The 57671-nt window shown below is 38.0% G+C and carries 44 protein-coding genes (2 of these 44 running past the window's edge); 15 read left to right on the top strand and 29 right to left on the bottom strand.

The window, feature by feature from the left end; genetic code table 11:
- From KDJ85_RS09345 to KDJ85_RS09330, 4 genes are all read right to left on the bottom strand, one after another.
- Positions 1-1361, bottom strand: the 5' portion of a protein-coding gene (locus KDJ85_RS09345) for a type II and III secretion system protein (RefSeq protein WP_225819421.1). 112 nt of this gene lie to the left of the window's left edge; only the first 1361 of its 1473 coding nucleotides appear in the window; the start codon lies at positions 1359-1361; its stop codon lies beyond the left edge, outside the window.
- Positions 1362-1376: 15 nt separating this feature from the next.
- Positions 1377-1826 carry a TcpQ domain-containing protein gene (locus KDJ85_RS09340; RefSeq protein ID WP_225819420.1) on the bottom strand — a complete coding sequence of 150 codons (450 nt, stop codon included), beginning with the start codon at positions 1824-1826 and terminating at the stop codon, positions 1377-1379.
- Positions 1827-1840: 14 nt separating this feature from the next.
- Positions 1841-3466, bottom strand: coding sequence for a type II secretion system protein (locus KDJ85_RS09335; protein ID WP_225819419.1), 1626 nt, complete (start codon positions 3464-3466; stop codon positions 1841-1843).
- A gap of 63 nt (positions 3467-3529) precedes the next feature.
- The gene (locus KDJ85_RS09330; RefSeq protein WP_225819418.1) at positions 3530-4252 is read right to left on the bottom strand and encodes a type IV pilus major pilin; all 723 of its coding nucleotides are present in this window, start codon (positions 4250-4252) and stop codon (positions 3530-3532) included.
- Positions 4253-4828: 576 nt separating this feature from the next.
- Between KDJ85_RS09330 and KDJ85_RS09325 the strand changes: the two genes are divergently transcribed.
- Positions 4829-5080: a molecular chaperone gene (locus KDJ85_RS09325; RefSeq protein ID WP_225819417.1), complete on the top strand. Its 252-nt coding sequence runs from the start codon at positions 4829-4831 to the stop codon at positions 5078-5080.
- Between the two features lie 118 nt (positions 5081-5198).
- Here KDJ85_RS09325 and KDJ85_RS09320 read toward each other — a convergent pair whose 3' ends face one another.
- Positions 5199-5462 (bottom strand): YjbD family protein, encoded by a 264-nt coding sequence (locus KDJ85_RS09320; RefSeq protein WP_206086030.1) that lies wholly within the window; start codon positions 5460-5462, stop codon positions 5199-5201.
- A 186-nt stretch (positions 5463-5648) separates the two neighbouring features.
- Between KDJ85_RS09320 and mnmH the strand changes: the two genes are divergently transcribed.
- Positions 5649-6734, top strand: a complete 1086-nt coding sequence (gene mnmH, locus KDJ85_RS09315; RefSeq protein WP_225819506.1) for a tRNA 2-selenouridine(34) synthase MnmH — start codon at positions 5649-5651, stop codon at positions 6732-6734.
- 70 nt (positions 6735-6804) lie between these two features.
- On the opposite strand, the gene aceE is transcribed toward mnmH, so the two are convergent.
- Complete coding sequence (aceE, locus tag KDJ85_RS09310; protein WP_225819416.1) at positions 6805-9480, bottom strand: pyruvate dehydrogenase (acetyl-transferring), homodimeric type; 2676 nt, start codon at positions 9478-9480, stop codon at positions 6805-6807.
- A 196-nt stretch (positions 9481-9676) separates the two neighbouring features.
- Here aceE and KDJ85_RS09305 point away from each other — a divergent pair, with 196 nt between their 5' ends.
- The gene (locus KDJ85_RS09305) at positions 9677-10114 is read left to right on the top strand and encodes a MarR family winged helix-turn-helix transcriptional regulator (RefSeq protein WP_225819415.1); all 438 of its coding nucleotides are present in this window, start codon (positions 9677-9679) and stop codon (positions 10112-10114) included.
- 38 nt (positions 10115-10152) lie between these two features.
- Here the strand turns inward: KDJ85_RS09305 and KDJ85_RS09300 are convergent, their stop codons facing one another.
- From KDJ85_RS09300 to KDJ85_RS09280, 5 genes are all read right to left on the bottom strand, one after another.
- Positions 10153-11196, bottom strand: a complete 1044-nt coding sequence (locus KDJ85_RS09300) for a transketolase-like TK C-terminal-containing protein (RefSeq protein ID WP_225819414.1) — start codon at positions 11194-11196, stop codon at positions 10153-10155.
- 78 nt (positions 11197-11274) lie between these two features.
- Entirely contained in the window at positions 11275-11919 is a 645-nt protein-coding gene (locus KDJ85_RS09295; RefSeq protein WP_225819413.1) for a LysE family transporter, read from the bottom strand.
- Positions 11920-12036: 117 nt separating this feature from the next.
- A complete protein-coding gene (locus KDJ85_RS09290) occupies positions 12037-12495 on the bottom strand; it encodes a YaiI/YqxD family protein (protein WP_225819412.1) in 459 nt (152 codons plus the stop codon).
- A gap of 169 nt (positions 12496-12664) precedes the next feature.
- On the bottom strand, positions 12665-13156 hold the full coding sequence (locus KDJ85_RS09285) for a GNAT family N-acetyltransferase (protein WP_225819411.1): 492 nt from the start codon (positions 13154-13156) through the stop codon (positions 12665-12667).
- 46 nt (positions 13157-13202) lie between these two features.
- Entirely contained in the window at positions 13203-14423 is a 1221-nt protein-coding gene (locus KDJ85_RS09280; protein WP_225819410.1) for an MFS transporter, read from the bottom strand.
- Positions 14424-14532: 109 nt separating this feature from the next.
- Here KDJ85_RS09280 and KDJ85_RS09275 point away from each other — a divergent pair, with 109 nt between their 5' ends.
- A complete protein-coding gene (locus KDJ85_RS09275) occupies positions 14533-15114 on the top strand; it encodes a TetR/AcrR family transcriptional regulator (RefSeq protein ID WP_225819409.1) in 582 nt (193 codons plus the stop codon).
- Here KDJ85_RS09275 and KDJ85_RS09270 read toward each other — a convergent pair.
- From KDJ85_RS09270 to KDJ85_RS09255, 4 genes are all read right to left on the bottom strand, one after another.
- The gene (locus KDJ85_RS09270; protein ID WP_225819408.1) at positions 15111-15872 is read right to left on the bottom strand and encodes a DUF4184 family protein; all 762 of its coding nucleotides are present in this window, start codon (positions 15870-15872) and stop codon (positions 15111-15113) included. The two genes, KDJ85_RS09275 and KDJ85_RS09270, sit on opposite strands and share 4 nt — an antisense overlap.
- Before the next feature lie 120 nt (positions 15873-15992).
- Positions 15993-17018 carry a threonine aldolase family protein gene (locus tag KDJ85_RS09265; RefSeq protein ID WP_225819407.1) on the bottom strand — a complete coding sequence of 342 codons (1026 nt, stop codon included), beginning with the start codon at positions 17016-17018 and terminating at the stop codon, positions 15993-15995.
- A 166-nt stretch (positions 17019-17184) separates the two neighbouring features.
- Entirely contained in the window at positions 17185-17820 is a 636-nt protein-coding gene (alkB, locus tag KDJ85_RS09260) for a DNA oxidative demethylase AlkB (RefSeq protein WP_225819406.1), read from the bottom strand.
- A 60-nt stretch (positions 17821-17880) separates the two neighbouring features.
- Entirely contained in the window at positions 17881-18738 is an 858-nt protein-coding gene (locus KDJ85_RS09255; RefSeq protein WP_225819405.1) for an EamA family transporter, read from the bottom strand.
- 84 nt (positions 18739-18822) lie between these two features.
- Between KDJ85_RS09255 and KDJ85_RS09250 the strand changes: the two genes are divergently transcribed.
- Positions 18823-19308 carry a MarR family winged helix-turn-helix transcriptional regulator gene (locus KDJ85_RS09250; RefSeq protein WP_225819404.1) on the top strand — a complete coding sequence of 162 codons (486 nt, stop codon included), beginning with the start codon at positions 18823-18825 and terminating at the stop codon, positions 19306-19308.
- Here the strand turns inward: KDJ85_RS09250 and KDJ85_RS09245 are convergent.
- From KDJ85_RS09245 to KDJ85_RS09225, 5 genes are all read right to left on the bottom strand, one after another.
- Complete coding sequence (locus KDJ85_RS09245; RefSeq protein WP_225819403.1) at positions 19305-21359, bottom strand: SWIM zinc finger family protein; 2055 nt, start codon at positions 21357-21359, stop codon at positions 19305-19307. The genes KDJ85_RS09250 and KDJ85_RS09245 overlap by 4 nt on opposite strands.
- Positions 21356-22510, bottom strand: a complete 1155-nt coding sequence (locus KDJ85_RS09240) for a VWA domain-containing protein (protein ID WP_225819402.1) — start codon at positions 22508-22510, stop codon at positions 21356-21358. Before KDJ85_RS09240 ends, KDJ85_RS09245 begins: the two co-directional genes overlap by 4 nt.
- A gap of 2 nt (positions 22511-22512) precedes the next feature.
- Entirely contained in the window at positions 22513-25059 is a 2547-nt protein-coding gene (locus KDJ85_RS09235) for a DUF5682 family protein (protein ID WP_225819505.1), read from the bottom strand.
- Positions 25060-25128: 69 nt separating this feature from the next.
- Positions 25129-26238, bottom strand: coding sequence for an ATP-binding protein (locus KDJ85_RS09230; protein ID WP_225819401.1), 1110 nt, complete (start codon positions 26236-26238; stop codon positions 25129-25131).
- Positions 26239-26261: 23 nt separating this feature from the next.
- The gene (locus KDJ85_RS09225) at positions 26262-29996 is read right to left on the bottom strand and encodes a DUF4132 domain-containing protein (protein ID WP_225819400.1); all 3735 of its coding nucleotides are present in this window, start codon (positions 29994-29996) and stop codon (positions 26262-26264) included.
- Between the two features lie 390 nt (positions 29997-30386).
- Here KDJ85_RS09225 and KDJ85_RS09220 point away from each other — a divergent pair, with 390 nt between their 5' ends.
- The 3 genes from KDJ85_RS09220 to KDJ85_RS09210 all read left to right on the top strand — a co-directional run bounded on the left by KDJ85_RS09220 (position 30387) and on the right by KDJ85_RS09210 (position 32472).
- Positions 30387-30776, top strand: coding sequence for a RidA family protein (locus tag KDJ85_RS09220; protein ID WP_225819399.1), 390 nt, complete (start codon positions 30387-30389; stop codon positions 30774-30776).
- A 25-nt stretch (positions 30777-30801) separates the two neighbouring features.
- Positions 30802-31770 (top strand): threo-3-hydroxy-L-aspartate ammonia-lyase, encoded by a 969-nt coding sequence (locus KDJ85_RS09215; protein ID WP_225819398.1) that lies wholly within the window; start codon positions 30802-30804, stop codon positions 31768-31770.
- 78 nt (positions 31771-31848) lie between these two features.
- A complete protein-coding gene (locus tag KDJ85_RS09210) occupies positions 31849-32472 on the top strand; it encodes a helix-turn-helix transcriptional regulator (RefSeq protein ID WP_225819397.1) in 624 nt (207 codons plus the stop codon).
- A gap of 20 nt (positions 32473-32492) precedes the next feature.
- On the opposite strand, the gene KDJ85_RS09205 is transcribed toward KDJ85_RS09210, so the two are convergent.
- On the bottom strand, positions 32493-33029 hold the full coding sequence (locus tag KDJ85_RS09205) for a metallophosphoesterase family protein (protein WP_225819396.1): 537 nt from the start codon (positions 33027-33029) through the stop codon (positions 32493-32495).
- Positions 33030-33716: 687 nt separating this feature from the next.
- Between KDJ85_RS09205 and KDJ85_RS09200 the strand changes: the two genes are divergently transcribed.
- Complete coding sequence (locus tag KDJ85_RS09200) at positions 33717-34604, top strand: alpha/beta fold hydrolase (RefSeq protein ID WP_225819395.1); 888 nt, start codon at positions 33717-33719, stop codon at positions 34602-34604.
- A 30-nt stretch (positions 34605-34634) separates the two neighbouring features.
- Here the strand turns inward: KDJ85_RS09200 and KDJ85_RS09195 are convergent, their stop codons facing one another.
- Together KDJ85_RS09195 and KDJ85_RS09190 are read right to left on the bottom strand one after the other, a co-directional pair.
- Entirely contained in the window at positions 34635-35507 is an 873-nt protein-coding gene (locus KDJ85_RS09195; RefSeq protein ID WP_377210613.1) for an ATP-binding protein, read from the bottom strand.
- A gap of 191 nt (positions 35508-35698) precedes the next feature.
- Positions 35699-42955 (bottom strand): C80 family cysteine peptidase, encoded by a 7257-nt coding sequence (locus tag KDJ85_RS09190; RefSeq protein WP_225819394.1) that lies wholly within the window; start codon positions 42953-42955, stop codon positions 35699-35701.
- Positions 42956-43201: 246 nt separating this feature from the next.
- Between KDJ85_RS09190 and KDJ85_RS09185 the strand changes: the two genes are divergently transcribed.
- Positions 43202-44359 (top strand): iron-containing alcohol dehydrogenase, encoded by a 1158-nt coding sequence (locus KDJ85_RS09185; RefSeq protein ID WP_225819393.1) that lies wholly within the window; start codon positions 43202-43204, stop codon positions 44357-44359.
- Between the two features lie 311 nt (positions 44360-44670).
- Positions 44671-45861: an efflux MFS transporter YdeE gene (gene ydeE, locus KDJ85_RS09180; protein WP_225819392.1), complete on the top strand. Its 1191-nt coding sequence runs from the start codon at positions 44671-44673 to the stop codon at positions 45859-45861.
- A gap of 39 nt (positions 45862-45900) precedes the next feature.
- Here the strand turns inward: ydeE and KDJ85_RS09175 are convergent, their stop codons facing one another.
- Positions 45901-47046 (bottom strand): MFS transporter, encoded by a 1146-nt coding sequence (locus KDJ85_RS09175; protein ID WP_225819391.1) that lies wholly within the window; start codon positions 47044-47046, stop codon positions 45901-45903.
- 533 nt (positions 47047-47579) lie between these two features.
- Here KDJ85_RS09175 and KDJ85_RS09170 point away from each other — a divergent pair.
- Complete coding sequence (locus tag KDJ85_RS09170; RefSeq protein ID WP_225819390.1) at positions 47580-48821, top strand: MFS transporter; 1242 nt, start codon at positions 47580-47582, stop codon at positions 48819-48821.
- A 59-nt stretch (positions 48822-48880) separates the two neighbouring features.
- Here KDJ85_RS09170 and KDJ85_RS09165 read toward each other — a convergent pair whose 3' ends face one another.
- The 4 genes from KDJ85_RS09165 to KDJ85_RS09150 form a co-directional block, all read right to left on the bottom strand.
- Positions 48881-50287, bottom strand: a complete 1407-nt coding sequence (locus tag KDJ85_RS09165; RefSeq protein WP_225819389.1) for an aminotransferase-like domain-containing protein — start codon at positions 50285-50287, stop codon at positions 48881-48883.
- A gap of 535 nt (positions 50288-50822) precedes the next feature.
- Positions 50823-51905, bottom strand: a complete 1083-nt coding sequence (gene ada / locus KDJ85_RS09160; protein WP_225819388.1) for a bifunctional DNA-binding transcriptional regulator/O6-methylguanine-DNA methyltransferase Ada — start codon at positions 51903-51905, stop codon at positions 50823-50825.
- Between the two features lie 86 nt (positions 51906-51991).
- Positions 51992-53206, bottom strand: a complete 1215-nt coding sequence (locus tag KDJ85_RS09155; protein ID WP_225819387.1) for an MFS transporter — start codon at positions 53204-53206, stop codon at positions 51992-51994.
- An 84-nt stretch (positions 53207-53290) separates the two neighbouring features.
- Positions 53291-54469: an MFS transporter gene (locus KDJ85_RS09150; RefSeq protein ID WP_225819386.1), complete on the bottom strand. Its 1179-nt coding sequence runs from the start codon at positions 54467-54469 to the stop codon at positions 53291-53293.
- 116 nt (positions 54470-54585) lie between these two features.
- Between KDJ85_RS09150 and KDJ85_RS09145 the strand changes: the two genes are divergently transcribed.
- Complete coding sequence (locus KDJ85_RS09145; RefSeq protein ID WP_225819385.1) at positions 54586-55485, top strand: LysR substrate-binding domain-containing protein; 900 nt, start codon at positions 54586-54588, stop codon at positions 55483-55485.
- Here the strand turns inward: KDJ85_RS09145 and KDJ85_RS09140 are convergent.
- Positions 55482-56333, bottom strand: a complete 852-nt coding sequence (locus KDJ85_RS09140; protein ID WP_225819384.1) for a helix-turn-helix domain-containing protein — start codon at positions 56331-56333, stop codon at positions 55482-55484. The two genes, KDJ85_RS09145 and KDJ85_RS09140, sit on opposite strands and share 4 nt — an antisense overlap.
- 143 nt (positions 56334-56476) lie before the next feature.
- Here KDJ85_RS09140 and KDJ85_RS09135 point away from each other — a divergent pair, with 143 nt between their 5' ends.
- Both KDJ85_RS09135 and KDJ85_RS09130 read left to right on the top strand, forming a co-directional pair.
- Entirely contained in the window at positions 56477-57019 is a 543-nt protein-coding gene (locus tag KDJ85_RS09135) for a GNAT family N-acetyltransferase (protein WP_225819383.1), read from the top strand.
- Between the two features lie 168 nt (positions 57020-57187).
- On the top strand, positions 57188-57671 hold the 5' end (the start) of the coding sequence (locus tag KDJ85_RS09130) for a Na+/H+ antiporter NhaC family protein (RefSeq protein ID WP_225819382.1). It continues 944 nt past the right edge of the window; 484 of the gene's 1428 nt are visible here — the first part of the coding sequence; it begins with the start codon at positions 57188-57190; its stop codon lies off the right edge, out of view.

Below are 57671 nucleotides of genomic sequence, written 5' to 3'. Positions count from 1 at the left end.
TCACTATCTTCATCATATTTGCCAACAATCAGTAAATCACCAGGTTTAATCGTTGAAGTATTAAACATTTCTGTTGTTGTAAAATTCGGTAATTGAACGCCATCAAATTTATCAATACTGATTAAATTCTTACGCGTAAAGCCACTAGCCACTTCGATTTTTCCATCAGATAGTGCTCTAGGCGTAATGATAAAACTACTCCCCGTTACGATCTGGTCCGTTGTTAATTGGCTTTCTGTGATATCCATACTGGCATTTTTGGTACTGGTTACACCTGAAACATAATGATGTGTTTTTGTTAGATTCAATGGTATTGGCATATTATTACGAGTAATAAAAGAGCCACTTTGTAATATTTTACTTCCCGTTAACTTATATACAGCATCTAATTGACTAGCCAACCGGAATTTTGCATCTTCTCCACCATGGAAATTAGAATTTGCATTTAATTTCCCAGTAAGCTTTGTCAACAAATGCTGATTGAAGCCAATTTGAGTTCCTCCACTATTATAAGAAAAGCCTAATTCAGCTTCGAGATTTTTTGATTTCCCTTTATCAATAATATAAATTTTATAGCTCACAACAAACTGACGGTTATTTGCTTGTTTGTATTGCTCTAGCACTTTACTTACGTGCTCATATTCCGACTGGCGGCCAACAAACGTCAATATTGAAGAATCTTGGAATATATTATAAACACCTGATGAAATGTATTTATCCATCATATCTTTTACATCGTCCCAAAAAGAGGATTTAAACGATGTTGTCGATTTACCTTTTAATCCACTAGAAGAAGCGGCCTCATTATTTGAGATATCTAAACTAGCCTCGTAATTATTATCTTTACCATAGTAATCAAGGCTAATAGCATAATTTGTATACAAATTAACTTCGAGTAAATTATTTTTCTTTAGCTGTATATTTACATCATATAAATTAGACAGGTAACTAATAAACTCTTTTAAATCACCATTAAAGTTAATCGTATAAACCGTACTCTTAAGTATTTCCTCGCCAGGTACTTGATTTTCAGTTTCACCAGGCGTGTTTGCATCAATTTTATACGTAATTTTCATTTGCTCGCCAAGCATTTCCATTACCGTATAGATATTAACTGGCGAATAAGAAGTTAATGAAACTTCCTTGTCCAAGACTTTTTTTTGTTGGCGATCGTAATCAACCTCTTTTCCCAAATAAGGTGAATCTAATGACATAAATGCACTTTGCTTACTATCATTGATATCTTGCAATCCTGTCACACGGTCGAGCAACTCTTTTTCATCATATTTTTCTTCAAAAAAGCTGTTACATCCTTGAATAAAAAAAGGAATTAGTAAAAAAATTATTTTATTTAGTTTCATTGCTGTTTCTACTTATTAGTTATCTATAACAAGAACATTATTTTTTTCATAAAATTTAAGGTGAAACCCTGCTTTTTGGTAAGATAATTGCTTACCCAGTTTTTCCATAACTTCAATTTTGTTCTTACCATCAATTTTTATTTCATTAAAAACCACAATATCTTTTGGGCTATTCCATATAAAATCAATTCCATTAAACCGAGCCCAGTCTTCAACACTTTGGCTGAGAAGTTCATTCTTTTTCAATACTAACTCACTAAGAGCATCAACTTTATTTTCTGCACCTACTAAAATTTCTTCACTGTTTATTTCTTTATTATGCTGATCGTTAATTTGGGGCTCATTCACTATTGCTTTTATTTCTTTCATCGGTTTTAAATTAATCCACTCTTGCACTTCTATATCTGTATTTGCAAAACTGCTTAACGTAAAACCACATAACATAATCAAATAATTATATTTCATCTTACTTGTACCTTTTAATCATATGCCGTCCCGTAATCCCCTTTAATTGAACTACACCATTCAACGGCCATAATGGATAACGATTTTGGATTAATATATGTTTTTGATTCTGCCAGTGCAGGATTATTGACCCCTAGAGAAGCAGTAATCATCCACACACTTTTACCATTGTGAACACTATTTTTGGGTTGTAAAACAACACCTGCCGCTAACCCCACATTCGTGATTTTATTTTTTCGCGTGTTATATTCCTTACTAAGATCGATATCTAATTTTTTATCCTTTTCGTATACGACGGGCATCATCGATGAAACAGCAACAGTGAGCCGCGGCCATAGCCTAACATTTTGTACTACTGGACATAATTTTTGTGGAATAATAATTTTACCCTCTTCATTTTCAACACTTCCTGTATAATTCTCATCCACGATCATCTTTTCATCATTCCCCGTAAAGTTGTGATAACTCACCTCTGGTACAGTACGATATTCCTTTATTAATTTATTACCGTCATAATGGCTATCTTCAATGATGATATTGGCAACCAATGTGCCCGTAACTTCATTTCCCTTATTATCTGTATCCGTTAGCATAAAATTACTTTCAGGAAGATATTGTGCATTCGTAATTGGAAATTTAGGATCTTGTATTTTTAACGCTAAACATGTCGCTTTTGTTTTATTTTCCCTGTCCCAGCAAAGCGTCGGTGATTTTTCTTCGTTATCTGTTTTACCACTCGTCAATACTAAAGTGTTTTCATCTTTAGCTTTTAAACATGGACCATATTGATTGGTTTTGGTGTTCCAACATAGTTTGTCGGCATTCACCGAGCCGTCAGATCTTAAAAACTTTCCAGCCTTAATATTGAAACTAAATCTTAAGCCATAATCAAAATTTTGATTATTGACTAGCTCAGCATGAGATGCCAAATTACCAAACTGAAGGTTCTCGTTATCTACCTTAATGAGCTCCCAACCAGTGTTAGCCATAGAACGATTTTTTTTAACAAAACTTGCCTGTGTTAAATATAAAAATTTATTTTTAAATGCCTCACTAAAATTGCCATAGAAGGACTCAATATATAAACCCTGCTTATCCTCAATTGGGTGGTATAAAACGATAAAATCTACGCGTTCAATTGTTTTTTTTACTTCATCGCCAACGAGGTCAACTCTTTCAATAGAGAAATCAGGATTTTCAACAAGTAATGCATCTATTGTGCATTTTAAAAATTCTTTTTTTAATGAAATATCTAACAAACTTCCTTTACATGTTTTATCAATAAACAAATCTCTATCACTGTCCTTCCCTGGGCCCCAATTAAAATGTTTACCATCCTTCGTGATTGCATCTTCAATTTTATAATTACCCGTTCGTTTGCTGTAATTTACATTTTTTTGATTGCTTTGAAATAAAGGATTACGAATGAAATTATTATCTTCTTTTTCTAATTCGTCGTTATTAATAAAATCGATAAATCGATAAACCTCATCAGCGACAGCATCTGAAATATGTTGCCTATGGTTATCTTCAATTCTATTAATAATAAATCTTGTCAATGGGATCATTATTACGCCAATTATTCCAAGAACGACTATAACTTCAAGTAATGAATAACCAGCTATTCTATTATTTCTCATGTTTATTCTCTTGAACCTCCCTAATTACAGGGAGGTTCTTTAGCAAGTTATTACTGCTTATTATTAACGGCTACCTAAAATAACCGAGTTTTCAGGGCTGTCGGTACATACACCAGCAACTACGTCTGGCGTAATATTTTTATTTCCATCTGCATTTAATGTACGTAAAATATTCGCAGTAGGAACAACTGACATATCTACAGCTGTAGTAACGCTGTATGTACCCGCTGCGGCTGAATCTATAGCAACATAATCCCACTGATTACCCACTTGGGAAATAATATTACGACATTGATCTTGATTTAAGCCATTAAGCTCAATTACAAAACCTTTAAGGCCTGTTTCAGATTGTGCTGCAGCTGTTTTTGCACCACCAATATTTAGGAAGTCATTTGAAATACTATTACGTGCTTCATCAATAGATAACTTACCTAATTGAACAAGCCGTGCAATTGACTCTTTAGACGTTGCTGTTTCTTTAATATTATCGACATTATAACCACTCGCCGCACCTGTTGAAGGAGGATAGCCCGTAGAGCGTTGGTATGCGTCCTTCATCGCAACTCTGACGGTATTGGTATTACTTACAACATCAGAGACAGCACGGCTATCAAATGCACGCTGTGCTAATACCACAACACCCGCTGCAATTGTCCCAATAATACCTAATACAATGATAATTTCTAATAGCGTCATCCCTCTTTGTTTTTTAGCTTCGTGATGTTTACGTATTTTTTTTAGTAGTTCCATTTTTAAGCTCTGTGTCTGCTGATAGACTTTAAACATAGGTATTCCTCAAGAATTTAATCCAATTTAATTTGATAATTTATAAAATTATATTACAGGCAAAAACTATATTAATTAAACCAATAACTCTTCTTACTAATTAAGTTCCTTCTAACTTCCCTTCATTACAATAATTATTAGTTTAAATTATTTATCAGTCAATAAAGTTTTACTCAAAGAAATATTTAGGTGGTAAACAGACTGTGAAAAATATTAACTTAATCTTAATATTACATATACTGACTATATTGCTATCATATATTTTAAATAATAGGGGGATATGCATATAAATCAATATTAGGATTATTCCTAATGTTATTTAAGCAAAAAGAAACATTCTCTTACATTATTTATTTAAATACAATCACTATAAATATATACAAATAAGTAATATTAATATATTTTACTCTATATTCGGTTAAATACACTTATTTTAAGTAATTGAGATATTGCAATTACACTACATTAGTTTAATACAATGACATGTATTTTAGCCGAACTACTACTTTTACTAGATAATATTGCTATAGCCTCAATAAGCTGTGTGGCAGATAGCATTGATATGAGATTAATAATATGGCATATTCTAAATTAGTTTTTTCAGGTACATCCTTTACTTCTAATCATGAATCCACGCTGAATCAGAAAACAGAAAAACCGATGAAACCTGACTTAAAAAAAGCAAAGTTAATACAAGTTCCAATGATATATATAGATGCTTTTGAAAGCATAAAAAATGAAGGTTATACCTCGCTATCCTTCTCCTCTTATCTTATTGAAGCATTAAAAGAGAAAATTATTTGCGATGTTTCAAGGCTTGATTCATAACCTATATTAGTATTTAGTATATGATAAAAGAATCGCGCACTTCATATTTAATGAAATACGCGATTCTTTTATTACCTTTTATACTAACAATTAAAAAAATATTATTTATTCATTTAATTTAGCGGTAACCCCGTCGATGATTACTTGAAGACCAACTGTATGTTGTATCGCTTGGAACTAGTTTATCTTTTTTCTGTTGTGCTCGAATTTTTCTAGTTTCTTTATCAACTTCTTTAGAAATTTCCGCAATAATTTCTTTTTTGACTTTCGTTTGCTCAGAGTTGGTTAATTCACGCTCTAATTTCTTACGTTCTTGTGCAAGTCGTGTTCGCACTCGGTTTTTTTGTGTTTCTGTCATTTCCTGGATAGTTAACATTTTCATCATACAACCCCTTACTCATGTTCAAATTCCGACTTACAATATAACACTATTCGTAAAACCATAATATGAAAAACGACAATCATTATGCCTTAATAGGCCTTTTTTGATTCAGCGGTAGCTGTAAAAATACGGAATTAAGCGTATAGTACTGAGCATTGCTACTTGGATAAGCGTATTTTTACTATCATGGAATTAATCCCTTCACTACAAAATATTCGCCAGATACTTGTTTCTGATACCCCCATTATTGACGTCCGCGCTCCCATTGAGTTTCAACAAGGTGCAATGCCCGCGGCGATAAATCTTCCACTAATGAATGATGAAGAACGAGCTGCTGTTGGTACTTGCTACAAACAGTACGGGTCACATAAAGCGGTTGAGCTTGGTCATCAATTAGTGAGTGGTGAAACCAAAGCCAACCGTATCACCGCATGGAAAACGGCTTGCCAACAATATCCAAGTGGTTTTATTTGTTGTGCTCGCGGTGGTATGCGTTCACATATTGTACAGGCATGGCTTAAAGAAAATGGCATAGACTACCCTCTAATTAATGGCGGTTATAAAAAGCTTCGTCAAACAACTATTGATGCCATTAATGAGTTGTCCCTACGTCCGACTATTTTAATCGGTGGATGCACAGGAAATGGTAAAACAACTCTGGTTCATAACCAACCTGATGGGATTGATTTAGAAGGTATTGCCCATCACCGCGGCTCGTCTTTCGGTCGCACTTTACAAGCACAATTTTCCCAAGCCACCTTCGAAAATTATCTTGCTGTCGAGCAACTAAAAAAAGCGAGCAACCACACTCGCTGGGTGCTTGAAGATGAAGGCAGAGCGATTGGTGCAAATAGCCTTCCCGTTACATTACGAAAACAAATGGAAAAAGCATCTATCGCAGTTATTGATGACCCTTTTGAATTACGCCTTGAACGGCTCAAGCATGAATATTTTGACCGAATGACGCACGACTTTATTGAGGAATATGGTGAAGAGACGGGATGGCAATATTACAGTGAATATCTACACCACGGTTTGTTTGCTATTCGTAAACGGTTAGGCTCCCAACGAGCCGCTGAACTCACTCACTTATTGGATATAGCCCTAAAGCATCAGCAAACTACTGGCGAAACACAGTCACATTTTTCTTGGCTTTGCCCATTATTGCATGAGTATTATGATCCAATGTATCGTTACCAATTAAGCCAAAAACAGGCACGAATTGTTTTTCAAGGCACTTACCATGAGGTTGAGAAGTGGCTTAATCAATAAGCTTTTATTTCCTGAAAATAGCAACAACGGGGATGATGCCCCGCTGCGCTATTTACCTTCATTTATAAAGCTATTTTATCGAATCAGGTGCCGGTTTATCTACATTTATCTCATAAAGTTGTAGCGCCCGATTAACTTCTGAACGGGAAATCGTGCCTTCATCCGCTAATAATTTCAATGCAGCCACCACAATAAAATGACGGTTGACCTCGAAAAATTCGCGTAGTGCCTCACGCGTATCTGAGCGCCCAAAACCATCTGTACCTAATGAAATAAATTTTCTGTCTGATACATACGGTTTAATTTGGTCACCCACGATCTTCATATAGTCTGTCGCAACCACCAATGGCCCTTTATATGGCTCAATCATCTGTTGAACATACGGTTTTTTAGGCTCATCTTCAGGGTGCAACATATTCCAACGCTCTACCTTCATCGCCTCGCGTCTTAACTCATTTAAGCTGGTTGCACTCCAAATGTCGCAATTCACCCCAAAGTCATTCGATAAAAGCTCAGCCGCTGCAAGGGTTTCTCGCATAATAGCGCCACTTGACATTAACTGAACCCGTGGTGAACTTTCAGGTGCATTATCATAAGATTGAAATAAATAAGCACCTTTTAGAATGCCATCTTCTACCCCTTCTGGCATGGCGGGTTGCGGATAACCCTCATTAAGTAGTGTGATGTAATAGTAAATATCTTCTTGATCAACGAACATTCGTTGCATACCATTTTGGATAATCACTGCTAATTCATAGGCATACGCTGGGTCATAAGAAACGCAACTTGGGATCACGGAAGATAAAACATGGCTGTGACCATCATCGTGCTGTAAACCTTCGCCCATTAAGGTTGTGCGCCCAGAGGTCGCTCCAAGTAAAAAACCTTTGGTACGCGCATCTGCCGCCGCCCAAGCTAGGTCACCCACACGTTGTAAACCAAACATGGAATAAAAAATATAGAAAGGGATGGTTGGCACATCATGGTTACTGTATGCCGTTCCAGCGGCTATCCATGTAGAAATCGCCCCAGATTCGTTGATCCCTTCTTGCAGAATTTGCCCGTCTTTTGCCTCTTTATAGTAACTTAATTGACCTGCATCTTGTGGGGTATAAAGTTGCCCTAAGTAAGAGTGAATACCAATTTGACGGAATAACCCTTCCATCCCAAAAGTTCTCGATTCATCAGGGACAATTGGAACTACAAGTTTGCCAACTTCGGCATCTTTGAGTAACACATTCAAAATATTTACGAATGCCATTGTGGTGGACATATTACGTTCCCCACTGCCTTTGAATAAATTAGCAAAACTGGCTAATGGCGGAATAACAACGGGGCTTGTTTGGCCAAAACGTGCTGGAATATAGCCCCCCAATACTTGGCGCGTACTCTTAATATAGAGCGCTTCTGGGCTATCAACTTCAGGTTTAAGATACGGGATTTCCTCTAATTGCTCGTCTGGCACAGGCAAATTGAGTTTGTCACGGAAGGCTCTAACTGCGTCTTGGCTCATCTTTTTCAATTGGTGATTGATATTTTGCCCTTCACCCGCTTCGCCCATCCCAAAACCTTTTACTGTCTTGGCTAAAATGACAGATGGCTTACCTTTGGTATTTACGGCTTGATGATAAGCGGCGTAGACTTTTTCAGGGTCGTGCCCCCCACGGTGTAAATTCCAAATGTCATCGTCACTCATATCCGCAACAAGTGCGAGCAATTCTGGATATTTGCCAAAGAAATGTTCCCGCACATAAGCACCACTTTGTGATTTGAATGTTTGGTAATCACCATCAACGCACTCCATCATTCGTTGCATTAATAAGCCCGTAGTGTCTTTTTCCAGTAGTTTGTCCCAAGCGCTTCCCCAAATAACCTTAATGACATTCCAACCAGCCGCTTTAAATACCGACTCAAGCTCTTGAATAATTTTACTATTACCACGCACTGGGCCATCGAGTCTTTGTAGATTACAGTTCACGACAAACACTAAATTATCCAGTTTTTCTCGTCCACCTAGTGATATCGCCGCTAAGGATTCTGGCTGATCCATCTCCCCATCCCCAAGGAAAGCCCAAACTTTACGGCCTTGGTGAGGTTTAAGGTTACGATATTCAAGGTAACGCATATAACGCGCTTGATATGCAGCGGTTAGTGGCCCAAGCCCCATCGATACCGTCGGATACTGCCAAAAGTCAGGCATTAAACGCGGGTGAGGATAAGACGATAAACCACGGCGTACTGATTCACGACGAAAATTATCGAGCTGTTCTTCGTCAATTCTTCCTTCTAAATAGGCGCGGCCATAAATTCCTGGTGCAGAGTGTCCTTGGATATACACCATATCCCCAGCGAAATCATTCGTTCTACCTCTAAAAAAGTGAGTAAAACCAATATCGTATAACACTGCTGCTGATTGGTAGGTTGCAATATGCCCTCCCACATTAGAGTGTTTCCCCGCGCGGAGCACCATCGCCATCGCATTCCAACGAATATACGCGTTTAACCGCCCTTCAGTTGCTAAATTACCTGGGTATTCAGGTTGGTTATGGACGGAAATACTATTGATATATGGTGTGGTCACAATGCTCTGAAAATCACCGTATTTTCGTTGATCTGCTTGTGCCATTTTATTAAGCAAGAAGTGTGCGCGCTCACGGCCATCAGCTTCAGTAACGCCTTCATAGGACTCAAGCCATTCCGCGGTTTCCTGAGGATCAACATCTTTTTCTATTGTTGTGTGGTTCATACTTTCTCCCAAATCTACTTTCCCATCAGGGCAGGTTTACGTCTCAAACTGGAATACTGACCTTTTAATTGCAATTGCTATAGTTGCGATCACTATCATAACCTACGGTATAGTTGCATATGCAATATTAGTAAAAAAGACTTTATCCTTTTATAATTGCAATTGCAACTAACTCCCTTTAATGAAAAAAGGCCATATGAAAACTCAACAAGCGGATTTGTGGTTTTCCTTTGTCCGCGCACATCGGATCATCATCAGAAAAATTGAAGCTAAACTTTCCGAAGCAAAATTACCTATTTATGCGTGGTATGATGTTCTATGGGGCTTGGAAAGTGGTGAAAATGGAACACGTCGAATGCATGAATTGGCAGATGTCGTGGTGATTGAACGTTATAATCTAACGCGTTTAATTGACCGTTTAGAAAAGGAAGCGCTCGTCATTCGCTCTCGTTCAGATGATGACAGAAGAGCATCTTTTGCCACAATTACGGAAAAAGGCAAACAGCTTCGCAAACAGATGTGGGAGATCTACCGAGAAGTGGTTAAAACACATTTTCTCAATCAATTTAGCGAAGCTGAAATCAACGATTTTGCCAATGCCCTTGATAAGGCAGCCTTGAGCGCAAAAGATTAACGCAAACATCGCGGTATAATTCACGATACCGCGATAGTCTAATAGGTTAGCTTTTCAATCGCTTCTTCATACATGGCGACAGAGATCTGATTTGCCTCATAAAGTTGTTTCAATGCACACAACACAATCCAATTTACTGATGGATAAATAATGCCATTTTTATCGATAGAGTCAGAGCCCAGCGCCATAAATCCTCGTGGTATAAATGGTTTTATCTGCTTAGCGATATGGTGTGAGTAATCCGTTACAGCAATGACGGGTACTTTGGCATTACCTAGACAGCGGTTAAGGTGAGAAGAAGCAAACTGCTGTTTCGCATCAAACGCCAACCGAGTATAACTTGGGCAACTCCACACAGCAGACTCAATGCCCCATTGTGTTTTCAATAATTGAGCTGCCAGTTTAACTCTTTCGAGTGATTTACCCGCACCGCACAATTGAATATCAATTTTTGGCACACTGCGTGATAACGGGTACATACCTTTAAATGCAGCTATTGCTTCGTCTTCAGATAAAGGTTCGGTTGTTTGATGCACACTGTGTAATGCCATATACACCAATAACTTATTACCATTTAAGTACAGCTGTGTTAACGCTTGCTGGGCAATCGCTGCAGCTTCTTGTGCATTCGCAATATCATAAGCTAGCCAATTTTCCATCGAGGCCAATTTCAATGGAAACCACGGATAAACGCCTTTGGGTAAATAACTTTCACCTGTATCGATGCAGTTGAGAAAAATCCCTTTATGGTTTGTTTCTGTCTCAAGTGCACTTAACTGCTCAATTAAGGGAGTATTCACAAAATAAAACAGGGGCTTTTCATAGGTTTCTTGGCTATTAAACCAAATTGGCCATGCCGTTTCTTGCTGCCCCGTAACGCTGTTTTGGTTAATAACCCAAATAGCAGCGTTCTTATGTTTAGTATCGCCGATATGTTTAATCGCTTTATGGAGCAAACTTGCTGGAGAACTTGGTAGATTAGCGTAATCAGTAGCTACCTGATTAATATGTTGTAAACATAAACTCGCTGCTGCTTGAGTTTGTGCCGTTGCCATAGGCATTTTCATTGATTGGATAAGCATTAGTACTTCGCCTTATTTAATTGCATTTACAATGATTGTAATTGCAACAATAAGACGAAGTCAAATGAAGCCCACCGCCTACTTTTTAATGATTATTTCTGTAACACCTTGATAGATAAGTCTTGTTGCCAATGTACCTAAAATCAACCCGACCACTTTCCCAACCACTTTATGAATACGGGAATAGCGCCGTCTAACCGATGAAAGAGAAAATGTTTGGCAGAGAATAATCCGCCATATCAATGAAGCCAACACAATCCCCAACCAGATCACCAGCTTTGTCCATAGCGGCGTTGAGGGGGAAATAGTGGTTGAGAAAATACTCATGAAGAACAATACAGTTTGCGGGTTCGAAAGATCCGAAATTAAGCCACGGCGAAAATATACACCTTTAGGGAAGTATTCAGTCGTATTCTCAGTGGATAAAGTTAGTTGGGTTTTATTTTTAAAAACGCTAATCGCGTAATACAGTAAATATAACCCGCCAAGTATTTTAATTAACGAAAACAAAACACCAAATTCAGACATTAAGGTCACAAGCCCAAATAATCCTAACCCTGAATAGATGGCATTGCCTAAAACGACGCCATAACCGCAAGTCAGCCCTGCTTTTTTTCCTGAGCTAAGCGTAGTTTGAACAACAATAAATAAATTGGCACCAGGATTAAAAAACGTCAGTATAAATAAAAATAGAGTGATAATAATGCTATGTAACGGATCCATAATTTTGTCTTCGAAAATTTAGGGTTTTCTATTATAGACACGAAATTATTATCAACTCTATTTTAAAATACAGATTTACTGCGCAAAATCAGGGTATTTAGTCGATATCAAATATGATTAGCTTAACGATTTTTTTCGTTGCAATAGCCATTTATCTAATTCATTTGCAAACTGTTGGCGATCCCGTTGATTTAAGCTTGCAGGGCCTCCTGTTTGTACACCACTTGCCCGCATCGTATCCATAAAATCACGAATATTCAGACGTTCGCGAATAGTCGCATCGCTGTAACGCTCGCCGCGAGGGTTCAATGCAGAAGCCCCCTTTTCCATCACTTCGGCAGCAAGGGGAATATCTGCAGTAATCACTAAATCCCCTTTTTGGGCGCGGTGAACGATTTCATTATCTGCGACATCAAAGCCCGCAGGAACCTGTAAGGTTTTTAAAAAACGAGATGGCGGAACTGACAAGCGTTGGTTGGCAACAAATGTAATTTGCACATTTTCTCTGTCAGCTGCGCGATATAAAACTTCTTTGATAACCTTAGGACACGCATCCGCATCAACCCATATTTCCATTATATTATCCAAAACTTAGCGGTATGTTATGGATATATCATAACACGATAACGGCAAGAAAAAGCACTGAAGTGATTTTGGTAGGGTTTAATTTAAAGTTATATCAACCAAGCTTATCACGGATAATATTAACAATTAATCTGAAATAAACTTGGTTCTCATTTGATAGCTAAAGCACCATGACCATTTCATGCCATGTCATTCCACCGTGATCTGACTCAGAAGGTTTGACATATTGGTAGCCAAAATGTTTGTACAGATCCACATGACGTTCTTTGCACATTAGATGAATAGTTTCTTTGTTATTTTTTCGCATTAATGCAATAAATTCGGTCATCAACATGGATGAATAACCCTTTCCTTGATGGTTTGGGTGAACCACAACAGACATAATGACCACATTCGGAGCCTGTGCATCATGACCGATAAGCTCTTTAAATTCTTCATCGGACATCACCACATCCCACGCACATCCAGCATTTATGAAGCCAACGATTTCACCAGCCACTTCCATGCATAAAAAACCTTGAGGATACTGTGCTATACGTGTTGCGATTTTTTCTTTTGTCGCTGCCTCATCGCCTTCATACGATTCAATTTCAATCGCGAAGCACGTATCGATATCATCAAGTGTTGCTTGCCTAAATATTGGCTTGTGCATTTTATAACCTCTTATTGTTTAAACTTATTTTATTAAAATTTTAGTACTATAGGCACTCGGTTTCACACGTTTTCGTCATTTTTTGTCGCACATTGAGTTGGACGTAACTTAATGCGGTGGACAACACGACCAAAGTGCCCCCAACAATTGCCACGAGAAACCCTGCGTTCAGCCCATAAGTATCAACCATTTTCCCCGTCATCATGGCACCAATAGCCACACCAATGTTTAGCCCAGCGAGTAACCAAGTCATCCCTTCTGTTAACCGATTTAGTGGAACGATATTTTCCACCAATGACATCGCAATAATCATTGTTGGTGCAAAGAATAAACCTGAAATAAACACCACAATTGCAAGGGAATAAACGCCGCTCACCCACCACATCGGTACAATAGATAAGAATGTCATTAACCCGCTAATAACCAGTAAACGCGGTAACGATATTTTCAGATTGAGCGCCCCGAAAACAAGCCCCATTGCACAAGAACCAATGGCATAAGCTGACAAGACTACGCTTGCCGCCGCAGGTTGTTGTTGTAACTGCGCGAGTGTGACACTTAAGATGTCCACTGACCCAACAATGATCCCTAATGCAATCATTAATGCGATCAGCAGTTGTAAGCTTATCATCGACAAAATCGGCTTTTGCTTCGGTGATAAGGTTTCATGTACGACAACATTGGGTTCCGTACTACGTTGTTGTACTAGGAGTATCACACCCAACAACAATAAAACAGCGGCAACCAATAAGCCCGCTTGTGGAAACAAAACAACCGTCAATCCCACAGACAGTGGAGGCCCTGCAATAAATGTCGCATCATCAAAAACAGTTTCAAGGGAATAAGCCGTTTGTAAAATGGGCTGACCTTTATACAATGCCGTCCACCGTGCCCTAATCATGGCAGACATGCTGGGCATGGCACCTGCTAAAAATGCACCAATAAATAACCCAGCATCGGGCAATGCAAACCACGTTGTTGCGACGAGCAACAAAACCCCAGATAAACTAATAAGCGTGACCACGGGTAACACGCGATACTGCCCTAATTTATCAACTAATCGGGAAATTTGTGGTGATAATAATGCGTAAGTAAGTACAAACGTTGCCGATATTAACCCTGCTAAAGTATAGCTATCCCTTAATTGTGCCAGCATAGTGATAATCCCGATGCCCATCATCGGTAACGCTAGACGAGCCAGTAACCCTGCAACAACAAAGCGTTGGCTTCCTTCAGCGTGAAAGAGTTCTTGATAGCGACTTAGCATGTAAGCTCCATGTGATAAATTCATTATACATACAACGAGTATGTATAATGATGATATAATCATACACAGTGTATGTAAATAACTATATTCAGTGTTTGTAAGAGGTTTTATGGCAAGAAGAACTCAAGCTCAAATGGAAGAGACCCGCGAGATTTTATTAACCACGGCACGGGAACATTTTAGCCGTTTGGGGTTTGCTGCAACTTCCATGGATGAAATTGCGGCAAGCGTTGATTTAACGCGAGGTGCCCTTTATCATCATTTTGGCGATAAAAAAGGCTTATTTACAGCTGTTGTCGAACAAATTGATAACCAAATGAATGGCCGATTACAAAAAATTTCTGCCAATTCCACTGACCTTTGGAATAACTTCCGCCTACGCTGTCATGCCTATTTAGAAATGGCGTTAGAACCTGACTATCAACAGATTATCTTACGAGATGCCAAATCCGTTGTTGCTGAAGACCTTGCAAAATCAAACCTTAAATGTACTGAGCAAGTCGATCTCTTGTTACAAGAATTAATGAGCAAGCAAATTATTAGCAATGTTAATACTCGTGCCCTAGCCTTTTTAATCAATGGTGGACTTGCCGAATCGGCTTATTGGATTTCTCAAGCCAATAGCCAAGAACGCTTACAACAAAGCATTCATTCGATTGATAAAATTATTGATGGGTTACGAAAAAACTAATCGCTATCCACCCTATTTTGTTGATATAGGACATTGAGCCTAAATGCGAAGATCAATACGATGATCAAAAATACAGGAACCGTTAGCGTTAACTCTAAATAAACAAACCGATTGAAACTAAAGCCATTTGCCTTTGGCGTTAACCAATAGGCCAAAGGTAGCGTCAATATGCATGCAAGGCCACCAAGCACGATTAATCGCTTTAACTTTTTATTGTTTTCGATTTTAATTTCATGGGGCTGCGTACGATGAAATTGAAAGTATTGATAACACAGGTAGGCTAAACCGCCCACCGAGCCAATGTGCTGTAATAATTTATAAAAAGCAATTTCTTGGCTATCAGACATCGTAAATAATTTCATTTGCAAAAATGAGATTTCCCGGACAAATGCCCCAGATTCATGCGTAAAACTGTCCCAAACAATATGAGTTAATGCCCCGATATACAAGGAAATAACAACAATTAACCCTTGTCGAACAGATGGTGCATTTATAGTGTGAATAATAAAAGGGCTTATTCTATTCAGTACTGGTGCCATTTTTTGCGTTAGCCAATAAACTAATATACATAGCGGTAACCCAGTATAAAACCAGCCAATAGAGTCATGTGCCACTGATGCAGCGTGGTACCACGTCAACGAATAGAATAAATCTGGGCTCAAGCTACCTAAAATAAGTGCGGGCAGACTTAACCAGCGAAAATATTTGGCCTGTTTAATGGGAAAAACCACCGCAGGATGGGAAAACGTCCAAGGCATACTTGCGACCGGATCAATTAAATAGATATCAGGATAGTGCCGTTTTAATTGTGAAAACGATATGCGAGAAATCGGAAAGATTTGCCCACAAATTCATGCGGGCAATATATCTAAGGAAAATTAGATTAATGAATTAAAAGTTTGTTTTAGCTTTTCAATATCTTGTGACGTTGTTGACCAAGAGGTACAAAAACGTAAGCACGTTGTATCTGCTGTTGGTTCACAAACTTTACTGACCACATAATGACTCAATACCTTGTCACTCAGTGAATTAGGTAAAATCACAAAGACTTGGTTTGATTCCACTGGCGCTAAAAAGTCGAATCCTTTTTCTGTAAAGAAATCGGCAAGCTGGTTTGCTGTATCATTAATGTGTCGGCCTAACTGAAAATAAAGATCATCATTAAATAATGCTTCAAACTGCGCGGCTAATAACCAGCCTTTGGCTTGCAACCCACCTTTTTGCTTAATGCTATAACGAAAATCAGATTTTATTGCTGGGTTTAAAAGCACTAATATTTCCCCAGTTAGTGCGCCAATTTTTGTTCCACCAATATAGAAAACATCCGTTAGTTGTGCGATATCTTCAATGGTTAAGTCACTCACGGTGGACATCAAACCAGATGCTAACCGTGCGCCATCCATAAATAGCAATAAACCGTGGGCGTCACAGATTTCACGCAAAGCAACCAATTCGGCTTTGCGATACACCGTGCCGATTTCAGTAGAGTTACTGATGTAAACTAATTTAGGTTGAACCGAATGTTCATCTGGGTGCTCGGCCAGTACCTTTTGAATATGAGCAGGCGTAAGCTTACCCGAAGCAGACTCTACCGTAATGACTTTATGCCCTGACGCTTCAATCGCCCCTGTTTCGTGAACATCAATATGGCCACCAACAACGGAAATAACGGCTTGATGTGGACGTAAAATATGAGAAATCGTCGTTAAATTGGTGATCGTTCCACCATTAAAAAAATGGATATCTGCATTCGGCTGGCCAATACGTTGTTTTATTTGATCTGCCACTTTCTTACATAGACCATCTGTACCATAACCTGTAAAACGTTTCCCTGCTAAATCATTCAATGCTTTCATCACTTCGGGATGTGCAATTTCATTATAATCATTTGTAAAGCTGTACATTAATTCACCTAAGCCATTTCTATTATGTAATAATTAGCCAATAGTTATAAAGATAACTATTTTATTATTCAATGATATTTTTTATAACGCCCTAATATGTTTTAATCATTATTCCAAACTGACGGTCACCAGCAAGGGCTGCAAAAGCCCCTACATGATTAACCCATTATTTTTGTGAGCGACGAAATGTCAGATTAAAGCGGTACGGCCCCAACAATGGGTGTTCACCCGCTTTGATGGTTCGAACACCATGGTAATTTAAACGCGACTTTCCCCCCCAAACCAACACATCACCGTGTTCCAATGCTAGGGTTATTTTAGGCGCTTCACGTGTGGCTCCGCCAAAATCAAATACGCAGGGCAACCCTAATGAAAACGAAACAATCGGCTGTGAAAAATCCGCTTCGTCTTTATCTTGATGAAGCGACATTTTAGCCCCAACTGCATAACGGTTAATCAAGCATGCATCGGGTTCAAACCCCAGAAAACCCGCTCTTTCTGCTGCGTCTTGTGCTAATTGGCGAAAGATCCCAGGCATCGGCTGCCAAGGCTTGTTAGTGACAGGGTCACTTTTAGTATAGCGATACCCTGTTTTATCAGTCACCCAACCCCACTCACCACAGTTGCTCATCGCGACTGACATGCGATACCCACCAGGGGTTTCCATATTTCTTAATGGGGATAGCGAAAAAATATTATTTAATGATTGTAATAACACCTTACTGTTCCCCAGTAAGAAACCTTTTAGCAAGAAGGCATCAGGGGCTATCTCAATCGTGTTTTCGTCATCAGAAAATAACATAAGCGCTTATCTCATTAATTTAACTAAGGTAATTTGCATAATACGCAATTAAATACCACTTCACCGTACTTTACGTGCTTCGGCACGCTGGCTCACCCAAACACTCACTAAGATCACTATCATGCCAATAAATTGTAAAGTACTCAGCTGCTGATTTAGGTAAAACCACCCTAAGACCACAGCACTAACAGGGCTAAGGAAACCTAAAGATGCGACTGAACTCGGCCCTAATAACGCCAATCCGCGGAACCATAATGCGTATGTTAACGCCCCACCAATTAAGGTTAAATAGCTAAGACCGACAATGTTCACAGATGTTAATGCAGGTAATGCAGGTTCAAAAATCAAGGCAAAAGGTAATAAAATTAAGCCACCTGCGGTTAATTGCCACGACGTAAAGGTTAATGCGCTAACGGGAGGTTGCCAAAGGCGGCTCAACACTGTACCCGCAGCCATTGAAAATGCCCCTGCCAACCCAGCCATCACTCCTACCCAATCTAGGGCAGCCGTTGGTGTTAATAGCAAAATCGCCACACCAACAATTCCGCTGAGTGAGGCAATGACAGAAACACTTGATAAACGGTTACTCAATAACCAGCGACTTAAAAATAGCACAATTAACGGCTGCACAGCGCCAACAGTTGCGGCAACCCCACCTGGCAGACGATAAGCCGCAATAAATAATAACCACCAAAACAGTGAGAAATTCAACGCCCCTAGAATGGCGACGCGCAACCACCAAATCCCTGATGGCAACTGGCGCAAAAAGAGTATCAGTAATAATCCTGCGGGTAATGCACGCAAAACAGCCAACGTTAACGGCAAGCCCGAAGGTAGCATTTCAGTTGTAACGAGATAAGTGCTTCCCCACACAATGGGGGCTAACGCTGTGAAACATAAAACAACATAGCGATTCATAGTTTGACTCTCAATATTTATCTTGAGGTCAAGATAGTTTTTATTTACCTTGACGTCAAGATAAATAACGCCCATTATTTACTTATGGATAGAATCGATAAAATCACTGAACAATGGGAACGTGAGCGCCCAGATCTCGACATTAGCCCAATGGGGTTAATTGGTCGGTTAGGCAATATTGCCTATCATCTCACCCGTGAAATGGAAAAAGTCTTCGCTGGATTTGGCCTTAATCGGTCAAGTTTTGATGTGCTTGCAACTTTGCGGCGCTCTGGTGCGCCTTACACCCTGAGCCCAGGGGAGATGCTTGCTACGCTAATGGTCACGTCAGGAACTATGACAAATCGTATTGATCAACTGGAAAAAGCAGGGTTAGTTTCCCGTCATACCAACCCAGATGATGGCCGTGGCTTTTTAGTGTCACTGACTGAGGAAGGGCTGAATCTGATTAATCAAGTCATTGAAGCTCACACGCAAAACCAAGCAAGGCTAGTCGCTAAATTGACGTTGGAAGAGCAACATGCGCTCAACCAACTATTACGGACATTTCTCGCAACATTTGAATCTTAAGCAAATTGAAAGGGTTGCGGTATTTGTAAACGCTCAAATCTGTCGCATAGGTATACCAATCGCAATAGGCTTTCAGGGGGTATATTGCCTGAAACCGTTAGCATTTTGACCTGGTTAGCTAACCATAACGTGCCCAAATCCTCAAGGACACGTATGACATAACCAATTTCAGTTTGTTGGGACGAAGAAAGCTGCTGTCTTCCCGTACAAGCTTGGGTTTCCAGTATTGATAAAACTGGACGAACCAATTGGCTTGCGAGCGTTGCTTCAGGCACAAAAGTATTGCTCGTTTGCTGCTTTTTCTCCATGTATTCCATTATCTTACTAAAAAAGCCTGAACGTTGTTTTTTGCGAGGGATTGATTCAAAATCAAGGTAAAACAGTTCAATACCTTGCTCTTTCTTCAACCATAATGTTTTAGGCACCAACTGAATACCTTGTGAAGTATGATTGACCAGAGCACTCACTGCGGCAATAGGCCACTTTTCCTTGGTAATAAAGCGTAACTCTTCGATTTTATGGTTTTCATTCCCTTCCCAATTTAATCGCAAAAACGCCCTATTTTTTTCACTATCAGATACCGCCCACAAAATACACTGTTCAGTCTCATTCCAATATAGCTGTTCATAATCAGCGAGATGTAGGATAACAGGTTGATAAACATTTTCGCTGGATAAGTTTGAAAGAAATTCACTAGCCTCTTGCCAGTGGGTAAACCCCAACTCTCCTTGAAGCGTTTGATAATCATCGTTTGATAACAGCTTTTGGTTATTTTTTTCAGCAAAACTGTCGCCACTGGCCGATAATTTACCTTCATCCGAAAGCCGCGGATCATGTAATTTAAACGGTGTTCGCATCAAATTATCCGCAGTTTGCTTCCAAATGGATAATGTTTGCCAGAGGCTTGAACGGTTGAACATCGGGTCCAGATTATTTGCACGTCCTTGCGTACATTGAATGATTTTTTTCTCTTGGTTATCCCAAAAACTAAACGTCGCACCTATTGCGCCGTTTTGGGTTTGCCACCAATTCGCATCAATTGGCGTTAAATCAAGTACCGATATTTGGTCAGTGTATTGGCGGCGCTGCAAACCTTTAAGAGCTAAAAGCTGATTTTCATTCGCGGTTGAAAGTTGCTGCAAATAGGCAGCAATTTCGGCGATTAATCGCAAAACTTGCCCTTCATCCATCGTAAAGTGCTTACCTGCGAGCAATTTCACCTGCTGGCTCAGCCTTTTCAAATAATTAGCTAAACGCGGTAGGCCTTCTGCTTTCGCCGACATATTCAATAAATGTAATTGTGTGGCACTGCTTTGGCTAATGTGTGACAACCCTTGACGTAACAAATCTTGGATAAATAGTTCAATGGTGACGATAACGGTTTTATCATCATCCGTTAACACTAATGCTTTTTCTGTTACAGGAGCTAAATCATCAGGCCACAACCAATTCACACCATTTTGCATCAATAATTTGGCAACCACCGCAAGGTGAACCGCTTTTTTCTGTTTTTCAGGCACAGAGGAAATCATCCCTGGGAAACCACTGCCTTTCAGATAAATAATTGGCTCATCATATTCTGTTAGCGTCACTCTTAACTGGTTACATTGGTCATCAAAAATGAGTTCACGCTCCTGCCATTCATCTAACAAACGCAGAGCTAATCGGCAATCGGCTTTAGAGACGAGTTTAACCAATGACGTTGATTCTAATGCGAGTAATTCAGGCAATAATGGTTCTGGCTCACTGAGCTCCCCCTTATCTTCCATACCTTGAATATTTTCATCTGGCACATTATTCTGAACCCAAAGCACCGCGGCCAAAATATGCTTACAACAACCTGATGCACTGCAATCACAGGTTGCTTTTTGTACACCTTGAGCATCAAGCTGCACCGCTTGCCCATCACTGTCAAACTGCCCTGCAGCCAAATCCCTAGGATTAACCTTTTGGTTCTCTAAATCTTTGCGCGCTCTGCGTAATAACCCCACATTTGCAAACACCGCTAACGCATCGTCATCATATTGGTAATAAATGGTTTTCCAACTCATTGCATCACCTCCGCCAGCCACTGAGCAAAGTGCTCAGGGGTTAATGCCGCGACATGCATGCCTCTATCTGCCAATTTTTGGGCAATTTCAGGATCATAAACAGGCAATGCATCGTCATCTAACGCGGCTAAGCCTAAAAGTTTCACTTGCTGGCTGTGTAGGCGCTGTGTGCAGTTAAGCAGATGATTTAGTGCCCCTCCTTCCTCAAAGTCGCTTATCAAACTGATAACCGTACGTTTAGGGTTACGGATCAAACTTTCACAGTACTGCATCGCTTTGGCTATATCGGTTCCACCGCCCAATTGTACTGTCATTAAAACCTCAACAGGGTCATGAGCTAAATGACTTAAATCAACAACTTGCGTATCAAAAACCACGAGTGAGACCTTGACCGTTGGCAATGCTGCTAAAATACTGGCACAGACTGCCGCATACATAATTGAACTGGCCATCGAGCCACTTTGGTCAACACACAAAATCACATCCCACGGCAAGTGCTGCTGTTGACGTGAGTTGAAATACGGGGTTTTGATGACTAATCGTTGGTTTTGCCGATCATAATTTTTTAAATTTGCGGCAATAGTGGCACGCCAATCGAAATTACGGCTATTTGGAATTAACGAACGGCGAAAACGGTTCTTCCGCCCAGTTAATGCTTGGCGAAACTGGTTGCTCATTTGGCTGAGAATATCATCCACGACTTTGCGAATGATATTTTTCACCGCATCACGGGTATCTTCGTTCATTTTCCCACGCAAGCTCATTAGGGTTTTCGCTAATGCTTTAGTCGGCTCCATGGAATTCAAGGCATCGGGATTTTTAAGTAAGCTACTGATTTCATAACGCTCTAGCGCCTGTGATTGCATGCGTTCAAACGTACTATTTGGGAATAACTTCCGCGCTTGATTTAACCAATTCACTGCGGTTAGTTGCGATGCATCTAAAGAACCGTGACGACCACCTTCTTGTCGCAGTCCACGGCGTTGATATTCACGGCGATATAAAAAATCCAGTGAGCGCTCGATTTTTAACTCTTCTGCACTGAATGCCGCTTGCCCCAGCGCGTTATCCGCATATTGGCCTAATACCAAACGCCAGCGCTTAGCAAGTTGCAGTTGTTCTGGCGTCAATGGCGTCTCTTTTTTGCTCATGGTTATTTCGCCTCTGACGTGTGAGTGAACCAACGTTGTAGACCAAGCTCAACAAGCTGGTTTTGTAGCCGTTGTTCTAGTTGCAATGCTTGCAGCATCTGTTTCTCATTAAATTCTGTTTGGCGCAGTGTCAAATCTTGAGTTTCGATTGATAAGTTTTGCGCAACATGCTGTGCCATTTGTGCATTTTGTTTTGGCGTCAATTGGCTAAATGCAAAGCGCAAATCTGGCAGCACCTGAATAAATCGGCTTTCATCCCATTTACTGAGTAAATCATTCAAAGAGTCGATTAAGAGTGGAATACGTAAAATTAATTCAGGGGCAGCGCGCATTACACCAATAAAATAGCTAATAGCGATTTCTGGGTCACTTCCTGCACTAAACGCGCTTTGAACCTCGTTAACTAATGTCTCTTCATCGGTCTTCGCACCCAAATAACGCAGTGCATCCACGGCCCCTTTTAATAAAGGGACATGGTTTAATTGGTCTTTACAGCGAGCCAACTGGTGATAAAAATCGTGATAATAATCGTGGTTTTTATTAATTTCAGGCGTGAATGTCACCAGTTCGCGGCATGAAAGTAGCGCATTAAAATGCACTTCTTGCTGCTGCTCATCCCCTTGAGTAATTTGCTCAAAGCAATAAAAAACTTGCTGCAATAAAGCATCCAAACGAGCTTCAATCGTAAAATTCTCTTCGATATCAAAGAACTGTCTGCCTCGCCATAAATGTACTAACTTATGGCCACAAGCCACTAATGATTCGAATTTTGTATCTTGCTGAATATAACTATCTAACAATGAAAATAGTGTAGGAATGCGTTGATGTAAACCAATGATCGCCGCTTGCATTAATAATGTCACAGCACTCTGGCTTGAACGGCTGACCCCTTGTTGTTCAAGGTTTTTTTCCATTTCAAATAAACGATTCAATGCGATCGTTTTAAGCTGAGTCCCTTTTTCTGATAACGCAATTAATTCGCCTTCCACATTCGGCGTCCAGGCATATTGCCACTCTTCAAATAACACATCCATTTGGTTTCCTGACATAAAATTTGGGCCAGAAAGGTGCTTTGCAAAATGGATATCTAAAAAAGCCAATAAATGTAAAAAACGACTGCGTAGGCGATGTTGCTTGTTACGATATACATCTAACCGACTGATTTTACTTAATGTGTCATCAAGCTTAAAGCGAAACCCTTTTGCCATCTCATAGGTTTGTGCCACCAACGGCGGCGTTGTTGTGCCCTTGGGGATTTGGCCTAGGCGAAAACCTGAAAAGCAGGTTTTAATTTCATGCCAAAGTTCATCTTGGCTCTCATCAAGACTGCCTTTAATAAATGCACTTTGTAGTCCATCCAATAAATCATAGCGCCCTGTCCCTGCATGCCCACGAAAGGCCGCTAAGCGAATGCTTTGTTCCGCGGCCAGTTTTACCGATAAAAAACCAGGAGCCGCATCAAATTGCTTTTCACGCAAAATAGTCGCCACCTTTGCCAGATACGCAATTCCCAATTTATTTCGATACATCTGAGTTGGACGAACTTGGCCATTTTCACGGTCTTGGCGCTGTTGCAATAGTGTTTCCCATACTTTTTGGTAAAATGCGGGAGATGGCATACCTGATGCATAACCGTTTAGTGCATCAAGCTTATCGTCACTATAACGTATTAACCATGCACTCTCGTTTTCAGCAGTTTTTTGTTGTTTTACAAACTGCTTTTTAGCTATCGCCGTTAGTGCAAATTGTTGAGTTGCCCGTTCAGCTAAACCTTCAATTAACGAGAGGGTATGAAATCCGCCAGTCACGATAACAATTTTGGCGTTTGGCTGCTTCGTTTTAATGCTTTGAATATGAGCTTGCATATGGGACTCACGCTGTGTAGAGCCTTCAGATTCAAGGACTTCAGGCTCATAATCTAAACGAGCCAACCCACACCAAATAAAACTGTCTTTAAAAAATGTTGACCAATCAGTGAGCTGCTCAAAAGTGCGTAATTCAAATAGTTGTTCCCAAAGCTCATCATGGTCACGGCAACCACTTTTTTTTGCTAACTGTGCAATAAATAAGCTATGTGCTAAATAACGCTCTTTTTGCAGACTTTGGCTTTGCCCTTCATCAGTTTCATCAATATTAACCTGCGCAGCCCAAGGTAAATCAATAAACTGTAATTGTGCTTTATATCGTGAGCCTTGCTTAAGTGCTTGCCATTCTGGGGAATATTCGCAAAATGGGAAATAAGCCGAACGTGTGACAGTGTCACTTCCACCCTTTAATGCGTCTGCTTTAATTTCTGTTTGCGCCATAATAGCAACGGGCGGTTGTGTGTCTTGATGCAGCAACCCTGAAATCAACCCATTAAAACTATCAGGCCCTTCAATCAGCACATAATCAGGCTTAATTTGTTCGATTAACGAAAGTGTACTGTAGGCACAAGCTGGGCTGTGATGGCGAACAGGAGCAAAATAAATATTTTCTGATTCAAGCTGTTGCCAGCTCATCAATGCTTTTTCGAGCCGTTCGGGTAAAAGTATGGAAGGCAAACTCACCGTGATATTCCCTGATTGATAAATATGGGCGAAGCCAAAGGCCTCGCCATGCATGACACGCTAGCAAGCCTATTGCCAAAACTGACGGGAAGCCTCAAAAAATGCTTTCCATTCGGGGCTCTGCTTGGCTCTTTCTCGTGCGACATTATCAATGTAATAACGCATCCGCTTGATATCATCTGCATTATCTTTGAGTACAACCCCAATTAGCTGACGAGCGACTGCACCAGCACTTAACGTTCCGTCCCCCAAATAATGGGCTTCTAATGCACACGCATAAGCGATATTCACCGCTTCCGCTGTCGACATCACCGCATCTGGGGTTTTGATATTGCCGCCATCCTTGGTATTGCCTGAACGTAGCTCTTGGAAAGTGGTAACTAATAATTCAATCACATTCGCAGGCACCGTGACCAAGTCATTTAGCTCGCCTAGTTCGCTGGTAAGTTGTTTATTAATTAGCTCAATTTCAAACGCAGGGTCTTGAATCGGCCTCACCGTTTCGAAGTTAAAGCGACGTTTTAATGCCGATGACATTTCATGCACGCCACGGTCACGTAAGTTGGCTGTTCCAATTAAATTAAAGCCTTGCTTAGCACTGATCCTCGCATTGTCTTTCATTTCAGGGATCATCATCTGTTTTTCAGACATTAAGCTAACCAGTACATCTTGTATTTCTGGTGGGCAGCGGGTGATCTCTTCAAAGCGCACAATTTTCCCTTCCAACATGCCTTGATACAGTGGCGAACTAACCAACGCTTTTTCCGTTGGCCCTTCTGCCAATAACAATGCATAGTTCCATGAGTATTTAATGTGGTCTTCGGTTGTTCCTGCTGTTCCCTGAATAGTTAAGCCCGAATCACCACTGATTGCTGCAGCTAATAATTCAGATAACATAGATTTTGCTGTTCCTGGTTCACCGACCAACATCAGACCCTGTTTACCTAACAAGGTCACTATTGCACGGTCAACTAAGGCATCATCCCCAAAAAACTTCGGCGTAATCCCCAGAGCTTCATCACCTAAAATAAACTGCCTAACCGCGCGTGGTGAACGTAGCCAACCTTGTGGTTTTGGGTTATGACTATCGGTTTGCGTGAGTTTTTCCAGTTCTTTAGCGAAGCGAATTTCTGCGCTTTCGCGCAGAACATGGCCTTTTATTGTTTCTTTGTTACTCATCGAGTTATCCTATTAAACCCTAATTACCAAGGTGTTTTCTTTTCCCACTCAGGGTCAAATCCAGCACAGGCGTCAGCCACTTTTAAGTAATCCGCATAGCTTTCAGCTAATAAAATTGGTGGGATATCTTTTAACTCTATATAACTGCGATTCCATGAGCTTTGTTGCCCACTTTCAAAACTTAAGGTGTACAAGACCGCAGGAATATTTTCTTCTGGAACATAACTGCCGCTGAACTCAATGTAAACGTAGAAACCTAGGCTAGCGTAGTGTTTGGAGTAATGCATAAAGCTACCACCATCCTCCGCTTGGCCACGCTGATACCCCATTTTGGTGAGTACACCACGTAACGTATAGGTATCTGTCAGCCAACCTTTGCGATCTTCGATTTCAGTGAGTGCGAGGTCTAATTCAGGGATTTTGTGTTCCATTTGCGAGAACAAAAATTTCACTTTGTAATCTTTAAAATGGGCTATCCAACCTTTTCGCTCATCTTCCGAAACCAATGCGGCATGGGCCAATTTAATTGATGCCCCTGCGCTCAGCTCGATTTCATCATCGTCAAGGTTCAGCAAGCTACCATCATCAGAAGGACGGAATACATTGATAACCTTATCATTGTCCATTTCCATCCAGACGAGTCTTTCAATCAAACCGCGCATAATTGGGTGAGCTTGTATATATTCTTGCCAGTCTTGCGTGCTCCACAAACGCTCCGCACACATTGCTTCGTACAAACGTGCAGTTTGTAGATCAATTACTTGCTTAAGTTCTTTCTTACTAGAACTCAGTAATTTTTTCGATTCTTTAATCAGCTCTTCATTATCCGTTTTACGTGCTGCAGGTAATGCTTTGATTTCTTTTCCTTCTGGGTTAAACAATACCAATTTTTGCTGGGCATCCAGTTTGGCAGTAAAAGTACGATCGCCATACTCAAGGGCAAGTACCCCCGTTTCATCCATACCTGCGGTAGGAATCGTTCGGTCAGCAAGTTCATCGGCACTCCAACCATTACGCTCCGCAATTTGAGCGACTAAACCACGCGCTTTTTCCTGTACAGAGGCGGTACGATAACGGCGTGAAAGTGAGAGCAACAATTGAATAATTAGCGGATCATTGCTGGTTGCTACCGCATCAATCATGGCTTCAATCTGTGCGCGGCGCTGATAATGATCACGCATATAATTACGTAGCGCGGTGACTGCAATATGCCCTTCAATACCACAAATGAGCGCTAGCATGCCTTTGTCGGTAATTGCTGACCCTAAGTAACGGCGAAGCACTTCATTTTTAATGTCATTAATACACTGCTCAAGGGTGTAATTTTCATACTGACTGTAATACTCAGGCCAACGTTTTACCCAATCTTGGTAGTTGGTTAAACGCTGTGGTGCATCACGTTCTGCTTCTGCCATTGCCATTTCTAGCGATGGGCCTGCGGTATCTTGAGCAATAAAGCTATTGAGAATAAAGCTGCCGAGCTTACGCTGGCTATCCACTGATAACAAACTGATATAACGCTGTAATAAACCGTTACCTGCTGGCATCTTTAATTTCACCGCTAAAATAACCCACCAGCGAATAATTTCCCCATCGACAGGTTTATTATTTTGCCAAGTCAGTGCAGGTAAAGAATCTAAATTAAACCAAGACATGCTTGCTGGCGCTTTACCCTTAAGCCCTTTTTGCGCTTCGGCTAATAGGACTTTTGGCGATAAATAACCAGAAATGTCTTCTCCAAATTGTTCCAACGCTGTTAATAGTGCGGCACGGACAATTTCACGTTTTTCTTTTTTCAATAACGCATATAGCGGTTTTAACGAATCAGGGTGTTTAAGACGTGCTAACCATTCAATAGCAGTCACACGGATTTCTTGTTTACCTGAGTCTAAACCTTCTGCTGCATTAACATGAATATTTGGCAATGTTTCGAGTAATTTTTGTGCACTTAAACGATGCGTTTTATTCTCTCCTAATGCGAGTTCCATAATCCGTGGAATAAAGCGCGCAGGAATAGTTGGTAACATCGCTAATACTTCTATACCACTTGAAGCATCATATTCTTGGTAATAGCGTTGTTTTGCTTGCTGCGGAATTAACCCTAATGCTTCGGCGATAAAATCAGGGTATTGCGTAAAAAATGGCCAAACTTGCTGCGGTTGATTAAACAGTTTTAAGCCATCATTGTATGAACGCAAACAAAAATCAGCAATCAAGCGGTGAGCCTGTTGATAATGGCAATGAGTTAATACTTGCTCTAATTGACGTAATTCAATTTGGCCGATAATACGTGGTGGAACTTCACGGGTCAGGTAATAATGAGAAAAATGATCCATTCCCGTGCGGTTATGACTAATCAGACGTAATGCATGAAATAACGTAAACTCCGGGAGATTATTAATACGCTCTTTAAATTTCACCACATTGTATTCATGGTCAGTAATCACCTCTTTACCTGAGTTCAACTTATCAATAATTTTTGCGCAGGTTTTCGCATCCAGTTTTTGGAATTCTTTATAATGACGCTGTGCCCAGTTGTATGTGTGCTTTTGCTTTTTATTCTCTTCAATTTCATTCTCTGCATTTTCTTTGGCTTTTTGCAGCATCTCATTGAAGTTATTGATTAAGATATCTTTTGCACTCTCCGGTAGTGGGGTGTCTTCTAGTTCAACAAGCGCTGGCAGCTCAGTTTCTTCAATTTCACTAGCACTATCCATCACTGAGAAGCGAGAAATGGCACTTTCAATACTTTTCAATACCGTTTTGTTGGTTTCCGTTTGTAATGCAGCTTCGAGAACGTCCCTATCCTTACCAATTCGGGCAAATAAATCCGCGGCTTGTGTGCGCTGCTTTGGTGTTCCGTCTGTTAGCACTTTGGTCAAATATAGTTTGACTGATTCATCAGGTAGAATAGACAGTGTAGGTTCTGCAGCACTGCGTACGGTTTTTAATGAACTGGTTGCAAATGTCACTAAACAATCTGCAAACACCGAATATAGTGCTTCATCTTTTTTCAATACATTGATTAACTGCACTTGCCCTGCAGCAGACAAATTACTAATCAATGTCTGCTTAATAAAATCTTGTTGTGCAATTAAATATTCTTTAAAACCTGGAAGAACAAACAAGCGGTTTAAGTTCTCATAGTGGTAATCCGACAAATGTTGTCTATCGAAGATAATATACAAAACAGAGCTGGCTGGCATATCAGTTTCTTTGCTAATAATCTCAGCCAACAATTCCACATTCCAATGCTTACGGTGATCTAATTTTTCATCACGAGAATTGTCGAAGGTTTTGGAAAATACATCGCCGACTAAATAACTTACCCACGACGGTAATTCGGATGTCAGCACTTTAATATTGATATCTTGGCATGCAGCGGCTAATACTTTGGCAAAGCGCGCAACTTGTTCTGCACTCACACCATCGCCGACTTTGGAATACAGTTTATGGCGGGCATTGCTCCCTTGACGGATCACTTTATTATATTGGCCTGTATTAAAATTATTACCGCCCCACCACCAATCTATAGTGCCTGGTTTGTCTAATAAAATAACGGCTTTTTCAGTATCTAATTGGCTTAGTTTTACCAATACTTCTGGTGATTTCCCTTCCAGCACATATTCAACCACCATTTTGGGTAATGAATTATCCAATACCGATAATGGTAAAACTGCTTCTTGAATATATTGCTCAGCCACTTTACTGCTTTTTTTCCCAAAAATAGAAAGTATGTCAAACGTGAACTTCGCCATGTTGTATCCCTAAAAGTTTTTATATAACAACTTCTTACCATTTTATTTTTATCGTCACAATTTGATTATTCTTAATCACTTTTATTTAAGATAACTCCCTTTCATTGTGTACGTTTTTTAATTTCATTCATTCTATTTTTTGCAATTTCTTTCACTAAAAAATTCGCTTTTATTAAATAAATGAGTGGCGAATTACCAAGCAAAAATATTCATAATCAACAGCACAGCTAACAATCCGCAAAAAACTTAACTGTAAATTGTTCTGTATTTTTTCTCATATTGACATTAAAACATTGATGTTTTTTTCTTCAAAAACAGGTTGACTGTACATATAATACAATAATAGACTAAATGTCTAATATTTGCTTTTCTGTCAAGTTAGAGGTTGCTATGAGCCAGTCAATTCAATATATCAATGCCCCTACGCTACTCCCGCCACGAGGCCACTATTCTCATTGTGTTAGCACTAATGGGTTTGTGTTTATTTCGGGTCAATTACCCGTCGATGCTTCAGGGCAAGCAATCACTGATGTCCCCTTTAAAGTTCAGGCTGAATTAGTATTAAAAAACCTTGAGGCTTGCTTGTCAGCCGCCAATGTGACAAAAGCAAATTTAGTCCAAGTGCGTGTTTATATAGCTGATATGAATGATTGGCAGGAATTTAATCAAATTTATGCAGCGTGGATAGGTAATTTTCGCCCTGCTCGCGCTGTTGCAGGTGTTTCTGAGCTTCACTTTAATGCTGCACTCGAAATTGAAGCGACTGCGGTTTTAAGCTAATTCAAAAATTTCAACGAGGTATAAAATGACGGATTTAACTTTACCAACTTATCGAGATGTTGAAGCAGCAGCTAAACGCATTGCAGGCTTTGCACACAAAACCCCTGTACTCACATCAACAACAGCCAATAAAGAATTCGGTGGTGAGCTATTTTTTAAATGCGAAAATTTCCAACGGATGGGGGCATTTAAATTTCGTGGCGCGTTCAATGCACTTGCTCAATTTACACCTGAGCAGAAAAAAGCGGGGGTAATTGCCTTTTCTTCAGGTAACCACGCACAAGGTATCGCCCTTGCAGCCCAATTACTGAATATTCCAGCAACAATTCTCATGCCAAACGACGCACCTGCTGTTAAAGTTGCGGCAACCCAAGGTTATGGCGCCAACGTTGTGCATTTCGATAGGTACACGCAAGACCGTGAAGCATTATGCAAGCAACTCGCAGAACAACAGGGTTTAACCATCATTCCACCTTATGATCATCCCCATATTATTGCCGGGCAAGGCACATCCGCCATGGAACTGTTCCAAGAGGTGGGTGAATTGGATGCATTATTCGTTTGCTTAGGCGGTGGCGGCTTGCTATCTGGCTGTGCCCTTGCTGCTCGCCAATTATCCCCTAACTGTCAAGTTTATGGTGTCGAGCCGTTAGCCGGTAACGATGCACAGCAATCTTTCCGCCAAGGTAAAATTATCCATATTGATACACCAAAAACCATCGCTGATGGTGCGCAGACCCAACATTTGGGGCAGTATACATTTGAAATTATTAAAAATAATGTCGATGATATTTTTACTGTTACCGATGAGCAACTTATTGACAGAATGAAATTTTATGCAGAGCGCCTGAAAGTGGTTGTTGAACCAACGGGTTGCCTATCCTATGCTGCTGCGTTAGCGCAAAAAGACCAATTCCAAGGCAAGCGAGTCGGTATTATTGTCAGTGGTGGTAATGTCGATATCAATCGCTTTGCTGAATTAGTTTCACAGTAACTCTCCACCCTTTATCTATTAGCGAGATAAAAAATGGGGTAAAATTAATAAATTAACGCTTTTAGATAAGGGGGTTTTATGGCTAGCACCAAGGAAAATACATTATTGGCGCAAATCGAAACGATCGCCAAAGGGCTGAGCGAAACTTTTGCGCCATTTTGTGAGGTTGTCGTTCATGACTTAAAAAACCCCGAACATTCAATCTTATCAATTCACAATAATTTGTCTGGTCGACAAGTGGGCGAGCCTACCACAGAACTCGGCTTAGCACGCATTGAATCTGCTGATTTCCCTAATATTGTCGCCAATTATACCAATCAATTTTCCGATGGACGCCCAGTGAAAAGCACCTCTATTGGTATCAAAAATGAGAATGGTGAATATGTTGCTGCTTTGTGCCTAAATTTAGATATGACGTTATTTCGTGGGATGCAAAGTGTATTGTCGCAATTTATTGAGGTTGGGAATAGCCCAATCAAAGAACATATTGAGCCCAATGGTTCAGAAGCTATTCGTCATAGAATCGATCAATATGCCGCGACACTTGCAGCAACACCGCGGACATTAAAAGCAGAAGAACGAAAAAACCTCCTTGAAATTTTACGTAGCGAAGGCTTGCTTGACGTCAAAAAATCCATGGAAACAGTTGCACAGCATCTTGGTGTTTCACGTGCTTCTGTTTATTTGTATGCTAAAAAATAGACTTGTTTATTATTAAATAATTAACCATTTGCACGTTTTAAAATAGTTTTAATACTAATGGGGAAAAAATTATTTACATCAACGCCAACATTCATCGCTCGAGGCCCTAAAATATCTAAGCGTTTGCGTTGTTCTGGGTCTTTTCCTGAATTATGCACATGGCCATATAAATGGATTGCATCACGAAAAAAACCTTGCCATTCTAAGATAGGATAGTGAAATAAAACAAATTTTTGCTTTTGATAATCCAACTCATAATAGCTTTTCACCCATTCAAAGAGTGATGTATCAAACTCAGGATCATCTAAGAAATTGTCATGGTTACCACGAATAAGGTATTTTCTGCCTGATAACCTGCGCAAAATTTTATTCGCATCCGCCCCATTACCTTTGTATAAAAAATCTCCCAAGATATAAATTTCATCATGGTCTGTTACATAAGCATTCCAGTTATGAATCAACGTATCATTCATGTGGCTAGTACTTTTGAAAGGACGATCACACAGGTTGATAATATTAGAGTGGCAAAAATGGGTATCTGAAATAAAGTAAATCATATAAAACCTAAAAATCTATAGTTAAAAATTATCTTTAAGCAACGAATTGCTTGGTAGCTATCATATCCCAATGATTTTTAATTGCTTTACAGAATAGGCTGAAAAATCACCTTATCGTTTCTCCTTTTCCTCCCAAATCGCACGCCCTTGCCAATACTCATCAAAAAGTTGTAAAAATTGACGCACTTTTGGCGGCAAATAGCGTTTTGTTGGATATAAATTAGTTTAATAATTATCAGCCTAATTTTATTTGCGTATTGGCCATTAACCATTTTTTGGGGCTATTTTATCATCGCACTTTGGGGAGTGGCATACGGCGGAGTCTCTGTTTCCTTAATGAATTGGATGATCGGATATAGCATTTCGCGAATTGAGGTTACAAGCGCCTTGTATATAGCATTCTTCAATGGAGGAATAGCTTTTGGGTCAGCATTAGGCAGCCTTATTGTTTCCACCCATTCATTAAACACAAACATACTTACTGCATTGTTTTTACTGTTTTTTTCACTTATCGTGCTAATATTTAGCCGAGGTATACCTGTTAGATAATAAACTGTATTATTTTCTGCGAAATTACAGCAATGCCGCGACACTCTCTTTCTTAGCAACCTTTATCCATTTTTGGGGCTCGTATTTGCTACACTAAGGCGGCATAAATAGCACAACATTCAATTCAGTGGAAAAAAAATGACAACCAAACAACCTATTTCACTTTTTTATGATGCATTTGGCGCTCCAGAGAACCCTGCCGTTGTACTCGTGCCAGGCCTAGGCGGTCACAACATTAGCTGGACAACAGATTTTTGCCAACAAATCGCTAGCGCAGGTTTTTATATTCTCCGAATTGATAACCGTGATGCAGGTTTATCTTCTCATATGGATCATTTCCCGCCAATCAACCTAGGGGAATTGATTCAAAAAATGCAAAGAGGACAACCATTCGATATCGCATATACGTTATTTGATATGGTGGATGATATTGTGCGTTTATTAGATAGCTTATCAATTGATAAAACACATATAATTGGTCGTTCAATGGGCGGAATGATTGCTCAATTATTTGCGGCGAAATACCCTGAACGTACATTAACGCTGTGTCCAATCATGTCTTCAACAGGAAACCCAACATTACCGCAGAGTGCCCCTGATGTGATGCAAATGTTGATGAGTTCAGGCGCAAACCCCAAAGAAGATTTTGAGGGTTATCTGGCTGGACAACTTGCCTTTTATCGCCGTATTAGCTCAAATTGTTTCCCATTTGATGAGGAATATTACCGCGATTATGTGCAACAAGCCCTTGCTCGAAACTATTCACCTGAAGGCACTAAGCGCCAAATTGTTGCTGTTGCAGTAACTGGTGATATGCGTCCACATCTGAGCCACATTAATGTTCCTACGTTAGTTATTCACGGCTCAATTGACCCTTTATTCCCCGTTGAAGCGGGCCAAGATATTGCAGATAATATTTCGAACGCAAAAATCGTCATTATTGAAGGTATGGGCCATGAGACTCCCCCAGCCATTAATCCGCAGATTGCAAAACTAGTGATTGAGCATTTAGATTCAGCAAATTGACTAAAAAAGGTGCTCTAAATAGCACCTTTTTTATAGCCACCCCTGCTTTTTATGTTGCGAGCATATTGGGCAAGTTTGCACATTCTCTTCCCACGAAAAAAAGGGTAAATGGCAAGTATGACATTGTGCATCATAATAATGAAATACGGTGGACTCGCTATGCTTAGCTGTGTGCTCATAAACGTGAATCGATTTTGGGAAGCACACCACTTGGCAACTCATACAGCCTGTACAACGTTTTTCATCTAAAACGAACTGGTTATCGCCAATTTGTATCGCGTTTTCATCACATACCTTCGCGCACGCGCCACATAAAATACAACTTTCCTTTTCAAGTTCTATCTTAAACCAGCTATCTTCTGGATAAAATTGTTTCCTTGCATTAAGCCCTGTTTTCACCTGCCCTTTATTCAGGGGTTTTTGGTCTAACTTTTGACGAAAGAGCATCATACGGCGCCCACTATCCACGGCAAGAGGTTGTTCAATACGCAGTTGCCAAATAGGCTCTTTTAATGTTTTTAACTTAAGATTGAGAGCGGCTATCGTTGGTAACCATTTATCAACCAAGGGTTCCGCTATTTGAATACCCCGAATTTGATATTGTTTATGCCAAACAATCAATTCTTCCGTCATTGCGACAGGTTCATCGTGGTTAACCACTAAGTAATCTTGTTGATATGTACGTTCGTGAGGCGAAATATTTTCAATGGCGTCAACGGGACAGGAGAAAAGACAGTTACCACACTGAAAACAAAGCTCATTATCAATTTTCGCATCCATGTGGCTAAATGAGATAGCATTAACTGGACAGCTGGTAGAACAGTTATCACAAATGCTATTTTTGAGGCGTTTTCTCACGCAATTGCGATTAATTATGGGTTCAGGAGGAAGCTCTAGATTCATAAAACGTTTTATCACTTGGCCCCCCTTACATGGCAAAAGATTATTTTAAAAAATGCATACATAAAATTCATAGGAAAATGTTAGCATTAAACAGGCAGTAAGTTTACTGCAACTTACTGCCGCCAAAGATGATTCAAGCCAAAAAACTTGCTTAAATACCCAAAATATTGATTAATTTAAAATATTATGGCCTACATTAGATGGTTTTTGACCAGTTTTACGGGTTCCCACGTCGCTAAAGTGTTATTTAAATCACCACTCGTGGTACTTAGTGTCTCATCTTGCATGCGGATAGAAGAGAGTGTGTTCACTAAATACTCTAATTTTTGCAACACGTTATCTGACCGACTATCGTTGTCCCATTGTTGATGAACAATTGTGGGGGCTTGTGTATTCGGGTATTGAAATATTTTAACTGTACGTCCGTTTTCTGATTCATAAATATAGCGAGTGGCGTTACTGATATGATCCGGCTCTTCTCTGATAACATTCTGCTTAAAATTCACGAGATAAATCGTATTTTCCCCACCCAAACTATAAATCGAATTCCAACCAGATAAGTCACCGTTGATAATAAATACATTTTCTCCCTTTTCATCCGCTAATAATCCATTAGCGCCATTGCTTATCAATACATCATCACCATCACCACCAAATAAGTTTGTTTCACTTTGCTTGGCGTACAATACATTATTAGATAAGTTGCCATTTGGTATAGATACCAAACCTTTTTCTGCTTCTACTTTAAAAACGCGTCCGTGCCCACTTGAGTCCCATACTTTTTGTTCTCGTCCCTTAGTGTGAATAATCCGATGACGTGAATTTGACTGTGAAGTAATTCGTATCTCTGCCTCGTTAAGTGAAATTTTCTCAGGTAAATTATGGTGAAATTTAGACATAAATTCGTCAAAGGGATGATACGGAATTAACGGGTTTACTTGTTTTGCATAATTTTTTTGTTCTGCAAGATAACGAACAAGGTGGCTCATATTTTCATTAACAGAGCTCGGCATAGAGTTAGGTAGTTGCTCGTAGTGATAGACGCTAATAGAGCCGATTGCAACTTGCGAAGGTACTTTTATTTTCACCTTGCGACCATTAGATTTAGAAGTATAGATATAATATAGATTATCGTTTATAGTTTTTGATTCGAATTCTTGATAAAAATTGATTAAGTAAATTCGGCTGACACCTAGAACATCATCAATAACCGTTTCACCATTACCTTTGTTGCCATCAACGATGTAGTAATCATCTCCCATCATTCCATCTAATCTATCATTACCTAAATCAGAAAGTAATAAATCGCTTTTATTACCGCCATATAAAATATCATCACCATGACCACCATATAATATATTCTCACCACTTACCGTAACGATCTTGTCATTACCCTCCCCGCCATTAATAATACTCCCACTCATACTTTCATCAAATATCACATCATTCCCTGAACGCAAATCTATTATTTTTTCTGAAACATTATGATAAGGCTGAATGTTAATATAATCAAAATCATCAGTCGGAGTAAGAAGTTCATAGTTTATTAGCTTTATATTTCCCTCATTATATTCGAGTCTAAAAATTTTATTGTTTTTGTCTAAAATTTTCACTTTGTCAAATATTAATTCATTGTAATTAATAAAGCCAATCTCGAACTTTTTATCTCCAAATATATTTTCTTCATAAATAGTTCCATTTTCGATCTTAAGATTAAATCCGTTAATAGATGTTAATTTAATTGTCATGCTATCGTGTTCAGAATAATTACTCTGAACATCTAAAAAATCAAAAACTAGCTTACCTTTTCGAAATTCATCCGTGACAACTAGATATGTGTCATCACCTTTACTGACCATAACATTATTATTTAAATTAGACAGTATGATTTTTTCGCTTTCATCACTACCACAGTAAATAAACCCCTCGTTATTCTCTATAAAACCAACAACTGCCCATGTGCCGAGGGAGTAACTTTCGTTATCTATTGCAATTATATTTGCATTAGTATTAACATAAACATCTCGAAGGTTAGGCTTATTTAGCGAATCAAATTTTTCCTGATAATTAACAGTATAAATTTTGTTAGTAAAAATAGTAGCGCTATTATAACCTTTATCATCAAACTGACTTGTCAATATAAAACCATCATTTGTAACAAGTTGATAATGGTGGTTTAGCATTCTACTTCCGACCTCACCAGTATAGACATTCTTTAACGTTAGATTAAGGAAATTTGTTTTTTCTTCAATTTCAGAGTCCATTTTAAAAGTGATTACGATGTCATTATTAACTACTGCAACATTTTTAATATTTTTTAATGAGTAACCTAAGTACACAACGCTATTTTCTTTATCATTTTCAATAATTGTCGCTGCTAAGCTGTTAGCTGGTGTTTTTTCATTTATTAAGTCATTATGTTTCCTTAAAAAATAAATATCTGTACCTTCATCTCCAGTCACAATTCCTGAATCAAAATAAATTCGGTCATTTCCAGCGCCGCCGTTGATAAAATTCACTCCCCCGTTTGTATCTAATATATTATCTTCATCATCCCCATATAATTCAAACACAGAGTCAACCAATCCATTTAAGGTTATATTCCTTGTGTTTCTCAAATGCAATTGGTTAATAAGATTACCATTAATTAATATTTCCCCACTGTTGTTTTTTAAATCAACTTGAACCCGACTATTTCCAGGTATACCATTAATAATTAAACGATTTTCACCACCCCCTCCATCAAAATATATTTTTTGTTCTATAAGACCTGACTGTTCTTCTGTTAAAGAGATCTTAACAACATCATCTTTATTTCCCCCAGCAAAAAATTTTATGCCACTAGAAAAAACAAATGCATTTTTTGCATTTTCCTTTCCTATTATTACATCTTTACCAGCCCCTAAATTCAAACTGATATTTTTACTTCTTGCTTCTGGTTCAAAAGTATATCCAATGTTATGCATGCCTTCATACACTATTTCTTTATTTTCTCGCCTTAGAATATTAAATATTAGGTTAGGTGATCTAATATACTCATGTCCAGTGTTACCGATTTTCTCGTTTGGAGAAAAATCAGGATGATATACATTAGTATATTTATTTCGACTACGAAAAAATCGCAAGTCCCCCTTAGATAATATACTTAATTGTTCAAGTAAACTATTATTTCTATATATAGCATATTGAGATTGCATTTTTTCATTAAGCAAAAAAAGATCAAAAAACTCACTGCGGTAATTTTTATTTAATATGAGTATATCGTCTGTTTCTATTTTTCCTATTTCCTTATACGAAAAAGGTGCTTCTTTATCTATCAAATTAAACTGTCTGTTAAAATTTAGGTAATTAAGATCCATAGATAATGTTGATTTAACCCATCGATGGTTCTTGCTATCATAGGAAAAATTGTCTCGAATATAATTTATTTGTTCTAACGTATAACATGGGCCAACTTCATCAATATCAATATGACTGAGTATTGAACCTGAGCTATCGCCTACAAAAACATGTGCCTGAATCACATTTTTACCCATCCAATATTTAATGTAGTATTTATCATTAATATCTAAAATGGGAGTTGAAATAAGTTGTAGATGTTCCTCAAACTCTTGATGTAATAACCTGTTTTTGAAAAATTCCAAATTATACTGCCAATCTATATTCTTATAAAATTCAATATGCTGTTTATGACTAAAACGGTTAAGAATGTCATCTGAAGGTTTGAAGCCTAGAGCAGCTCTGATACCCTCTTTGGCTTTTTCATCCCACTTAAGCGATTCCCCTAATTCCTCTTCAATTTTCTCAACTGCTCGTATACCTGTATAAACCATTCCACCAATAAGTAACGCACCAGCAACAATCAACCCAATAACAGGCAGTGTGGATGAACCTATCAAGATCCCAAGGACTGTAATACCGCCAACAACAATGTTTGCAATAGACAAAGAGCCATTCACTATAAGATCTTGCCGCTCTTTTGAATTAACCATATTATCGAGCTGCTTAAATGCTTCACAGGCTTGATAAACATCTAGCCCCATACCAATTAAGCTAAATATTAATGTAATACGTGCCGTAATTTTACCTGAAGCATTGAATGACCCAGCCTGCTTATATGCTATCTTAAGTAAGATCGGCTGCAATACCATATCCCCATAATTGAAGAAGGCATTTGCACAAGCCAGATCAAGAGCCCTTTGTAATTCTGCTCTTTCCTGTTCTGTCAAATTCGAGTCATTCAATTCATCGATCAATTGATATACACTATTAATTGTTTGAAATATCCCTATTCCACCGATACTTTGACCAATAGCATTAACAGCTCTATTGTAAATAGGCAATTTCATTCCTGTTTTTTGTAACTTATGAATCGTCTCCTTAGATACTGCTGATTCATTGGTTTTCGCATTATAAATAATCGAAAGTTGATCTTTTAAAAGTGCTTGATTTTGGATTGTTGTTGTATTAGAGATATAATCTTTGTAATCTGATTCACTAAAACTATTTTTTAGCATGAGTATTAACTCTATACTTTCTGAGTTATTCGTTACCATTGCCAGTTTAGAGCTAAGTTTCTGTTCATCAAAATTAAGGTTATCTTGCCAATTTTGTTGTTGAATATGTTTTGTGTTCAATGGTTCTCCATTTATGTTTGCTCCCACGTCTCTAAGCTTTTTCAGTGTCGTTCTCTGCTCACCAAATATCGCCTCAATATCATCGAACACTGATATTTCTACAGATTTAAATATGGAATCTAACTCTGAGATCATTGTATCTCGTACTTTTTGAAACTGGCTTGATTTGGTATTTATAATGCTCACTTCACCATATAAATCCTCCCCTATAATATGGTTAAACCCAGCCCATGCTCCCTGAGTCACTTTCTGACCATTATCCTGTTCAATTTCTTGATTAATAAAACGTGTAAATATATTTAAAAACTGCTCCTTAGCGACGACTAAATCATTGTGATTAACCGTAATTTCTACGCCAGAACTATCTGAAAGTGAAATATAATATTGATTATCATGCATGTAGCTCAATATCATATAAGCTTCGCTGTCACTCTGAAAATAGATAACTTGGTCATTTTCAATATTATTTATTGTTGCTGAATGCGTTTGGCTTTTAATATTTTTTGTGGCAGATGCCAAATTCATCCCCTGTTTTTCATACAGCTTCTTATATTCATTAAGAGAAAATTTTTCATCCCATGTCACTTCATCTAAAGCATCTTTGCGAATTATTTCTTTTAATACACTAAGGTGATTATTGATTTTACCCTCTTGCTCTTCTGATATACCATAGTGACTTGCAATATATAAAAAATTAATGCCATCATCATAAAAAATAGCAGGCTCTACTTTTCTAGCTGTAGCCTTCAGATTATTTCCTTTCGAAATATCAAGTAAATTATTAAATATAATGTTTTGTTTAACTTCCATATCCAATATATATTTAAATTCTTCATTAAATAATTTTTCGTTATCAAATGGTGTTTTTATCTCTATATAACTCATTAAAAAATGATCTATTTTTTTATTGTAATTTTCTAGTACCTCGGGATTGCTAACTACGTTTAATACATTTGCGTAATTAACGCCATTATCTGTAGGAAATAATCCAGACAAGCGATTAATCGAAGCTTTGCTTAAACAATTTATTTTCTCTGGTTGTAAACTTAAAAATTTTAGAACTTCTTTTAACTCTATTGCTTGCTGTTTAATACTGACATTTTTATCATCTTCAAAAACTGAATTCCATCTTTGAAAATCATCACATTCAGTTGTATCGTTAAAGTATTGCGTTATTTTTTTACTTACAATTGGGTCATAAATTGAGATGTTCATTTTATTGTAATCAATACTACCATCTTCCAAACTAAAGTAATCTTTTAAATATGTATAACGTTTTATATTTACATCTTCTTTTTTAATGTTATTTAATGCTATGTTTTTCAAAAGAAACATCAGCTTATGATTTTTTTCAGTATGCATTTCTAAATTAATATTTGAATTTATCCCCTTTTCTTTTAATTTTATAGAAAATTGCTTTGTAAATTCGAATTTATCCCCTACGTCTAAATATGATTTTTTATCCGTGAAATAAAACGAGATATTTTCAGGGGAGGTAAATTGATACCTGTGCTTGAGAACATTAATTATGTTAGTTAGATTTTGCATAAAACCTGACTCAGCACGAATATTATCAATAACAATCCATTGTTGATTTTTTTGTGTAGTAAGTTTCTCTACGTCTCCATGCTCAATAAAAAACTGCATTGTATTGGGGTTTATCTGGAAAACAACAGTGTTATTAGGATCTAATGATGCTATTTTTTCAGCGTACATTTTTCCACCGTCCCCATTACCTGAACGAAAAATAACAGTGGAACCTTCAGGTTGTAGAGTATTTTTATTAACATTTTTATTAATATCTGTACTAATATCTATCATAGACCATAAAGGTGCCTCTAAAATTCCTAGGCTATTAAATTCTGCCACAATTTCTGATCTAAAGTTATGTAGGCTACCACCTATTTTTGATTTGAAAATTTCATAAGCTTTATCATTGTATGCAATTGTTTTTATTAACTCAATATCGATAGTATTATCATTATTTCTAAATATGTCGAAGGTTTTTGATGAGTCATCCTTGATTAATTGCCATAAATCTAATTCACGCTCTCTTAATTCATCGATAAAATATAAAGATGCACTTTTATTATTAATAACAACGTGTTGAGTATCTGAATTTACCTGTATCTCCAATCGATGTGCTTTTGTTGAATCCACTCCAATAAAAAAACCAGGAATATATATTTTTTTCTTGCTTTCTTTTGTTATGGAAATCTCACGATTATAACCAACGATAGGTAAATACATTCCATGTTTCGCTAATTCTACTCCGCTACGAAATACAAAGTTTTCATTAGGGCCTCCGCGGCCTAATTGACAACCTGCTAATACAATTTTATCTGGCTGATGTTCTTTTAATATATTGTTTTTGATATATTTTAAAGAACGCGCAAAAAACTCTGCATTACTCCCTTCAAAAAGGGACTCTTGGTTCTCTCCTCGGAATTTACCATGACCAACTGCAATCCAGCGTATTTTACCTTCAGGTTTGTTTGTAATATCACCATGCAAAACCTTCCATTGCCAACTCATTAAATCAAATTGTATCACTATGACTTTATTATTATACTTCGGAATTAATTTAGCGATTGATTCTGCTACTGCATCATCAGCACCCACTTGAATAATAACATTATATTCATATTGAGAATCATTTTCTCCTTGTATTATACCTATATTTTTTGCTTTTAATTGATTAAGCACGTCCATTGGGTTAGCCCATGATTCTATATTTGACGTTCTTTCTGATTGCTCCCCTGCTAATACATTAGTATCAGGTTTGTTAAAATTCACATCCCTATTTTTCATCTTAATTCCTTTTATTCAGTTGTGGAATCTTAAAGATAGCAAACAATAATTTATTAATGCGTTTTTTCTTTATTTTTAGGAGTGAATATTATAATAATGCAATTACTTAACTAAAAAATAACATACCAAAGCCATCAAATTGATAAACTCTAATATTATTAGAAGTTATACTATTTCTTGTTAAGCTATCAAGTACAGTAACTTTTTTGCTATTTAACCAAGAAATTTTTCTATTAAGGCTTATATATGAATAACTTTGAGTTTTATAACCCGACACGCATCATTTTTGGGGATGGAAAGATAAGTGAGTTAGACAGATTGATCCCTGAAAGTGCAAAAGTTCTCATTTTATTTGGCGGTGAAAGCGCACGTAAAACGGGTACACTAGATGAGGTTGAACACGCTTTAGGTTCAAGATATTTTTCACTTTTTGGTGGGATAGAAGCTAATCCGCGCTATGAAACTCTCATCAAAGCAGTTGATAAAATAGAAAAGGAAGGCTTTGATTTTTTACTCGCTGTTGGCGGCGGCTCGGTGATTGATGGCGTAAAATTTGTTGCAGCGGCAGTTAACTATCCTGGTGACAAATGGGAAGTTGTTACAAAGGGCGGTAAAACAATTCAAACTGCATTACCCTTTGGGACTGTATTAACCCTCCCCGCAACTGGTTCAGAAATGAATAAAGGCTCCGTAATTACACGCGAAGAATTACAGTCTAAATTAGCCTTTATGAGTGATAAGGTTTTTCCCCAGTTTTCAATTCTTGACCCCGTGAAAACCTACACACTTCCACCTCGTCAGATTAGTAATGGTGTCGTCGATGCATTCGTTCATGTTATTGAACAGTATTTAACTTACCCTATGAATGCCTATGTACAAGATTCTTTCGCAGAAGGTTTATTAAGAACGCTCATAGACATTGGCCCTAAAGCGCTCGAAACCCCTAAAGATTATGACATCCGTGCTAATTTAATGTGGACAGCGACGTTAGCACTCAATGGCTTAATTGGTGCCGGTGTTCCACAAGATTGGTCTACTCACATGTTAGGTCATGAAATCACTGTGCTTTATGGTTTAGATCACGCACAAACACTCGCAATAATATTACCCGCAATGCTGAAAGAAAAATTACCACAAAAACAAACTAAATTAGCACAATACGCTGAACGAGTGTGGGGGATCACCAACGGGAACGACCAAGAGAAAGCATTAAAATCGATTGAGTTAACCCGTCAGTTTTTCGAAAAAATGAATGTAGGTACGCATTTTAGTGATTATCAGCTTTCATCCGATGTTGTTGAGCCCCTAGTAAAAAGTTTGGAGGCACACAATATGATTAAATTAGGCGAGCACCAAGACATCACTCTTGATGTAAGTCGCCGTGTCTATACTGCGGCACTGTAAGTTTAATGCCCGTTGATTAAATAGAGAGGTGTAGTCATGCATCTTTCTATTTAAAAACAAGAAGAGACTGCCTATATTATTCCTCCAGCTTTAGTGCGATTTATTCTCAGCATATAACGTTTAATACGGTTTAACTGATTTCATATTACAATATATTTAATCGATAATGGCAGATTGATCTCCTCAAAATATTGTTTTCTATTTAGCGCATTATTGTCCGTTTCTCATCGCACTGATTTTATGTATTTTATTACAATATCTTTTAGTTGAAACAAACAATTAACAATAATAAAAATCCTAGGTCGTATGTTATGTCAGCGAAATTCAGTATATCTAACAGTGCGTTACTTGCATCGTCTTTACTTCTGACCATTGGCCGTGGGGCAACACTACCATTTATGGCCATTTACCTAACCCGAGAGTATCAGATGGCAATTGATACTGTTGGGGTAGCTATGTCATTGGCGATGGTTGTTGGTGTGCTATTTAGCATGGCTTTTGGCATGCTGGCAGATAGAGTCGATAAAAAACGGTGCATGCTACTTGCAGTGGTTGCTTTCATTGGTGGCTTTATTGCAATTCCCCTATCCAATAGTGCTATCTTAGTGATCATATTTTTCTCTTTGATTAATTGTTCTTATTCTGTTTTTTCTACTGTTCTTAAAGCTTACTTTGCAGATACTCTGACCTTATCGTTAAAAGCTAAAGTCTTTTCCTTAAATTATACTTTTATCAATATTGGATGGACGGTCGGTCCGCCTATTGGGACTTGGCTGTTAATGTACAGTATCAATTTGCCATTTTATTTGGCCGCTATCTCTGCTGCTTTTCCTATATTTTTTATTCAAAGATTTGTACAAAGTATAAAACCTGCACAACATCTGGATGGCAGTAAACGCCCATGGAGCCCAGCTGTAATGCTACATGACCGTGTACTTGCTTGGTTTATTTTATCTACATTCTTAGGGTCATTAGTTTTTGGGACGTTTACTACTTGGATTTCTCAATATGTTATTACGGTAGCAAATAGTGATTTTGCACAAGTCGTTATCGGCGTCATACTCCCTGTGAATGCGGTCGTTGTGGTAACGTTGCAATACACTGTCGGAAAACGGATCACCCCTGACAATTTGAAAAAGTTAATGACATTAGGGAGTTTATTTTTCTTACTGGGCTTAGCCACTTTCATGTGCGCAGCAGAAAATCTCTATATTTGGGCTATTGGCGCTTTTCTTTTCACATTAGGGGAACTGATTTATGCCCCAGGTGAATATATGTTGATTGATAGCATTGCCCCTGAAGGTATGAAAGCAAGTTATTTTTCAGCTCAATCATTAGGTTTATTAGGTGGTGCTTTTAACCCAATGATGACTGGCGTAATTTTAACTGAATTACCTGCTTATTTTATCTTTATTATCTTGATGATAATTACTTTTTTAGCTTGGCTATCCATGTTAAATGGAATGAGATTACGACAAAACCAATTGAATCAACACCTGTAGTCTAGTCAATATCCTTGCTGCTTATCAGCAAGGATATCGCTATCTCATTGCTGCTTTTACTCTTGTAATAAAAAATATTGCAATACTAAATAATATACTAACCAATATGGCAGAGGTTAAAACACGGTCTTCAGAGATCAACCAAGAAAAAAGCGGGATAGCCAATAACAACACAATATTATTAAAGCTTTCTGAGATTGATAATACCAAACCTTTATTATTCACATTTAGTCTGGCAAGTAACGAAGTGCTGATAGGTGAAATTAAACCTAATAGTACACCGAATCCAAACAAACAAAAACAATCACCTATTAATGTTAACCAATCACTAATAAAGAAAAGAATAATCATAAATAAAAGCCCAATTATTATTAGGACTAGTGATAGTTCGGAAACCTTGTATGAAACGACTTTTGCAACAACACTATTACCTATTATTAAACCTATTCCAAATAACCCCATTAAGCTACCAGTCATCGCACTGTTAAGTTGATACCTGCTTCGTAATATTTCACCTGCCAATAGAAATAGACAAACAGTAATACCATTCCAAATTCCTTTAGCAATAATAAATTTACTGATCATTCCCTGCTTAAACATATTAAATGAGCCTTGTTTTACCGCTGACGAAGCAACAAACGGTAAAACCTTAATGGAAATAAACAACACCAAAAGCCCTCCAATTGCCATAAATATAAATGGCATTTTCCATGAAAAATACTGTGTCATTCCCCCTGCAAGAATTGGCCCTGTAATAATACCAAGCGTCATTCCCAGCATGACATACCCCATTGCAATGGCCTGTTTGTTTTCATCGATGACATCAGAAATAAAAGCAAACGTAATCGGCACTAAGGCAGCGGAAGCAACACCACCAAAAACACGCAAAATAAGAGCTATCAAGAGATTAGGAGCAAACGTTATTGCAATACTATCAATTGAGATAAATAACATCGCTACGAGTAACATTTTGCGCTTATCCATCTTATCCGAAAAGAACCCGACAACAGGCGCAGCTAGTGCATATGAGAATGCATAAGCGGATATTAACCATGAAATCTGTAATGCTTGTACATTAAAAGCATTCGCTAATGGAAACATTATCGCGGAAAGCATAAATTCAGTTGCACCAACAAGATATACCGATATTGCTAATACAAATAGTAAACAACGATGTGAAGTCATAGCATACTCTTTTAAAATTTTGAGTTAAAAAATAGGTCAGGCTTCAGAGAAGAGCCATTGTGGGTTTATTAGATGATGGTTAGATGAATGAAAATATTTTAAGAGGTATAACACTGAAATTGAATATCTGGGGAATAAAAGAAACCAAGGAAAACAGAGGGGTAAAGTAATAGATATGTTTACTGATTAAACACTAAAATTGATTTCATTGCAATAACAGATTAAAACATTAAGCATTAAGCATTAATAAACAATTCTTAATCGATTCTATATTTTATCTTTCGTTCACAGACACAATTGTACGACTTAGATGCAACAAATTAAGTATTAATAGCGATTAAAAATCGATCATCTGCCTAACTAATTCATGAATAGCCATCTTTACATCAATAAACTGAACAATAGCCTATCTTATAATGCAAAAACAATAATCAGATAAATGCTTCTATTGTTGATTATTAAAAAAATGATATTAATCAGTTAAATTTATAATTGTATTTAAATATGTTTAGGTTAAATCAAGGTGTGCAGGCATGAGTATTACAACTCGATTAAAAATAGTTTCTTTCTTGCAATTCTTTATCTGGGGCTCATGGCTTGTCACGTTTGCCTCATACCTTTTTAATACACTCCATTTAAAGGGCGGTGAAATAGGGTTAATCTTCAGTACGTTAGGAATATCTGCTTTATGTTCACCTATTATTATCGGGTTTATTGCCGATAAAATTAATAATAGAAAGTTAGTTTATGTTTCTACTCATTTTCTTTCTGCAATTTTTTTAATCGTCATGGCGCACAGTGATACAATCACTCTTTTATTTATTGCTACATTAATTCATTTAATGTTTTACATGCCAACCATTTCAATTTGTAATAGTATTGTATTTGAAATGTTAGGTACACGAAAATTAGATTCAGAGATTCATTTTCCAAAAATCAGAGTTTATGGAACTGTCGGATTTATTGTCGCAATGTGGACCATTAGTTTATTAAAACTAGAAATGAGTTATTACCAGTTATATGTAGGGGCTGCCGCCTCAGTTGCTTTAGGTCTATTTTCTATATTTTTCATTACTACTAATAGTATCAATACTAAAAAAGCAGAGACATCTAACTTTAGTTGTCATAATATTATCTTGCTTTTTAAAAAAGGGAGAGTCGCAGTTTTTTTATTCTTTGCCATGCTATTAGGTTCTGTATTACAAATAACCAACACATTTGGTGTTCCGTTTTTACAGGATATGGCATTAGCCCCCGAAGCCAGAGGCTCTATTTTCTCTGAATACCCCACTATATTCTTGTCTATTTCACAATTTTCTGAAATTATTTTTATCTTATTGCTGCCTATTTTATTAAAAAGGTTCAAAATCGAAACTATCTTACTTCTTAGTATGATTGCATGGATTTTACGATTAGGTTTATTTGCTTATGGTGATTTTACGGCAATAGGCACACTGGCCCTCTTCTTATCTATGATTGTATATGGTTGTGCATTTGATTTCTTTAATATCGCTGGCGCATTATTTTTGGAAAAAGAAATTGCCCCAGAATTTCGCTCCACTGCTCAGGGCGTGTTCACCACACTCGTTAATGGGTTTGGTACATTCTTAGGGGCGGTATTATGTGGCTGGGTTATTGAGCTCAATACCATTAATGGCGTTGTCGACTGGAAAACTTTCTGGATGGCATTTACAGGGTATACAGCTGGTTTTACACTTTTATATCTAATTTATATGTTAATCACTAAGAACCGTAAAACACAAATTGTTAGTTGATTAATTGTTTATTACCCCCCTATTTTATATGAATTTAAGTCATAGGGGGGAGCTCCAAATTATACACTTGTGACCTTTAATGCCTCACCCAAAATTTTAATCGCATTTCGCCTCCTCGCAATTAAAGGTAGCGCATAATTCACCCTCAAATGGTTAGAAAAGCAGTCACCTGTAGAAAAATGTTCTCCTGTTAATACTGTGACTTTATTGCGATGCAATATATCCCGTAATTTACGGTTATCTACGGGTAAATGTTCCACCCAAAGGGAAAAGCCGCCTTGTGGCCTCGATATTCGGGTATTTGCTGGGAAATGTGTTTCCACTAATTCCTTATATTGGCACTGAAGCTCACTATAATGTTGACGCATTCGGCGTAAATGCAAAAAATAATGCCCTTCCTTTAGGAAATTAGCCATCACTTGTTGCATAAATATTTCACCAGAACAATGTGATAAGTATTTTAAGTGCAAAACTTTTTCTTTATATTTACCTGGAATTATCCAACCAGTACGTGTTCCTGGAGCAACCGTTTTCGAAAATGAACTGCATAAAATCACATGCCCATTTCGATCCAGTGATTGAATCGTTGACGGCCGTGGATACTGATACGCCAAACTCGCTAAACAATCATTTTCAATGACTGTTCCTTGATATTTTTCAACAAGTTCGAGTAAACGCTGCTTATTACTATCAGGCATAATACAACCCATCGGGTTATTACACGTTGGTGTCACCACCACCGCTTTCACATTCCAACACTCAAAAGCCTCTTCAAGCCTTTCAAGGTTTATACCTGTTTCAGGATCAATAGGAATTTCAATTATTTTTCTTCCTAAACCATACAATGTCTGTAATAGCCCAGGGAAAGTTGGCGACTCGACTGCAACAACATCATTCCCTTGTGTACAAGCTTGTAAAGCAATAGATAGCGATTGATGGCCACTTGTTGTCGTGACAACATCATCAGGCGTAAAAAGGTGGCGATCATCTGAAATTAAATAAATTTGTTCTCTTAGTGCGGCAAGCCCTTGTAAGCTATCATATTCAAGCGTCAATGATTGCTTTCTACGCGTTACCATTGTCATTTCTTGCCATAATGGCTCTAAACTTTTGTCTTCAATGTTTGGCACAGCACAAGACAAAGATGTCACCCCTTCTCGCTCAGCAACACGTAGAAAATCCATAGTCGGATTCCATTGTGCAATCTGAACGGGTTTTTGAATATAGTTCGCAACTTTCGGTAATAAAGCTTCCGTTTTTTCGGGGATCACAAAGTACCCTGATTTAGGTACCGCATAAATGAGCTGTAACCTTTCAAGTTCACGATAAGCAAGCTGTGCCGTGGTAATACTGACATCATGAGCTCTCCCGATATCCCTCACTGATGGCAGCTTTTCACCATTAAGAAACTCTCCGTGCTTAATTTTTTCTTGCAACATTTGCGCGATTTGTTTGTACAGTAACACAGCAAAACCCTTTTTATTTTCCCCGTTTGAATAATGTAATACAAAAATTAGCGCTTTTGATCTGTATTTTGCAAAAAATCATATCTGTCACTTTTTTATATTTCTCCCCCATGTAATTCTTAATAAAAATGAGCAGAACATTAGGGGAACTTATGGAATACGAAAAAAACGTAAGGGGAAAACCATACCCAAGATTTATCTTATTACAGCCAATATTATGGTTATTTAACAAACTCAATGTGTTTATCAAAAAGAAACGGCATGAAAAATATAAAGGTCAAAAAATATAACCCAACCATTTAACATACAGGAAACATTATTATTTCATTGATTTATATGAAATATCAAATGAACGACTCATATTTTAATAAATAAGAATTCAATTTAAACATTGTCCATTTTTATGCCTATTATGAATAGTGGTGATAAAATATTGGGTGAATTTAACGACATTAATTAATAAAAAATATTTCTTAATGTTTTATTAAGGTATGTTTTCTAAAACTAACTTAATAGCTTTCATTCTTAACCAGAATTACTCACTGGATTTGGTTAAGCTACCTTGTGCCTCTTTTAATAATAAGGCCTGTTTACGATCTATACCCCAGCGATAACCTGATAGTTCGCCATTGTTTCTCACCACGCGGTGGCAAGGAATAGCCACCGCTAGCATATTTGCCCCACATGCACTCGCGACGGCTCTAACCGCTTTAGGGTTACCTATTTTTTCTGCTATATCACGGTAACTCACCGTTTTTCCAACAGGGATATCACGTAAGGCTTGCCATACACGCTGTTGGAATGCCGTTCCTTGAATATCAAGCGGCAAATTAAAACCAATCTCTGGTGCTTCAATAAAACCAACAACGTCAGCAATAACTTGTTCGAAGTTGACATCACCACCAATTAATTCAGCATTTGGAAATTTATCTTGTAAATCATTAAGTAGCTTTTCAGGATCGTCCCCAAGTAAAATTGCACATACACCGATCGGACTTTGTGCAACCAATACTGTTCCTAATGAACATAAAGCAAGTGCAAAATAAATTTTGCTTCCATGTCCACCTGATTTCCAAGCTCGTGGCGTCATGCCTAATCGCTGTGTTGATGTTTCATAAAAACGGCTATTTGATTGATATCCTGCATCATAAATTGCATCAGTAATACGCTCTTGTTCTTGCAATTTTGCCTGCAATTTTTTATGCCTAAAAGCATCTGCATAAGCTTTTGGCGTTAACCCTGTTTGTGATTTAAATAATCGATGAAAATGGTAGCGACTGATTCCGACATAATCTGCCAATTCGGCCAGTGTCAACGACTGGCTATTTTGCTCAATATAACGACACGCTTTTTCTATTTTCTGTTTATAAAATTGCATTAATTGTGTTGCCTCTGTGCGATGTCGTTTTCCTTGGCGATAACCTTGTGCAATCGCTTGGGCTTCATTATCAAAAAATTCAATATTTTCTCGTTTAGGCAAGCGCCCAGCCGCAGATGGATGGTTGTAAATAAGTGACGTTTTTACACCATAAACAAAATGGCCATCCGCTGTTTTATTTCTTTCAACAACTGCTTGCCAGCGTTGTTCAGGTGTTTTCCATATGTTTTTAATCGTCATGATAATGTCCTTTCTTAATTTAATAACGTCATTATGACGGATAAGCCACATAAAGAATCTCCGCAGCTTGCTTTTTAATTATGGCATCAGCTGCTTATTGCAGGCATGGCTTTTAATGCCCGAACAGGCGACTGACTAATAATCCCTAATTGGATAGCAAAGAAAAAAACAGCAGCCCATAAACAATATTCTACACCATATAATGCAGCAATAATTGCCGCTATGGCTGAGCCCAACGGCCTAGCACCAAATGAAGTTGTTAACATCAATGCGGAAACGCGTCCAATCAACAAATTGGGAGTCACCGCCTGGCGTAATGAAACGGTGGATATCGTCCAAATAATGGGTCCAGCACCAAATAAAAAATAAGCAAAGCAAACTAAGTAAAATGATGAATTCCAGACAGTAAATAGCAAGGTTGTCGCACCAAATAAACCACAAACTGGCCCAAATATTACCAAAGTCCCATAGCTAAACTGCAAAGATAAGTGGCGTAGGCCAAGTGCGCCAACAATCATTCCTATTCCGTAAACTGAAATCGCAATACCAATTTGCTGTGCTGAAAGTTGTAATACTGTCACGGCATATGCCGTAAAAACTCCCTGAATAATAAACCAGGCAGTATTAAAAAATAATGCAGTCAATAAAATAGGCTTTAAATACGGATTATGGAAAATATAGTCAGCACCTTCTTTTAATTGTTTTAATAGCGATGTTGAAACTGGCGTTTTCTTGTGGTCTTTGGGCAATTGAAAAATTAAAACTAAAGCAATCACCGATAAAATAATGGCGAAACTATAGGCAGATGAAGCACCAATATAACCAACCAGCACACCACCTAATGTAGGCCCTGCCGTATAAGATAAACTTCGTGCAAGTTCAATCCATCGATTCGCATTAATTAGTTGGTCTTTAGGGATCACTGCTGGAATATAGGCTGAAGTAGCAACACTGTAGATTACTGTACCAACAGCGCCAATAAATCCAAACAAAATTAATAATACGAATGAAAGCAGTTTTGAAAATAATAACGCAAAAATCATCCCTAAAACGGCAATACGTATCGCTTCAGAGCATATCATTAGGTTACGAGCACTATGCCGATCGACAATAATACCAATAAATGGTGACACAATAAGAAAAGGCAGTGTCTGCCACATTTGCAGCCAAGCTGTATCACTGGCAGAGGCGTTGAGTATCAGTACAGCAACAAGAGGTGTTACTGCTAAAGCAACTTGCTCTGACATTTGAGCAAATAAATTTGAATAGGCAACTTTGCTAAAAAGTTTATCTGAATTCATGTTTGGCCTTTCTTATTTGTTGAAGATTTTCTTCTACATTAAAGAAAGGCCTTATATTTTGACTTTCCGTTTATTGCTTTTCAATTAGCCACAAACAATTTCAGTCTCAACTTTCACATCAGATTTTTTGCGAAAAATAACAAGAATGACAGCAATACCTAAAACAGCAACGAAAGTACCCATAAAACTAATCATTGAATAACTATAACCATAAGATAATACCGCCCCACCAATTGCTGCACCAATTGCATTACCTAAATTAAATGCACCAATATTAACGGAGGAAGCTAACGCCTGTGCTCCTGTGGCTGCATTCATCACTAAAATTTGTATTGGTGGGACAATACCAAAACTAAAAATACTCCAGAATAACAAACCTAACCCTGCACCAACTGCATTCGTTGCTATCAATGGGAATATTGCCATACTTAACGCTAACATTAAGAAAAAGATGATCAGCGTGCCAAATAATGATTTATCTGCAAATAAACCACCTAAATAGTTACCCATCGTGAAACCCACACCAATAATCACTAACATGATGGTGATCATTTGATCGGAAGCATCGATGAAGTTCATCAGCATCGGAGTAATATAAGTATATAGGGTAAACATTGCACTTGCTCCTAATACTGTCGATAACATGCCTAACACCACTTGTGGTCGTCGTAAAATACGTAATTCGTTTTTAACGTTAACGTCTCGTCCTTGAAGATTGTTGGGTAAAGCCCAAATTAAACTCGCAATGGTTAATAATCCAAGTGCGGCGATTAAATAAAATGCCTCCCGCCATCCCACGACTTGCGTTAATTTGGTCATGAGCGGAACACCTCCAATATTGGCAATAGTTAATCCCATAAACATGGCTGCAATTGCACTAGCTTGCTTACTTGGTGGAACAACACTCGCCGCCACAATGGCCCCTAAACCAAAAAATGCACCATGGTTTAAACTCGTAATAAAACGTGAAACTGATAAGGTCACCAAATCGGGAGACATAGCTGAAAGTAAATTTCCTACCGTAAAAATAGACATTAAGAATACCAATGCCACTTTCGGTTTTCTCTTCACCAGTAATAGAGTCATGATTGGTGCACCTATCATCACACCAAGGGCATAAATAACAACTATTGACCCAACGGATGGAATATCAACCTGAATATTATCAGCAATATAAGGTAACATTCCCATTGGGGAAAATTCAGTTGCTCCAATAGCAAAAGCGCCTATTGCTAGTGCCAACAGTGCAGTGTTAATTCTCATTTTTCCAGCCTTATTGAAATAAATTATTAACATTTATTAATGGGCTGAATTTTTCCACATTGAAAGCCAATGAAAAAGACGCTAAGGTGAAAATAACTTTTGCTGGAAATGCAATAATGAAAATAACCTTTGAAGAACTTCAAGCTTTTATCAGTGTCGTTGACTCTGGTTCTATTACTTCAGCTGCCGAACAGTTAAACATGACCATTTCAACGGTAAGCCGTGCATTACTTAGGCTTGAAGAAAAAATGGATACAACGTTACTTTACCGAACAACACGTTCAATCAAGCTCAGTGATGAAGGCACCGCATTTTTGCAAAAAGCGCGAGAGATTATTGATCTCGCTCACGAAGCAGAAGAAATGTTATCTGTCCGCCAAACCATTCCTTCTGGTAAGCTACGTATTGATGCCTCAACCCCTTTTCTGACACATGTAATTGCCCCGCTGATCCCGTTATTCCATGAACGCTACCCGCAAGTTGAACTTGAAATTCATAATTATGAAGGTGTCACTAATTTATTAGAAAATCGAATTGATGTGGCTTTTCGCATTGGTGTGCTAAAAGATTCATCACTTAATGCCACCTTATTAGGTTTTAGTCAAAAGAGATTAGTAGCCAGTCCTGCTTATTTAGCAAAGTATGGTGCGCCACAAAATAGCAACGAATTAAAAAAACACTGTTTACTGGGCTTTACTCAACCTGACTCGCTGAATATTTGGCCCGTAAAAAATGCAAATGAAGATTTACTTAAAATTAAACCCAATATTGCAGGGGCAAGTGGTGAAGTCTTATTCCACCTCGCAATGCAAGGCGCTGGAATTTTATGCTCTGCCGATTTTGTAACCATGGACGCATTTGCCAGTGGTCAATTGGTGCAAGTTTTAGAAAAAGAAACCGTAGTCATTCGCCAGCCCATTAATGCCGTTTATTACCGAAACCAAGCGGTATCACCTCGCCTACGGTGTTTTATTGATTTTATAAAGAAATATTCGACCAAAATAGAGCCTCTCTAGCTTTTTTCCGTTTTAAACCTTATTCCTTTTTTAAATTCTGTCAGTGTTATTCCTGTATGCCGTTTAAAATAACGGCATAAATATGAGGTATCTTCGAAATTAACTTCATCCGCTATTTCCTTTATTGATAATTTGCCAATCTCGAGTAATGCTTTTATTTCTAAAATAACTTGTCTGTCTATCAATGCCTTTGGTGGATCATTAAAAAAGCTTTGGCTAATTTTTGATAAATAAAACGGGGTTATCGATAATCTTTCAGCATAAAATTTAACCTCTTTATGTTGTTTACAATGCCGTGTAATTAAGCCCCAAAAACGCCAACAAAGTTGCTCTTGTCGATTTCGTTTTTCAGGTTTAACTAAAATCGTTTTAGCGCCATTACTTATTTCCAAAAACAAATTTTGCAAATGGTTTTTCAATTGTAATTGCCAATGTTCACCACGTTCAATCGCTATTGAAAGCATTATTTTTTTCCAATAATCAAACAACTCATGCTTTTCTATAGGGATTTGAATAACAGGATAGTCATTAAAAAATGCAAATAACTGTTGAGGCAACGAATAAGCAATAGAGATGGCAAGTTTTTTATCAATTAACAAATATTCAAGGTTAAAACATCGTGATTTTGCTTGTAGCATGGCAAAGGTATCATCATATAAAATAATCAGGTCATTTTTTCGTACTCGGTGCTGTCTAAAATTAATATTAAAAATCGCGCAACCTTGCAAACAAATGCACACAGTTACGTATGATGAAACTAATTGTTTTTTCTGCATTTTATCCATATTGGTCACGCCAAAGCGGATCGCTTCTGGAATATTAATCAAACATGTTTGTATGCTTAACATCGCGTTTGTTCCTCTTAGCAAGCAGCGCTCAACCCAAAATAGTTGTCATAAGTACCTACAATGAACAATTTTACCTCTTAAATATTACTCATTAATACCTAAAATACACGCATTAATTACTTCTATCATTAAGAGGAAAACGGATGGTACTTTATACAGAGCGACTGATTTTACGTCCATGGCAAGAAACGGATGCTGAAGATCTATATTTTTATGCGAAAGACGAAAGAATTGGCCCTGTTGCTGGTTGGCCTGCACATCAAAGCGTTGAAGAAAGCCGTATGATTATTAAAGAAGTCTTCATGCGAGATGAAGTTTATGCCGTTACTTTAAAAGAAGACAAGCGCGCCATTGGCCTAATCGGGTTATCTTTAAGCCATGAAAGTAATTTCCCTATAGGGGATAATGATGCTGAAGTCAGCTATTGGATCGGTGTACCATTTTGGGGCAATGGATTAATACCTGAATCTATTAAAGAAATTATTCGCCATGGGTTCATAGACCTAAAATTAGATAATCTATGGTGTGGCTATTTTCAAGGCAATGAACAATCAAAAATTGCACAAGAAAAATGTGGTTTTAAATATTACAAAACCTTAGCCCCTCAATTTATTCCGTTAATTGGCGAAACAAAAACTGAAGAAATAAGCCGACTTACAAAACAAGAATGGCTTTCATTACTGTAATATTTAAGAGAATAAGGCCATCTTACTGAATGCCTTATTCTTTTTTATTGTCACAACACATTTCTAAGCGCACAAACATATTCTACCCTTTACCAATTAATGCTATGATTTTTCGATAATTATAAAGTCAAAAATTTAAATTTTTATATAGGATTAACAGGTAAACACATGCACGACTATGGTATTTGGACAGTAATCACCCCTATTGTGACAATTATATTGGCAATACTCACCCGCCAAGTAATGCTTTCCCTCATGTTAGGAATACTTGTAGGTTTTACGGTTATTAATGATCACAACGTTCTTTTAGGTATTAAAGGCACCGTTGATGGTATTATTAACACGTTTTCATCCGCAGGAAATACTCGCACCATTGTTTTTATGGTAATGATTGGTGGAATTATGCGGTTGGTTGTTGTTACTGGGGGCGTTAGAGCCCTCGTTCAATTATTGACAAATAAAACTCGGTTAATCAAAAACCGTACAGCAACACAATTACTGGCTATTGTGATTACCTCCCTCATATTTATTGAAAGCTCCATTAACCAATTAGTTGCAGGTGCTTCTACTAAAAATTTGGCACGTCAATATGGCGTCGCACCAGAAAAAATGTCCTATCTAATTCAAACTGCATGCGTTTCGGTTTGTTCTT

The sequence above is a fragment of the Providencia vermicola genome, assembly GCF_020381325.1.
Lineage (GTDB): Bacteria > Pseudomonadota > Gammaproteobacteria > Enterobacterales > Enterobacteriaceae > Providencia > Providencia vermicola.
Note: the sequence above shows the minus strand (reverse complement) of the source record. Positions and strands in the feature narration are given on the sequence as shown.

What these genes read in the sequence shown, in the direction of transcription:
- KDJ85_RS09340 (WP_225819420.1), bottom strand. Translation starts at nt 1,826, where the DNA reads ATGAAATATAATTATTTGATTATGTTATGTGGTTTTACGTTAAGCAGT.
- KDJ85_RS09335 (WP_225819419.1), bottom strand. Translation starts at nt 3,466, where the DNA reads ATGAGAAATAATAGAATAGCTGGTTATTCATTACTTGAAGTTATAGTC.
- KDJ85_RS09330 (WP_225819418.1), bottom strand. Translation starts at nt 4,252, where the DNA reads ATGTTTAAAGTCTATCAGCAGACACAGAGCTTAAAAATGGAACTACTA.
- KDJ85_RS09325 (WP_225819417.1), top strand. Translation starts at nt 4,829, where the DNA reads ATGGCATATTCTAAATTAGTTTTTTCAGGTACATCCTTTACTTCTAAT.
- KDJ85_RS09320 (WP_206086030.1), bottom strand. Translation starts at nt 5,462, where the DNA reads ATGAAAATGTTAACTATCCAGGAAATGACAGAAACACAAAAAAACCGA.
- mnmH (WP_225819506.1), top strand. Translation starts at nt 5,649, where the DNA reads ATGGAATTAATCCCTTCACTACAAAATATTCGCCAGATACTTGTTTCT.
- aceE (WP_225819416.1), bottom strand. Translation starts at nt 9,480, where the DNA reads ATGAACCACACAACAATAGAAAAAGATGTTGATCCTCAGGAAACCGCG.
- KDJ85_RS09305 (WP_225819415.1), top strand. Translation starts at nt 9,677, where the DNA reads ATGAAAACTCAACAAGCGGATTTGTGGTTTTCCTTTGTCCGCGCACAT.
- KDJ85_RS09300 (WP_225819414.1), bottom strand. Translation starts at nt 11,196, where the DNA reads ATGCTTATCCAATCAATGAAAATGCCTATGGCAACGGCACAAACTCAA.
- KDJ85_RS09295 (WP_225819413.1), bottom strand. Translation starts at nt 11,919, where the DNA reads ATGGATCCGTTACATAGCATTATTATCACTCTATTTTTATTTATACTG.
- KDJ85_RS09290 (WP_225819412.1), bottom strand. Translation starts at nt 12,495, where the DNA reads ATGGAAATATGGGTTGATGCGGATGCGTGTCCTAAGGTTATCAAAGAA.
- KDJ85_RS09285 (WP_225819411.1), bottom strand. Translation starts at nt 13,156, where the DNA reads ATGCACAAGCCAATATTTAGGCAAGCAACACTTGATGATATCGATACG.
- KDJ85_RS09280 (WP_225819410.1), bottom strand. Translation starts at nt 14,423, where the DNA reads ATGCTAAGTCGCTATCAAGAACTCTTTCACGCTGAAGGAAGCCAACGC.
- KDJ85_RS09275 (WP_225819409.1), top strand. Translation starts at nt 14,533, where the DNA reads ATGGCAAGAAGAACTCAAGCTCAAATGGAAGAGACCCGCGAGATTTTA.
- KDJ85_RS09270 (WP_225819408.1), bottom strand. Translation starts at nt 15,872, where the DNA reads ATGCCTTGGACGTTTTCCCATCCTGCGGTGGTTTTTCCCATTAAACAG.
- KDJ85_RS09265 (WP_225819407.1), bottom strand. Translation starts at nt 17,018, where the DNA reads ATGTACAGCTTTACAAATGATTATAATGAAATTGCACATCCCGAAGTG.
- alkB (WP_225819406.1), bottom strand. Translation starts at nt 17,820, where the DNA reads ATGTTATTTTCTGATGACGAAAACACGATTGAGATAGCCCCTGATGCC.
- KDJ85_RS09255 (WP_225819405.1), bottom strand. Translation starts at nt 18,738, where the DNA reads ATGAATCGCTATGTTGTTTTATGTTTCACAGCGTTAGCCCCCATTGTG.
- KDJ85_RS09250 (WP_225819404.1), top strand. Translation starts at nt 18,823, where the DNA reads ATGGATAGAATCGATAAAATCACTGAACAATGGGAACGTGAGCGCCCA.
- KDJ85_RS09245 (WP_225819403.1), bottom strand. Translation starts at nt 21,359, where the DNA reads ATGAGTTGGAAAACCATTTATTACCAATATGATGACGATGCGTTAGCG.
- KDJ85_RS09240 (WP_225819402.1), bottom strand. Translation starts at nt 22,510, where the DNA reads ATGAGCAAAAAAGAGACGCCATTGACGCCAGAACAACTGCAACTTGCT.
- KDJ85_RS09230 (WP_225819401.1), bottom strand. Translation starts at nt 26,238, where the DNA reads ATGAGTAACAAAGAAACAATAAAAGGCCATGTTCTGCGCGAAAGCGCA.
- KDJ85_RS09225 (WP_225819400.1), bottom strand. Translation starts at nt 29,996, where the DNA reads ATGGCGAAGTTCACGTTTGACATACTTTCTATTTTTGGGAAAAAAAGC.
- KDJ85_RS09220 (WP_225819399.1), top strand. Translation starts at nt 30,387, where the DNA reads ATGAGCCAGTCAATTCAATATATCAATGCCCCTACGCTACTCCCGCCA.
- KDJ85_RS09215 (WP_225819398.1), top strand. Translation starts at nt 30,802, where the DNA reads ATGACGGATTTAACTTTACCAACTTATCGAGATGTTGAAGCAGCAGCT.
- KDJ85_RS09210 (WP_225819397.1), top strand. Translation starts at nt 31,849, where the DNA reads ATGGCTAGCACCAAGGAAAATACATTATTGGCGCAAATCGAAACGATC.
- KDJ85_RS09205 (WP_225819396.1), bottom strand. Translation starts at nt 33,029, where the DNA reads ATGATTTACTTTATTTCAGATACCCATTTTTGCCACTCTAATATTATC.
- KDJ85_RS09200 (WP_225819395.1), top strand. Translation starts at nt 33,717, where the DNA reads ATGACAACCAAACAACCTATTTCACTTTTTTATGATGCATTTGGCGCT.
- KDJ85_RS09195 (WP_377210613.1), bottom strand. Translation starts at nt 35,507, where the DNA reads ATGAATCTAGAGCTTCCTCCTGAACCCATAATTAATCGCAATTGCGTG.
- KDJ85_RS09190 (WP_225819394.1), bottom strand. Translation starts at nt 42,955, where the DNA reads ATGAAAAATAGGGATGTGAATTTTAACAAACCTGATACTAATGTATTA.
- KDJ85_RS09185 (WP_225819393.1), top strand. Translation starts at nt 43,202, where the DNA reads ATGAATAACTTTGAGTTTTATAACCCGACACGCATCATTTTTGGGGAT.
- ydeE (WP_225819392.1), top strand. Translation starts at nt 44,671, where the DNA reads ATGTCAGCGAAATTCAGTATATCTAACAGTGCGTTACTTGCATCGTCT.
- KDJ85_RS09175 (WP_225819391.1), bottom strand. Translation starts at nt 47,046, where the DNA reads ATGACTTCACATCGTTGTTTACTATTTGTATTAGCAATATCGGTATAT.
- KDJ85_RS09170 (WP_225819390.1), top strand. Translation starts at nt 47,580, where the DNA reads ATGAGTATTACAACTCGATTAAAAATAGTTTCTTTCTTGCAATTCTTT.
- ada (WP_225819388.1), bottom strand. Translation starts at nt 51,905, where the DNA reads ATGACGATTAAAAACATATGGAAAACACCTGAACAACGCTGGCAAGCA.
- KDJ85_RS09155 (WP_225819387.1), bottom strand. Translation starts at nt 53,206, where the DNA reads ATGAATTCAGATAAACTTTTTAGCAAAGTTGCCTATTCAAATTTATTT.
- KDJ85_RS09150 (WP_225819386.1), bottom strand. Translation starts at nt 54,469, where the DNA reads ATGAGAATTAACACTGCACTGTTGGCACTAGCAATAGGCGCTTTTGCT.
- KDJ85_RS09145 (WP_225819385.1), top strand. Translation starts at nt 54,586, where the DNA reads ATGAAAATAACCTTTGAAGAACTTCAAGCTTTTATCAGTGTCGTTGAC.
- KDJ85_RS09140 (WP_225819384.1), bottom strand. Translation starts at nt 56,333, where the DNA reads ATGTTAAGCATACAAACATGTTTGATTAATATTCCAGAAGCGATCCGC.
- KDJ85_RS09135 (WP_225819383.1), top strand. Translation starts at nt 56,477, where the DNA reads ATGGTACTTTATACAGAGCGACTGATTTTACGTCCATGGCAAGAAACG.